The organism is Edwardsiella piscicida, from assembly GCF_001896205.1.
GTDB lineage: Bacteria > Pseudomonadota > Gammaproteobacteria > Enterobacterales > Enterobacteriaceae > Edwardsiella > Edwardsiella piscicida.
Genome location: NZ_MPNU01000001.1, coordinates 3,133,143 through 3,183,966, shown reverse-complemented (window position 1 = coordinate 3,183,966; position 50,824 = coordinate 3,133,143). Strand labels below are relative to the sequence as shown.

Annotated in this window: 45 protein-coding genes, 2 tRNA genes and 3 pseudogenes; 41 read left to right on the top strand and 9 right to left on the bottom strand. The window is 57.7% G+C overall.

From position 1 onward, the window contains the following. Positions 1-98 precede the first annotated feature (98 nt). Both BRD58_RS14735 and BRD58_RS14730 read left to right on the top strand, forming a co-directional pair. Positions 99-175, top strand: a tRNA-Asp gene (locus tag BRD58_RS14735). A 247-nt stretch (positions 176-422) separates the two neighbouring features. Continuing rightward, the gene (locus BRD58_RS14730; RefSeq protein ID WP_034166001.1) at positions 423-1,205 is read left to right on the top strand and encodes an endonuclease/exonuclease/phosphatase family protein; all 783 of its coding nucleotides are present in this window, start codon (positions 423-425) and stop codon (positions 1,203-1,205) included. A 64-nt stretch (positions 1,206-1,269) separates the two neighbouring features. Here the strand turns inward: BRD58_RS14730 and mltD are convergent, their stop codons facing one another. Together mltD and gloB are read right to left on the bottom strand one after the other, a co-directional pair. Continuing rightward, on the bottom strand, positions 1,270-2,652 hold the full coding sequence (gene mltD / locus BRD58_RS14725; protein WP_034165997.1) for a murein transglycosylase D: 1,383 nt from the start codon (positions 2,650-2,652) through the stop codon (positions 1,270-1,272). A gap of 69 nt (positions 2,653-2,721) precedes the next feature. After that, entirely contained in the window at positions 2,722-3,477 is a 756-nt protein-coding gene (gene gloB, locus BRD58_RS14720; protein WP_012849650.1) for a hydroxyacylglutathione hydrolase, read from the bottom strand. A 31-nt stretch (positions 3,478-3,508) separates the two neighbouring features. Between gloB and BRD58_RS14715 the strand changes: the two genes are divergently transcribed. After that, a complete protein-coding gene (locus BRD58_RS14715) occupies positions 3,509-4,231 on the top strand; it encodes a class I SAM-dependent methyltransferase (protein WP_015462219.1) in 723 nt (240 codons plus the stop codon). An 18-nt stretch (positions 4,232-4,249) separates the two neighbouring features. Here BRD58_RS14715 and rnhA read toward each other — a convergent pair whose 3' ends face one another. Beyond that, positions 4,250-4,714, bottom strand: a complete 465-nt coding sequence (rnhA, locus tag BRD58_RS14710; RefSeq protein ID WP_015462218.1) for a ribonuclease HI — start codon at positions 4,712-4,714, stop codon at positions 4,250-4,252. Positions 4,715-4,781: 67 nt separating this feature from the next. On the opposite strand from rnhA, the gene dnaQ reads away from it, so the two are divergent. Both dnaQ and BRD58_RS14700 read left to right on the top strand, forming a co-directional pair. Further along, on the top strand, positions 4,782-5,513 hold the full coding sequence (gene dnaQ, locus BRD58_RS14705) for a DNA polymerase III subunit epsilon (RefSeq protein WP_012849647.1): 732 nt from the start codon (positions 4,782-4,784) through the stop codon (positions 5,511-5,513). Positions 5,514-5,644: 131 nt separating this feature from the next. After that, a tRNA-Asp gene (locus BRD58_RS14700) sits at positions 5,645-5,721 on the top strand. A gap of 124 nt (positions 5,722-5,845) precedes the next feature. Here BRD58_RS14700 and hmpA read toward each other — a convergent pair. Then, on the bottom strand, positions 5,846-7,033 hold the full coding sequence (gene hmpA / locus BRD58_RS14695) for an NO-inducible flavohemoprotein (RefSeq protein WP_012849646.1): 1,188 nt from the start codon (positions 7,031-7,033) through the stop codon (positions 5,846-5,848). 339 nt (positions 7,034-7,372) lie between these two features. Here hmpA and glyA point away from each other — a divergent pair, with 339 nt between their 5' ends. Continuing rightward, positions 7,373-8,626 carry a serine hydroxymethyltransferase gene (glyA, locus tag BRD58_RS14690; protein WP_012849645.1) on the top strand — a complete coding sequence of 418 codons (1,254 nt, stop codon included), beginning with the start codon at positions 7,373-7,375 and terminating at the stop codon, positions 8,624-8,626. A 41-nt stretch (positions 8,627-8,667) separates the two neighbouring features. On the opposite strand, the gene BRD58_RS14685 is transcribed toward glyA, so the two are convergent. Beyond that, positions 8,668-9,699 carry a PRD domain-containing protein gene (locus BRD58_RS14685; protein WP_069579256.1) on the bottom strand — a complete coding sequence of 344 codons (1,032 nt, stop codon included), beginning with the start codon at positions 9,697-9,699 and terminating at the stop codon, positions 8,668-8,670. A 237-nt stretch (positions 9,700-9,936) separates the two neighbouring features. Continuing rightward, positions 9,937-10,740 carry an inositol-1-monophosphatase gene (gene suhB, locus BRD58_RS14680; protein ID WP_012849643.1) on the bottom strand — a complete coding sequence of 268 codons (804 nt, stop codon included), beginning with the start codon at positions 10,738-10,740 and terminating at the stop codon, positions 9,937-9,939. 227 nt (positions 10,741-10,967) lie between these two features. On the opposite strand from suhB, the gene trmJ reads away from it, so the two are divergent. The 29 genes and pseudogenes from trmJ to BRD58_RS14535 all read left to right on the top strand — a co-directional run bounded on the left by trmJ (position 10,968) and on the right by BRD58_RS14535 (position 38,178). Then, positions 10,968-11,705 (top strand): tRNA (cytosine(32)/uridine(32)-2'-O)-methyltransferase TrmJ, encoded by a 738-nt coding sequence (trmJ, locus tag BRD58_RS14675; RefSeq protein ID WP_012849642.1) that lies wholly within the window; start codon positions 10,968-10,970, stop codon positions 11,703-11,705. A 220-nt stretch (positions 11,706-11,925) separates the two neighbouring features. After that, positions 11,926-12,423 (top strand): Fe-S cluster assembly transcriptional regulator IscR, encoded by a 498-nt coding sequence (iscR, locus tag BRD58_RS14670; RefSeq protein ID WP_012849640.1) that lies wholly within the window; start codon positions 11,926-11,928, stop codon positions 12,421-12,423. Positions 12,424-12,492: 69 nt separating this feature from the next. Next, on the top strand, positions 12,493-13,707 hold the full coding sequence (locus BRD58_RS14665) for an IscS subfamily cysteine desulfurase (protein WP_012849639.1): 1,215 nt from the start codon (positions 12,493-12,495) through the stop codon (positions 13,705-13,707). Positions 13,708-13,739: 32 nt separating this feature from the next. Continuing rightward, on the top strand, positions 13,740-14,126 hold the full coding sequence (gene iscU / locus BRD58_RS14660; RefSeq protein WP_012849638.1) for a Fe-S cluster assembly scaffold IscU: 387 nt from the start codon (positions 13,740-13,742) through the stop codon (positions 14,124-14,126). A 66-nt stretch (positions 14,127-14,192) separates the two neighbouring features. Then, on the top strand, positions 14,193-14,516 hold the full coding sequence (gene iscA / locus BRD58_RS14655) for an iron-sulfur cluster assembly protein IscA (protein ID WP_005289574.1): 324 nt from the start codon (positions 14,193-14,195) through the stop codon (positions 14,514-14,516). Positions 14,517-14,606: 90 nt separating this feature from the next. Further along, the gene (gene hscB / locus BRD58_RS14650) at positions 14,607-15,125 is read left to right on the top strand and encodes a co-chaperone HscB (RefSeq protein WP_012849637.1); all 519 of its coding nucleotides are present in this window, start codon (positions 14,607-14,609) and stop codon (positions 15,123-15,125) included. 29 nt (positions 15,126-15,154) lie between these two features. Further along, complete coding sequence (hscA, locus tag BRD58_RS14645; protein ID WP_069579254.1) at positions 15,155-17,005, top strand: Fe-S protein assembly chaperone HscA; 1,851 nt, start codon at positions 15,155-15,157, stop codon at positions 17,003-17,005. Positions 17,006-17,007: 2 nt separating this feature from the next. Next, entirely contained in the window at positions 17,008-17,343 is a 336-nt protein-coding gene (fdx, locus tag BRD58_RS14640; RefSeq protein WP_012849635.1) for an ISC system 2Fe-2S type ferredoxin, read from the top strand. Between the two features lies 1 nt (position 17,344). Beyond that, complete coding sequence (gene iscX, locus BRD58_RS14635; protein WP_012849634.1) at positions 17,345-17,545, top strand: Fe-S cluster assembly protein IscX; 201 nt, start codon at positions 17,345-17,347, stop codon at positions 17,543-17,545. 130 nt (positions 17,546-17,675) lie between these two features. Then, positions 17,676-18,977: an aminopeptidase PepB gene (pepB, locus tag BRD58_RS14630; protein WP_069579252.1), complete on the top strand. Its 1,302-nt coding sequence runs from the start codon at positions 17,676-17,678 to the stop codon at positions 18,975-18,977. Between the two features lie 67 nt (positions 18,978-19,044). Then, positions 19,045-19,905 carry an enhanced serine sensitivity protein SseB C-terminal domain-containing protein gene (locus BRD58_RS14625; RefSeq protein ID WP_015462214.1) on the top strand — a complete coding sequence of 287 codons (861 nt, stop codon included), beginning with the start codon at positions 19,045-19,047 and terminating at the stop codon, positions 19,903-19,905. A 311-nt stretch (positions 19,906-20,216) separates the two neighbouring features. Further along, entirely contained in the window at positions 20,217-20,648 is a 432-nt protein-coding gene (gene ndk / locus BRD58_RS14620) for a nucleoside-diphosphate kinase (protein ID WP_012849631.1), read from the top strand. A gap of 250 nt (positions 20,649-20,898) precedes the next feature. Further along, complete coding sequence (locus BRD58_RS14615) at positions 20,899-22,071, top strand: bifunctional tRNA (adenosine(37)-C2)-methyltransferase TrmG/ribosomal RNA large subunit methyltransferase RlmN (RefSeq protein WP_015462213.1); 1,173 nt, start codon at positions 20,899-20,901, stop codon at positions 22,069-22,071. Positions 22,072-22,152: 81 nt separating this feature from the next. Further along, positions 22,153-22,908 carry a type IV pilus biogenesis/stability protein PilW gene (gene pilW / locus BRD58_RS14610; protein ID WP_069579250.1) on the top strand — a complete coding sequence of 252 codons (756 nt, stop codon included), beginning with the start codon at positions 22,153-22,155 and terminating at the stop codon, positions 22,906-22,908. Beyond that, positions 22,898-23,932 carry a cytoskeleton protein RodZ gene (rodZ, locus tag BRD58_RS14605; protein ID WP_071818535.1) on the top strand — a complete coding sequence of 345 codons (1,035 nt, stop codon included), beginning with the start codon at positions 22,898-22,900 and terminating at the stop codon, positions 23,930-23,932. The genes pilW and rodZ overlap by 11 nt, the downstream gene beginning before the upstream one ends. 25 nt (positions 23,933-23,957) lie before the next feature. After that, a complete protein-coding gene (gene ispG / locus BRD58_RS14600; protein WP_012849627.1) occupies positions 23,958-25,082 on the top strand; it encodes a flavodoxin-dependent (E)-4-hydroxy-3-methylbut-2-enyl-diphosphate synthase in 1,125 nt (374 codons plus the stop codon). Between the two features lie 106 nt (positions 25,083-25,188). Then, positions 25,189-26,463, top strand: coding sequence for a histidine--tRNA ligase (gene hisS, locus BRD58_RS14595; RefSeq protein WP_069579247.1), 1,275 nt, complete (start codon positions 25,189-25,191; stop codon positions 26,461-26,463). 13 nt (positions 26,464-26,476) lie between these two features. Then, the gene (locus BRD58_RS14590; RefSeq protein ID WP_012849625.1) at positions 26,477-27,097 is read left to right on the top strand and encodes a YfgM family protein; all 621 of its coding nucleotides are present in this window, start codon (positions 26,477-26,479) and stop codon (positions 27,095-27,097) included. 11 nt (positions 27,098-27,108) lie between these two features. After that, on the top strand, positions 27,109-28,287 hold the full coding sequence (bamB, locus tag BRD58_RS14585; RefSeq protein ID WP_012849624.1) for an outer membrane protein assembly factor BamB: 1,179 nt from the start codon (positions 27,109-27,111) through the stop codon (positions 28,285-28,287). Between the two features lie 134 nt (positions 28,288-28,421). Then, positions 28,422-29,906, top strand: coding sequence for a ribosome biogenesis GTPase Der (der, locus tag BRD58_RS14580; protein ID WP_012849623.1), 1,485 nt, complete (start codon positions 28,422-28,424; stop codon positions 29,904-29,906). A gap of 260 nt (positions 29,907-30,166) precedes the next feature. Further along, positions 30,167-31,123, top strand: a complete 957-nt coding sequence (locus tag BRD58_RS14575; RefSeq protein WP_069579245.1) for an AEC family transporter — start codon at positions 30,167-30,169, stop codon at positions 31,121-31,123. Positions 31,124-31,132: 9 nt separating this feature from the next. Continuing rightward, entirely contained in the window at positions 31,133-31,357 is a 225-nt protein-coding gene (locus tag BRD58_RS14570; protein WP_015462209.1) for a zinc ribbon domain-containing protein, read from the top strand. Positions 31,358-31,806: 449 nt separating this feature from the next. Beyond that, positions 31,807-33,255, top strand: coding sequence for an ammonia-forming nitrite reductase cytochrome c552 subunit (gene nrfA / locus BRD58_RS14565; RefSeq protein ID WP_069579243.1), 1,449 nt, complete (start codon positions 31,807-31,809; stop codon positions 33,253-33,255). A 42-nt stretch (positions 33,256-33,297) separates the two neighbouring features. After that, positions 33,298-33,884: pseudogene (gene nrfB / locus BRD58_RS14560) on the top strand (cytochrome c nitrite reductase pentaheme subunit). Beyond that, positions 33,881-34,552 (top strand): 4Fe-4S dicluster domain-containing protein, encoded by a 672-nt coding sequence (locus BRD58_RS14555; protein WP_012849618.1) that lies wholly within the window; start codon positions 33,881-33,883, stop codon positions 34,550-34,552. The pseudogene nrfB and the gene BRD58_RS14555 overlap by 4 nt, the downstream one beginning before the upstream one ends. Continuing rightward, complete coding sequence (gene nrfD / locus BRD58_RS14550) at positions 34,549-35,490, top strand: NrfD/PsrC family molybdoenzyme membrane anchor subunit (protein WP_069579240.1); 942 nt, start codon at positions 34,549-34,551, stop codon at positions 35,488-35,490. The genes BRD58_RS14555 and nrfD overlap by 4 nt, the downstream gene beginning before the upstream one ends. A gap of 38 nt (positions 35,491-35,528) precedes the next feature. Next, positions 35,529-37,223 (top strand): heme lyase CcmF/NrfE family subunit, encoded by a 1,695-nt coding sequence (locus BRD58_RS14545; protein ID WP_073383471.1) that lies wholly within the window; start codon positions 35,529-35,531, stop codon positions 37,221-37,223. Then, positions 37,220-37,603 carry a heme lyase NrfEFG subunit NrfF gene (gene nrfF, locus BRD58_RS14540; RefSeq protein ID WP_012849615.1) on the top strand — a complete coding sequence of 128 codons (384 nt, stop codon included), beginning with the start codon at positions 37,220-37,222 and terminating at the stop codon, positions 37,601-37,603. The genes BRD58_RS14545 and nrfF overlap by 4 nt, the downstream gene beginning before the upstream one ends. Further along, entirely contained in the window at positions 37,600-38,178 is a 579-nt protein-coding gene (locus tag BRD58_RS14535) for a TPR domain-containing protein (RefSeq protein ID WP_012849614.1), read from the top strand. The genes nrfF and BRD58_RS14535 overlap by 4 nt, the downstream gene beginning before the upstream one ends. A gap of 14 nt (positions 38,179-38,192) precedes the next feature. Here the strand turns inward: BRD58_RS14535 and xseA are convergent, their stop codons facing one another. Next, positions 38,193-39,575, bottom strand: coding sequence for an exodeoxyribonuclease VII large subunit (gene xseA / locus BRD58_RS14530; RefSeq protein WP_069579238.1), 1,383 nt, complete (start codon positions 39,573-39,575; stop codon positions 38,193-38,195). Between the two features lie 171 nt (positions 39,576-39,746). Between xseA and guaB the strand changes: the two genes are divergently transcribed. The 6 genes and pseudogenes from guaB to BRD58_RS14505 all read left to right on the top strand — a co-directional run bounded on the left by guaB (position 39,747) and on the right by BRD58_RS14505 (position 49,826). Then, positions 39,747-41,213: an IMP dehydrogenase gene (guaB, locus tag BRD58_RS14525; protein ID WP_012849612.1), complete on the top strand. Its 1,467-nt coding sequence runs from the start codon at positions 39,747-39,749 to the stop codon at positions 41,211-41,213. A gap of 84 nt (positions 41,214-41,297) precedes the next feature. After that, the gene (gene guaA, locus BRD58_RS14520) at positions 41,298-42,875 is read left to right on the top strand and encodes a glutamine-hydrolyzing GMP synthase (RefSeq protein ID WP_012849611.1); all 1,578 of its coding nucleotides are present in this window, start codon (positions 41,298-41,300) and stop codon (positions 42,873-42,875) included. Between the two features lie 213 nt (positions 42,876-43,088). After that, positions 43,089-44,364 (top strand): annotated as a pseudogene (locus BRD58_RS14515) (tyrosine-type recombinase/integrase). Between the two features lie 261 nt (positions 44,365-44,625). Continuing rightward, positions 44,626-45,702, top strand: coding sequence for a ComEC/Rec2 family competence protein (locus BRD58_RS17995; protein ID WP_133176318.1), 1,077 nt, complete (start codon positions 44,626-44,628; stop codon positions 45,700-45,702). Further along, on the top strand, positions 45,692-47,278 hold the full coding sequence (locus BRD58_RS17755) for a Hachiman antiphage defense system protein HamA (RefSeq protein ID WP_158024517.1): 1,587 nt from the start codon (positions 45,692-45,694) through the stop codon (positions 47,276-47,278). Before BRD58_RS17995 ends, BRD58_RS17755 begins: the two co-directional genes overlap by 11 nt. After that, complete coding sequence (locus tag BRD58_RS14505; RefSeq protein ID WP_071890351.1) at positions 47,265-49,826, top strand: DEAD/DEAH box helicase; 2,562 nt, start codon at positions 47,265-47,267, stop codon at positions 49,824-49,826. Before BRD58_RS17755 ends, BRD58_RS14505 begins: the two co-directional genes overlap by 14 nt. Positions 49,827-49,870: 44 nt before the next feature. Here the strand turns inward: BRD58_RS14505 and BRD58_RS14500 are convergent. Together BRD58_RS14500 and BRD58_RS14495 are read right to left on the bottom strand one after the other, a co-directional pair. Continuing rightward, positions 49,871-50,278: pseudogene (locus BRD58_RS14500) on the bottom strand (integrase domain-containing protein); the annotation flags it as partial. 17 nt (positions 50,279-50,295) lie between these two features. After that, the coding region (locus BRD58_RS14495) for an IS3 family transposase (protein ID WP_073383960.1) at positions 50,296-50,824 on the bottom strand (529 nt) is incomplete at its 5' end.

Below are 50,824 nucleotides of genomic sequence, written 5' to 3'. Positions count from 1 at the left end.
TTATTCAAAAGGCCTGCTGGTTCAGTAGGCCTTTTTAGTACCCGCCGACGGAGGCCGAACTCTGTCGATGGAGCGCGTGAAAAGAGACAAAATTCGGTGGAGCGGTAGTTCAGTTGGTTAGAATACCTGCCTGTCACGCAGGGGGTCGCGGGTTCGAGTCCCGTCCGTTCCGCCACTTATTTTAAAGGCCTGCTGAATCAGCAGGCCTTTTTTGTTTTTTCATCTTTCGCAGTGATCTTCTCTCTTCTCTTCGAGCGTCCTTTCAGGCTTACAGGTCACCGATATCATTGGCGCCGGTCGTCCGGCGGTTGTAATTCACGCTGTGCATCCCTATAACAGAAGAGTAGACTCGGTGACATAGTGTGGAATCTGCGCACTCCCGCGTCTTTTCTACGGTGTATTCTGAGTAACAGGCGGTAAACGTGCGCAAAAAGAACTTTGCCATGCGCTATACGGCGGGGATGCCGGCGACGCGTATTTTTCCCGGGGCTACCGACGCGCTGAGTCAGCCTGCGATGACCCAGGCGCTGCCGACGGATGATGCCCTGCGGATCATGGTCTGGAATATTTTCAAGCAGCAGCGCGCCGATTGGCTGTCGGTGCTAAAGGAGTATGGTCGCCGTTCACAGCTGGTGCTACTGCAGGAGGCACAAACCACCCCCGAGCTGGTGCGCTTTGCCACCAGTCACTATCTGACGGCCGATCAGGTTCCGGCCTTCTCGCTGCCCCAGCATCCCTCCGGCGTGATGACGCTGGCCGCGGCACACCCGATCTACTGCTGTCCGCTGCGGGAGAAGGAGCCGCTGATCCGTCTGGCGAAATCAGCGCTGGTGACGGTATATCCGCTGTTTGACGGGCGCCTGCTGATGGTGGTGAATATTCATGCGGTCAACTTTAGCCTAGGCGTTGAGGTCTACAGCAAGCAGCTGGATCCGATAGGGGAGCAGATTGCCCTACATAAGGGGCCGGTGATCATGGCGGGGGATTTCAATGCCTGGAGTAATCGCCGTCTGAATGCCCTGAGGCGCTTTGCCAGCGGTATGGAGCTACGTGAGGTCCACTTCACGAACGATCATCGCCGTACGGCCTTTGGGCGTCCTTTAGATTTTGTTTTTTATCGTGGTTTAGGCGTTGTGGAGGCATCGGTACTGGTGACTCAGGCCTCAGATCATAATCCGCTGCTGGTTGAGTTTCGTCCCGAGTGATCGACCTCCGTACCGTGCAATAAAAAAGCGCCGAAAAGGCGCTTTTTTATTGCTGTCCGTGGCGTCAGCTGTTGCCGTCCTGCTTATCCCTCACGTACAGGGTGAGCAGATCGCCCGGCTGGATCTGACCCGGGTTGTTCACTTTGCTGTTCCAGCGCATAACATCATCGATGTCGACGCCGTGGCGGCGTGCAATGCTGGAGAGTGAGTCCCCTTTCCGCACCTTATAGGTGATGGTATTGTCCGCCAGCGCAGTGCCTTTCGCGTCCGTGGCGACCTTCAGCGTCTGCCCGGCCTTCAGGGTACTGCGGCTGCCCATATTATTCATGCTCAGCAGCGTTTTCTGCGTCATGTTTAGGCGACGGGCGATGCCAGACACCGTATCGCCGCTGCGCACCCGGTAGGTTGACGCGCTGCGATTGTTCGCCAGCTCGGTATCCGGCTGGATCGCGGCAATTTCACGTTCTGCCAACGAATCCTTCAGCCGATCAACGTGAGCCTGAGGCACCATGATATAGCGCGGACCGTGACCGCTAGGCGCGGTAACGTTGCGCTTATAGCCTGGGTTGAACGACTTCAGCTTAGTCAGCGACATCCCAGCCATCTCGGCAGCCTGGCTGAGCTGCATCTGCTGACCGACGTCAACGCGCGCTAGCGCCCGCTCCTGGCTCGACTTAGGCAGCTTGATACCGTAGCGCTGGTTATGCTTAATGATATCGCTCAACGCCAGCACCTTCGGCACGTACAGCGCCGTCTCACGCGGTAGGGAGAGAGACCAATAGTCGGTCGGACGCCCTTTGCGCTTGTTGGCCTTGATCGCCTGCATGACGCGCCCTTCGCCGCTGTTGAATGCAGCCAGAGTCAGCAGCCAGTCACCGTCGAACATCTTGTTCATGCGCTGCATCATATCCAGCGCAGCCGTTGTCGAGGCGGCGATATCCCGGCGTCCGTCATACCACTGGTTCTGTTTCAATCCGTAGTTACGACCCGTTTGAGGCACGATCTGCCATAGCCCTGCGGCGTTGGCCGATGACGTTGCATGCGGATTAAAAGCGCTCTCCACTATGGGTAGCAGTACCAGTTCCATCGGCATATTACGTTTCTTAATCTGCTCGACAATCCAGTACATGTACGGCTCTGCCCGTAATGTTACATCGTGGAGATAGCTCTTATTGCGTAAATACTTGTTTCGTTGCTCGCGGATCCGGGCATTGTCCGGAACCTTTATCTTCATGTCGTCACTAATGAAGCCCCATAAGTCATCCTGCGCGAGGGTATTGCTGTCGCTTAACCATCGCGCGGAGGTCGCTCGTGCGTCCGAGGGCTGTCCTGCTTCACTTCGACTGACAGAAGACAAACTCTGTGCATATTGCTCCGGCTGTGATTGGGAGGCCCCATGACAGCCAGCCAACAACACGGAGGCGAAGATAATCGCTTTAGCCTTCATGTGTGTGTCACTGGTGATTAAAAGACGAGCAATAATACGTTGCTTGGCCGCACAACACAAGAAAAAGCTTTAAAAGCTGTCTTTCATGTCGCGTAGACAGGCAAAAACTCGCCAAATCTCATTAGGTTGCGTAGGAAAACCTACATTCCTTTGCAAATCATCATCATAACAGCGTAAGAATGGATTTATTTCCCGCTCAATCCGTAGCGTTGAAGGCACCGTAGGTTGCTGTTTTGCCCGCAACGTCGCTACGTGTTGCTGATATGTTTCTATTGCCCTGTTTTGGGGTAAGACATGCCGTGCAAATCGCAGATTTGACTCGGTATATTCGTGCGCGCAGCACACCAGCGTGTTATCAGGAAGTTGCATAATGCGCTGTAGCGAGTCAAACATTTGCTGCGCGCTGCCCTCAAACAGGCGGCCGCAGCCGGCGGAAAAGAGCGTATCGCCGCAAAACAGGTAAGGGGCGCTGTAATAGCCCACATGGCCCAGCGTATGTCCCGGCAGGGCCATGACCGAAATCTGGCACCCTAGCAGGGAGAACGTATCGCCGTCGGCCACGATCTGGGTACTTCCCAGTCCCTGCGTTTCTGCCGGGCCGTAAACCGGCAGTTCAGGGTAGGCCTGGACTATTTCTGCAACGCCGCCAATGTGGTCATTATGATGGTGCGTTAGCAGGATGGCTTTAGGGGTTATCCTATTCTCTGTCAAATAGTGTAAAACCGGCGCGGCGACGCCGGGATCGACGATCAGACATTGATGCTGCGGATTGATTAGCAGCCAGATGTAGTTATCCTGTAGGGCAGGAAGACCGATAAGATCCATGATGTTATCTACTCCAAAGTCAGAGGTGACGATGAAACCGGCACTGAGCAAGCGCACGCTGAACGCGCCTTTTACCTGGCGGCAAATCCCGTGGGGACTCCACTACCGGGCCGCGCTGGAGCTGCGTTTAACGCCGTGGTGGCCCAAGCTATTTGGCTACCATTTGCTGAAGCTGGGGGCGCTGAGTACCGATCTGGCAACGGACCGCTGTACCATATCACATCAGGTGAGTGTGGCGCCGGAGGGAGAGCATTTACAGGTGATCGCCGATCCTGCGCATCTACCGTTTGCCGCGAAGTCGGTGGATGCCTGCCTGCTGGCTCACACCCTGGGCTACTCCCGCGATCCGCACCGGGTGCTGCGCGAGGTCGATCGGGTACTGGTGGATGACGGTTGGCTTATCATCAGCGGCTTTAGTCCGCTGAGCCTGCTGGGGATGGGGAGACTGGTGCCCGGACTGCGCCGCCGGGTGCCCTACAACAGCCGTATGTTCAGTATGGGGCGGCTCATCGACTGGCTGAACCTGCTGAACTACGAGGTGCTGGCGGCGTCACGTTTTCAGGTGCTGCCTTGGCATCAGCCCTGCGTCTCTCTGCTGAGCCGCCACTTTCCGGCGATGGGGTGTCTGATGCTGATCGTGGCGCGTAAGCGCACGGTTCCGCTGACCTTAACGCCGCAGCGCGTTCTGCGGGCACATCACGGGATCCGCCGCGCGCTGGGCGGCGCGGCGAAGATCCTGCGACGATCGGCTTAGCGGCCCCCGATGGCGCGGTTACTCGGGATTGTAGCCGCTGTCCTCCAGTCTCGGTGCCCCGGCGGCGCTGCGCGCCAGCTCATCGCAGCGCTCGTTCTCTGGGTGGCCGGCGTGGCCTTTGATCCAGATCCACTCCACCTGATGCGGGCCGATGGCCTGATCCAGTCGCTGCCACAGATCGACGTTTTTCACCGGTTTTTTATCCGCCGTTTTCCAGCCGCGTCGTTTCCAGCCGTGGATCCACTGGGTGATGCCCTGACGGACATACTGGCTATCGCTGAACAGCGTGACCTGACAGGCGCTGGTCAGCGTCTCTAGGGCGACGATCGCCGCCATCAGCTCCATGCGGTTGTTGGTGGTCAGCCGATAGCCGGCGCTGAGCGCCTTTTCATGCTGACGGTAGCGCAGAATGGCGCCATAGCCGCCCGGGCCCGGGTTACCCAGGCAGGAACCATCGGTGAAAATCTCAACCTGCTTTAACATCTCTGGTAGACTACTCTCTGATCAAAACCGTGAGTCTGACATAAAGTGACACGATGAGCACAGTAAAATGAATACCCCTATCGCCCGCCAAATCGTCCTCGATACGGAAACTACCGGTATGAATCAGGTGGGTGCCCACTATGAGGGGCATCGCATCATTGAAATCGGCGCCGTTGAAGTGGTTAACCGTCGCCTGACCGGTCGTAATTTTCACGTTTACCTGAAGCCGGATCGCCTGGTGGATCCCGAGGCGTTTACGGTACACGGCATCAGCGATGACTTTTTGCTGGATAAGCCCAGCTTTGCCGAGGTCGCCGACGAGTTTCTCGCGTTTATCCGCGGCGCGGAGCTGGTGATCCATAACGCGCCGTTCGATATCGGCTTTATGGACTATGAGTTCGCCAAGCTGGGGCGCGATCTGCCCAAGACGGAGACATTCTGTACCATCACTGATAGCCTGGTGATGGCGCGTCGCCTGTTTCCGGGCAAAAGGAACAGCCTGGATGCGCTGTGCAACCGCTATGAGATAGATAACAGCAAACGTACGCTGCACGGGGCGCTGCTGGATGCCCAGATCCTGGCCGACGTCTACCTGATCATGACCGGCGGCCAGACATCGCTGGCGTTTTCCAGCGACGGCGATGGCACCTCTCAGTCGCAGGCGTCGGAGATTCGTCGGGTGGTGCGCGGTGCTAAAGGGCTACGGGTCGTGTATGCCAGTGAGGCGGAGTTGGCGGCCCATGAACAGCGCTTGGATCTGGTTCAGAAGAAGGGCGGCAGCTGCCTGTGGCGTAGCTAAACGGTAAAATTTGCTGAAAAATCATCACAAAGTATAAAATATGTACGAATGATGGTTTTGCGGTGAAAAAGGGTTGACGCCGCCGAGCGCTGACCGTAATATGCGCCTCGTTCCCCCAGCGGGAACAACGCGGAGCGGTAGTTCAGTTGGTTAGAATACCTGCCTGTCACGCAGGGGGTCGCGGGTTCGAGTCCCGTCCGTTCCGCCAACATTCTAAGCCCCGGTTCAGAAATGAACCGGGGTTTTTCGTTTTATCTCTCCTCGCACTACCGATGCCTACGGCGGCATCGCGCGGCGACGTTCCCGGCGCGAAGATGGCCGGGACGATGGGCTCACAGAATTTTGTGTGGGCCGAAGCACTCATAGTGCAGTCGTTCTGCGTCAACGCCCTGCGCCAGCAGCTGCTGCGCCACCCGTTGCATAAAGCCCACCGGTCCACAGAAATAGAACTGCATGCGCGGATCGCGCAGCCCTTCGCCCACGACGTCGAGATCCATCGTACCGCGATGGTGGTGGGCGCGGACCGGCTGCGCAGGTTCGCCGTGGCGCAGCCACAGATGGGCCTGGTGCTGGGGGATCGCGGCCAGCAGACGCTCGCTCTCCTCGCCAAAGGCGCGCACGGGGTCGCTGTCGGCGGCGTGCAGCCAGTACAGCGGGGCGCGCTGTCCGCGGCGGCTCAGGGTATCCAACATGCTGAGCAGCGGGGTCACACCGACGCCCGCCGAGATCAGCGCCAGCGGCGTCTCCGGCGTCGTCTCTAGGGTAAACTCGCCGCTGGGGGCTGAGAGGTGCAGCGTATCGCCCGCGACGGCGACGTCGTGCAGGTAGCGGGAGACGGCGCCCTGAGGCTCTCGTTTGACGGCGATACGGTAATGCGTGCCGTTGGGGGCATGGGTCAGTGAATACTGGCGGATGGCCTGACGTGGGAGGCTGGGATGGCGCACATATACGCTCAGATATTGCCCCGGGAGGAAGTCGGCGATCGGGGCGCCATCCTGCGGTACCAGCGTAAAGCGGGTGATCAGGTCGCTCTCTGCCCGCTTTTCAGCGATCGTAAACGCGCGCTGATGCGCCCAGCCGCCGGGCTGCCCGACGTGTCCCTGATACAGCTGGGCCTCCCGCGCAATAAACAGCTGCGCCAGCGCGTCGTAGGCGCTTCCCCAGGCGTCCAGCACATCGCTGCCGGGGTTGAACAGCTCCTCCAGGGTTTTGAGCAGATGATGACCCACGATGGCATACTGCGATGGCTGAATACCGACGCTGACGTGCTTGTGCGCGATACGCTCCACCGCATTGAGCAGCGCGGCGGGGGTATCAATGTGGGCGGCATAGGCGCAGATGGCGTTAAACAGCGCCTCGCGCTGATCGCCGCTGCGTTGGTTGCTCATATTGAAGAGAGACTTCAGCTCTGGATTATGGCGGAACATGCGCTGGTAGAAATGGGCGGTCAGCCCCGGGCCATATTGCTGCAGTAGCGGTAGGGTGGATTTGACGATAGCGATGGTTTGTGTGTCCAGCATGGGCGCTCCTGGGCGTGGTTAGTTAAGTTGTATTTTAAATGCAACTTAAGGCTTTTCGGCGGCGCTGTAAATCAATAATTGCCGATGCGCCTCATTGGCGTTACGGTAATGGTGTTTTTTTATGCACGCCTATCGCTGCGCGCACAAAAATGCAACAAGGTGTCTATCTGGCCGAGGCCTTGCGCCACGGAGTGCCAAACGATTGCGTAAAAGATGGGGCAAGGTGTTTGTAACAAGCTAAAAACATATTACACTGTGACGATTGCCCGTTGGGGTGGGATGTATTGGCTGTGAGGGCCAGATTTACTCAAAACCGGTTAGCTGAGTCAGGAGAAGCGGATGTTAAAGCGTGAGATGAACATTGCCGATTATGATGCCGAGCTGTGGCAGGCAATGCAGCAGGAAGTGACGCGTCAGGAGCAGCATATTGAGCTGATTGCCTCGGAAAACTACACCAGCCCGCGGGTTATGCAGGCGCAGGGCTCCCAGCTGACCAATAAATATGCCGAAGGCTACCCGGGCAAGCGCTACTACGGCGGCTGCCAGTATGTGGATCAGGTTGAGCAGCTGGCGATTGATCGCGCCAAGGCGCTGTTTGGCGCCGACTACGCTAACGTACAGCCCCACTCAGGTTCTCAGGCCAATTTCGCCGTCTATACTGCGCTGCTGCAGCCGGGTGATACGGTGCTGGGCATGAATCTGGCGCACGGCGGCCACCTGACGCACGGCTCTCCGGTTAACTTTTCCGGTAAGCTGTATAACGTGGTGCCTTACGGCATCGACGCGCATGGCCGTATCGACTATGACGATCTGGCGGCGCAGGCGCAGCAGCACCGTCCGAAGATGATCATCGGCGGTTTCTCGGCCTATTCCGGCGTAGTGGACTGGGCGCGTATGCGTGAGATCGCCGATAGCATCGGTGCCTACCTGTTTGTGGATATGGCGCACGTGGCGGGTCTGGTCGCTGCCGGGGTTTATCCCAATCCGGTTCCCCATGCTCACGTCGTGACCACCACCACCCATAAGACCCTGGCCGGTCCGCGCGGCGGCCTGATCCTGGCCAAGGGGTTGGATGAGGCTCTGTACAAAAAGCTGAACTCCGCCGTGTTCCCGGGGGCGCAGGGGGGGCCGCTGATGCACGTGATCGCAGCCAAGGCGGTCGCGCTGAAAGAGGCGATGGAGCCCGAGTTTACCCGTTACCAGCAGCAGGTGGCCAAGAATGCCAAGGCGATGGTCGACGTCTTCCTGCAGCGTGGCTATAAAGTCGTGTCCGGCGGCACGGAAAACCATCTGTTCCTGCTGGATCTGGTCGATAAGCAGATCACCGGTAAAGAGGCCGATGCCGCGCTGGGGCGCGCCAATATTACGGTGAATAAAAACAGCGTGCCCAACGATCCGCAGAGCCCGTTCGTGACCTCCGGTATTCGCGTCGGCACCCCGGCTATCACACGCCGTGGCTTTAAAGAGGCGGAGTCCCGCGAGCTGGCGGGATGGATGTGCGACGTGCTGGATAATATCCATGATGAGGCCACGATCGCCGATACCAAGCAGAAGGTATTGGCTATCTGTGAACGCCTGCCGGTCTATGCCTGACAGGTCGTTAGCCTTACCGAGCCCGCCGCGCGCGGGCTTTTTTACGTCGGTTGCTCCTGTAGGCGACCGGCCTGCATCAGCCAGGCGCCGATGCTGACGGCGATCAGGCTTAGCTCCTCGGGGGAGAAGCGGATACGGTAGCGCTGCTCCAGTCCGGCGATGGCACGGCGGGTGAGCGCCAGTAACTCGGGGTGATGAGACGCCAGCTCCGCCGCCAGCGGCGTGCCGATACGGATGTCGAACAGCGCGCGCTCAATGGCGGCGCCAAGGTGGGCGAACAGGCGGGCGCACAGCCTTTCGCGCTGGGAAAGTCGCACATCGCTGTCGCGCTCGACGCAGTCGACGCAGCGTTCAATCTCGTGCATGAGGGCGCTGTCCTGCGCATTCTCCCGCGGGCTGTGGCTGTGATTCTTGAGCAGGGTTAACAGCAGCGTCGCGAATAGCCGCTCCTGATCCAGGACGTCCGTCGGCGCGTCGCCGATGTAGATGCGGCATAGTGCTTCGGCAACGGCATACTCCTCTTTTTGCTGCAGCCAGCGGCGGCGGTAGGGCAGCAGCCAGCAGGGCATGAGTGAATCCGATCGGCCGCCGCGGCGCTGTACGGCGGCGTACCGCATCATGATGTCGATCAGCTGCCGCTGGCGCGGCGTAAAGGCCGCGGATGCCGGAATCGCCTGGGATTCCAGGCGCGGGACGCTTTGCAGCAGGCGTTCGCAGAGCGTCTGTCGGGGAAAGGCCGGGGGCAGGGCAGGGGATAGCAGACGCGCTGCGTTGGCCGGGAAGTAGCGCAGCGTACGCTGTAGCCAGTGCAGCAGGCACAGCCGCCACTCATAGGCTGGGCCTTGAAGGCGATAGCCATGGCGCGGGTGGAAGCTGATATGCAGGGCGTGATAACGCATGATGTCGTTGACCAGATGATTCAGATCCTGCTCGGCCTCATCGGGCGTTTGCTGCTGTAGCTTACACAGACGCGCCATCGTCAGCGGCGCCGTTGGCAGCAGCAGCAGTAGAGCCAGATTACAGTGTCGCTCCGCGCGGGAGTGCGGTGGCGGCAGCGGGACATCGTTCTGCATGTGTGTTTCCCCCCGGGCGAAGATCGACGAAACCGGCATAGGGTACGCCCCCGCGAGGCGGCTCGCCGCAGAGGCGAACGAAGGGGCATCGTCTAAGCATAGCAAAGCTCGACGACCTCGGAGGGGCGTCCTCGCGGGGTTTCCGTACGACGGTGGGCGTAAAAAAGCAAAACGCCCTGCGCGGGGGCTCCGGCAGGGCGTTGGATAATACGCATCGGTGCCCTTTCGGGCGGGCGATTAGCGCTTCAGCGCATCGCTCAGTTCGTCACGCAGGGCGCCCAGCAGCGACTTGACGACGCGCGGGTTACCGGCGACGACGTTACCGCTGGCCAGGTAGCCATGGCCGCCGACAAAGTCGGTAACCAGACCGCCCGCTTCGCGCACCAACAGCTCACCGGCGGCGAAGTCCCACGGCTTCAGGCCGATTTCAAAGAAACCGTCCACGCGGCCGGCGGCGACGTAGGCCAGATCCAGCGCGGCAGAGCCGGTGCGGCGGAAGTCGGCGCACTGGGTAAACAGCTTATCGACCATCTTGATGTAGGTAGTGGCGTGATGCTTCATCTTGAACGGGAAGCCGGTGGCCAGGATGGTGCCATCCAGATCTTTGGCGACGCCGGTGCGCAGGCGGTAGCCGTTGAGCTGCGCGCCCTGACCACGGGTGGCGGTATACAGTTCGTTGCGCATCGGATCATAGACGACGGCGACTTCGGTGCGGCCCTTGATGCGTACGGCGATAGACACCGCGAAGTGCGGCAGACGCTTGATGAAGTTGGTGGTGCCATCCAGCGGATCGATTACCCATTGGATCTCGTGATCTTCACCCAGCAGCTCACCGCACTCTTCGCTGATAATAGTGTGCTTGGGGTAAGACTTGCGGATGGTCTCGATGATCAGGTGTTCAGCATCGCGATCGACGTTGGTCACAAAATCATTGCTGCCTTTCTGGCTGGCTTCTACTGAGTCGGGCGTTTCGTAACTTTTGGCAATCAGGTTACCAGCCTTGCGCGCGGCGCGCACGGCGATGTTCAGCATCGGATGCATGGGAATCTTCCACTAGATGTTAAAGAACGGGAAATTTAGACGGCGTAGAGTATAGCAAAGCGTGCGGCAAACAACCATGCCGTTTTTATATCCGTTGGCCATGGCGATAAATAGTGTTTTATATCAATTGGCTGTGGAATCGCTCGGCGGCGAATAAATCAATAGAAACCATTAATAGCGCCTTATGGTAAAATCGCAGAATCAATTCAACCGTGTAATGAGTAAGCATGCTGGACAATATTCGCATCGTGCTGGTGGAAACCTCCCACACCGGCAACATGGGGTCAACCGCCCGCGCCATGAAGACCATGGGACTGACCAACCTGTATCTGGTGAACCCGCTGGTACGCCCCGACTCACAGGCCATTGCCCTGTCAGCCGGCGCCAGCGACGTGATCGGCAACGCGACCATCGTGGACAGTTTCGATGACGCGATCGCCGGCTGTAGCCTGGTGGTGGGCACCAGCGCCCGTTCGCGCTCGCTGCCGTGGCCGATGCTGGAGCCGCGCGAATGCGGCCAGCGCAGCGCCATGGAGTCGGAGCATGCGCCCGTCGCTATCGTATTTGGCCGTGAGCGCGTCGGGCTGACCAACGATGAGCTGCAGAAGTGCCATTACCACGTGCAGATCCCGGCTAACCCGGAGTACACCTCGCTGAATCTGGCGATGGCGGTGCAGATCCTCAGCTATGAAATCCGCGTCGCGCATCTGGATCGCCAGGCGGCCAAGGCGCCGGCGGTAGAGGAGGCAGCCTATCCGCTGGCGGACGATCTGGAGCGCTTTTATGCCCATCTGGAGCAGACGCTGCACCACACCGGCTTTATCCGCGAGAAGAATCCGGGCCAGGTCATGAACCGCCTGCGCCGCCTGTTCACCCGCGCTCGTCCGGAGGCACAGGAGCTGAATATCCTGCGCGGGATACTGGCCTCAATTGATAAGTGCGACGCAGAACGGCACGAAAGTTAACTGCGACAGCGGCTATATCATAGTAGAATGCACGGGTATTTTTGCGCGGACGCTGGCCGAGATTGCCGCGCGTTTCTCGCGGATGGGCGGCGTCGACAACGGGATAATACCTGACTAAAATAGTAGGATAAATAGTTGACTGAAATAGTCAGGAATGAGAGGATGAAACCGTTGAGCAACACCGCGTGTTTCACTCTTTTTCCCAAAGGGACTATTAGCCATGAGACTGACATCCAAAGGGCGCTATGCCGTAACAGCCATGCTCGATGTGGCGCTTCACTCCCAGGAAGGGCCGGTACCGCTGGCGGATATTTCTGAACGCCAGGGGATCTCGCTCTCTTATCTGGAGCAGCTGTTCTCTCGCCTGCGCAAAAATGGTCTGGTGGCCAGCGTACGCGGTCCCGGCGGCGGTTACCTGCTAGGGAAAGAGGCCAGCGAGATTGCCATCGGCGCGGTGATCACCGCCGTGGATGAGTCGGTGGACGCCACCCGCTGCCAGGGAAAAGAGGGCTGCCAGGGAGGAACCCGCTGCCTGACCCACGCGCTGTGGCGCGATCTCAGCGAGCGTATCAGCGGCTTTCTAAACAATATTTCGCTGGCGGAGCTGGTCAATAACCAGGAAGTCATGGATGTGGCTGACCGACAGGATATCGATGCACGGCGCAGCGTTGTCGCGGCCGGGCGTCAGGATACGATTAACGTGAACCTGCGCGCCTAAGCGCGGGCACGGCGTTGAATTATCACCCGTAGGCAAATCATTTTTGGAAGTGATGTACGGAGCAATAGAATGAAATTACCGATTTATATGGACTACTCCGCAACGACGCCGGCCGATCCGCGCGTGGCTGAGAAGATGATGCAGTATCTGACGCTGGACGGTACATTCGGTAACCCAGCTTCCCGCTCCCACCGCTTTGGCTGGCAGGCTGAAGAGGCGGTAGACGTTGCGCGCAATAACATCGCTGAGCTGGTGGGCGCCGATCCGCGCGAGATCGTGTTTACCTCCGGTGCGACCGAGGCCGATAACCTGGCCATCAAAGGCGCCGCCAACTTCTATCAGAAGAAAGGCAAGCACATCATTACCTGTAAGACCGAGCACAAGGCGGTGCTGGATACCTGCCGTCAGCTGGAGCGCGAAGGCTTTGAGGTGACCTATATGGCACCGCAGCCCAATGGTCTGATCGACCTGAAGGCCCTGGAAGCGGCGATGCGTGACGACACGATCCTGGTCTCCATCATGCATGTGAATAACGAAATCGGTATCATTCAGGATATTGAGACCATCGGCGAGATGTGCCGCGCGCGTGGCATTATTTTCCACGTGGATGCCACCCAGAGCGTGGGCAAACTGCCGATTGATCTGAGCAAACTGAAGGTCGATCTGATGTCGTTCTCCGGCCATAAAATCTATGGTCCGAAGGGCATCGGCGCCCTGTACGTTCGCCGTAAACCGCGCGTGCGTATCGAAGCACAGATGCACGGCGGCGGCCATGAGCGCGGTATGCGCTCCGGGACCCTGCCGGTACACCAGATCGTTGGGATGGGCGAAGCCTACCGTATCGCCAAAGAAGAGATGCCGACCGAGGTTCCGCGTCTGCGCGCCCTGCGCGATCGCCTGTGGAACGGGCTGAAAGACATCGAAGAGGTGTATCTGAACGGCTCTCTGGAGCAGGGGGCGCCGAACATCCTGAACGTCAGCTTTAACTTTGTTGAAGGGGAATCCCTGATCATGGCGCTGAAGGATCTGGCCGTCTCTTCCGGGTCGGCCTGTACCTCAGCCAGTCTGGAGCCGTCCTATGTGCTGCGCGCACTGGGGCTGAACGATGAGCTGGCGCACAGCTCCATCCGCTTCTCTCTGGGGCGCTTTACCACGGAAGAAGAGGTCGATTACGCCATCGATCTGGTGCGTAAATCCATCGGCCGCCTGCGCGAGCTCTCACCGCTGTGGGAGATGCATAAGCAGGGCGTGGATCTCAGCACCATCGAATGGTCAGCCCATTAATTCCCAGGACACCCTTTTAGGAGCATCGATAAATGGCTTATAGCGATAAAGTGATCGATCACTACGAGAATCCGCGTAACGTCGGATCCTTTGACAATAGCGATCCCAACGTCGGCAGCGGTATGGTCGGCGCCCCGGCCTGCGGCGACGTGATGAAGTTGCAGATTAAAGTCAACAATGAGGGTATCATTGAGGACGCCCGTTTCAAGACCTACGGCTGTGGCTCTGCCATCGCCTCCAGCTCTCTGGTCACCGAGTGGGTCAAGGGTAAGTCCCTGGAGCAGGCGGCGGAGATCAAGAATACCGACATCGCCGAGGAGCTGGCGCTGCCGCCGGTGAAGATCCACTGCTCGATTCTGGCAGAAGACGCCATCAAGGCGGCGATCGCCGATTATAAAAACAAGCATAGCGCGGAATAAGCGCCGCGCTCCGGCGGCCGGTATTCCGGTCGCCGTCACCCTGAATTTTTTGACTGAGGTTGTTGTATGTCGATTACCATGAGCGACTCCGCTGCAAAGCGCGTACAGACATTTTTAACCAATCGCGGTAAGGGATTGGGCCTGCGTCTGGGGGTAAAAACCTCGGGCTGTTCGGGCATGGCGTATGTGCTGGAGTTTGTCGATGTCCTGAACGAGGACGATGTGGTTTTCGAGGATAAAGGGGTGAAGGTCATCGTTGACGGAAAGAGCCTGGTGTACCTCGACGGTACCGAGCTGGATTTCGTTAAAGAGGGCCTGAACGAAGGCTTTAAGTTCAACAACCCGAACGTTAAGAATGAGTGCGGCTGCGGCGAGAGCTTTAACGTTTAACCCGCGCCCGCGTCATCGGCGGCCGTCGCCTCTCCTTCATTAGCCGACGTCGGCGACGCCGCTTTCACGGTATCAGCATCAGAGTACGGCATGGACTACTTCACGCTTTTCGGGTTGCCGGCACGCTATGACGTGGACGGCAGCCTGCTCGCTGCGCGTTTTCAGGACCTGCAGCGTCAGTTTCACCCCGATCGTTTCGCCACCGCGCCCGAGCGCGATCGTCTGCTGGCGATGCAGCAGGCGACGACCATCAACGACGCCTATCAGACGCTCAAACATCCTCTCAAGCGGGCCGAGTACCTGCTCTCTCTGCACGGCTTTGACATCAATAATGAACAGCAGACCCTGCGCGATACGGCTTTCCTGATGGAGCAGATGACCCTGCGCGAGGAGCTGGAGGCGCTGGAACACCGCGCCGACGCCGATGAGGCGTTAATGAACTTTGCCGACGGGATCGCTAAAATGGTGCAGACGCGCAGCGCACAGATGGTGAATGAGCTGGACCGTCAGGCCTGGACCCAGGCGGCGGACAGCGTGCGCAAGCTACGATTTCTAGACAGGCTCCAGCAGCAGACCGAACAGCTGGAAGAGCGACTGCTGGGGATGTAACCCTTTTTGACGGATTAACGGAAGCGAACATGGCGTTATTACAAATCAGTGAGCCGGGGCTGAGTGCCGCGCCGCATCAGCGTCGTCTGGCGGCGGGTATCGATCTGGGCACCACCAACTCCCTGGTGGCGACCGTGCGCAGCGGCCAGGCCGAAACGCTGGCCGATGAGCAGGGGCGCCATCTGCTGCCGTCGGTAGTGCGCTACCAGGCTGGCGGACATATCGTCGGCGTTGAGGCCCGTGAACAGGCCGCTGACGATCCGCGCAATACCGTGAGCTCGATTAAACGCATGATGGGGCGTTCGCTGGCCGACATTCAGGCGCGCTACCCGCATTTACCCTATCAGATGCACGCCAGCGAGAGCGGTATGCCGCAGCTGGTGACGGCGGCGGGCAGCGTCAACCCGATCCACGTCTCGGCCGATATTCTCAGCGCGCTCTCCGCGCGCGCGCAGGCGGCCCTGGGGGGCGAGCTGGACGGCGTGGTGATCACGGTGCCGGCCTACTTCGATGATGCGCAGCGCCAGGGGACGAAGGACGCCGCGCGTCTGGCCGGTCTGCACGTGCTGCGCCTGCTCAATGAGCCGACCGCAGCCGCCATCGCCTATGGGCTGGACTCCGGTCAGGAGGGGGTGATCGCGGTTTACGATCTCGGCGGCGGCACCTTTGATATCTCGATTCTGCGCCTCAGTCGCGGGGTGTTTGAGGTCTTGGCCACCGGCGGCGACTCCGCGCTGGGCGGCGATGACTTTGACCACCTGCTGGCCGATTGGCTGCGTGAGCAGGCCGGCCTGCACGACCGCAGCGATGCCGGGCTGGCGCGCCGCTTCCTGGATGCGGCCGTCGCGGCAAAAATCGCCCTGAGCTCCCAGCAAGCGACGACGGTATGCGTCGGCGACTGGCAGGGTGAGGTGAGCCGCGCTCAGCTGGAGGCGCTGATCGCGCCGCTGGTCAAACGCACGCTGCTGGCCTGTCGCCGGACGCTAAAAGATGCCGGCGTCACCCGTGACGAGGTGCTGGAGGTGGTGATGGTCGGCGGCTCAACTCGGGTACCGCTGGTGCGGACGCTGGTGGGCGACTTCTTTGGCCGCCCGCCGCTGACCGCGATCGATCCCGATCGGGTAGTGGCGATCGGCGCGGCTATCCAGGCCGATATTCTGGTCGGCAATAAACCGGATGCCGACATGCTGCTGCTGGATGTGATCCCGCTCTCGCTGGGGCTGGAGACCATGGGCGGACTGGTCGAGAAGGTGATCCCGCGTAATACCACCATCCCGGTGGCCCGGGCGCAGGAGTTTACCACCTTTAAAGATGGCCAGACGGCGATGATGATCCATGTGCTGCAGGGCGAACGCGAGCTGGTGCAGGATAATCGCTCTCTGGCGCGCTTTACCCTGCGCGGCATTCCGCCGCTGCCGGCGGGCGGTGCCCATATTCGCGTCACCTTCCAGGTGGATGCCGATGGGCTACTCAGCGTGACCGCGATGGAGAAGTCGACCGGGGTACAGGCGGCGATCCAGGTGAAGCCCTCCTACGGGCTGAGCGAAGACGAAATCGTCGGCATGCTGAAAGACTCCATGGCGAACGCCGAGGGGGATCTCAGCGCGCGTATGCTGGCGGAGCAAAAAGTGGAGGCCGCGCGGGTGCTGGAAAGCCTGCACGGTGCGCTGCAGCAGGACAGTGCTCTGCTGGGCGAGCAGGAGCTGGCGGCGATCCGCCAGGCGCAGACGGCGCTGCAGGCCGCCGCCGCCGGTAACGATACCGCGGCGATCGAAGCGGCGATCAACGCGCTGGATGCACAAACTCAAGAATTTGCCGCGCGGCGCATGGATAGCTCCATCCGCCGTGCTCTGGCCGGTCACTCTGTGGATGAGGTTTAAACATGCCAAAAATCGTATTTCTGCCCAATCAGGAACATTGCCCGGATGGGGCGGTGATCGAGGCCCAGGAAGGCGAAACGATCCTGGACGCTGCGCTGCGTAACGGGATTGAAATCGAACATGCCTGCGAGAAGTCCTGCGCCTGCACCACCTGTCACTGCATCGTCCGCGAAGGCTTTGACTCCCTTGGGGAGAGCAGCGAGCTGGAGGATGACATGCTGGACAAGGCCTGGGGTCTGGAGCCGGAAAGCCGCCTGAGCTGTCAGGCGCGGGTTGCGGATGAGGACCTGGTGGTCGAGATCCCGCGCTACACCGTTAACCATGCGCGGGAGCACTGAGGTGGGACTGAAGTGGCACGATAGCCGCGCCATCGGCGAGGCGCTCTATGACGCGTACCCGGACGTCTCGCCACAGAGCGTGCGCTTTACCGATCTGCACCGCTGGATCTGCAGCCTGGATGACTTTGATGACGATCCGTCCGCTTCCAGTGAAAAAATTCTGGAAGCCATCCTGCTGGTCTGGTTAGATGAAGCTGAGTGAGAAGGGCCTCCCCCGCCGTTGAGTTTGGCGTGGGAGTCGCCCGGGCAAGCCACCCGTAGGGGTGGCTTTTTACTATAGACCGCCCGCGACGTCCGTTCGCGGGGGCCGCGAAGCAAGCGGGAGAACACGTATGACCAATGAATTGATGCCGGTCCTTTTATCAAGTCAGGCCGCAGATGCGCGCTGGGGCAGCGATGCGCTGCTGAGCGCGGATGCACAGGGGATGACCATCCACGCCGGAGCGGCGCTGGACCACGGGGCGATTCAGCGCGCCGGGCGCCGTCTGGATACCCAGGGGATGAAGCAGGTTTCGCTGCAGGGGACGTCGTGGAGCCTGAGCGCCTGCTGGGCGTTTTGGCAGGGCTTTCGCAATCCGAAGGGCGGGCAGCATGTCCAGTGGCCGGCGCTGAGCGCCGCCGATCGCGCCGAGCTGGATCGTCGGCTGCTGAATATCGACTGGGTGCGCGACACCATCAATATCCCGGCGGAAAACCTGGGGCCGACTCAGCTGGCGCAGCGCGCTGTCGACCTGCTGTGTGCGCAGGCCTGCGACAGCATTCACTATCGCATCATCAAGGGCGACGATCTGCGCGAGCAGGGCTATATGGGGCTGCACAGCGTTGGCCGCGGCTCTGCGCGCGCGCCGGCGCTGCTGGAGCTGGATTACAATCCGGGCGGTCAGCCCGATACTCCGGTGCTGGCCTGCCTGGTTGGGAAGGGGATCACCTTTGACTCCGGCGGCTATAGCCTGAAGCAGACGGCCTTCATGGACTCCATGAAGTCGGACATGGGCGGCGCGGCGCTGGTGACCGGCGCCCTGGCGCTGGCGATCGCGCAGGGGCTGCAGGCGCGGGTCAAACTCTACCTGTGCTGCGCGGATAACCTGGTCAGCGGCAACGCGTTCAAACTGGGCGATATCATTTCGTATCGCAACGGCAAACGGGTTGAGATTATGAATACCGATGCCGAAGGGCGCCTGGTGCTGGCCGATGGCCTGATCGATGCCTCGCGTCAGGCACCGCGCATGATCATCGACTGCGCCACCCTGACCGGCGCGGCCAAGACCGCGGTCGGCGGTGACTACCATGCGCTGCTCTCCTTTGACGATGCGCTGGTGACGGCGCTGCAGGAGAGTGCGGCTCAGGAAGATGAGCTGTTCTGGCGTCTGCCGCTGGCGGAGTTTCACCGTAGCCAGCTGCCCTCCGCCTTTGCCGATCTCAGCAACGTGGCCGGCGCGGCGCACTCGGCCGGCGCCAGTACGGCGGCGGCCTTCCTGTCGCACTTCGTCACTGACTACCGGCAGGGCTGGCTGCACCTTGACTGCAGCGCCACCTACCGTAAGGCGGCGGTGGATCAGTGGTCCGCCGGGGCGACCGGCATTGGCGTACGGACGCTGGCGCGCCTGCTGTTGACGCAGGCCGAGCGCTGCTGACGTTGACATCATGGCTCCGCCGCACGGCGGAGCCTGCATCGGCCAAGGAAACACGGAAACAGGAGAGATGACGGTGAGTACCTGCGATACCCCCCCCGATCACGACGATCGTCAGCATGAGCACGATCACCATCACGACACCCCCGAACAGCGGCTCGAATCCAGCCTGGCTCAGGCGGCGGCCGATCCGGCCTATCTGGCGCTGTTTTACCGTGCGCTGCTGTCATCGACGGTCTACCTTCCGCTTCGGGGAGACGCGATGGCGGAGGCGGACGACGATACGCTGGAGATCGAACACTGGGAAATGGAGGACGGCACGCGGGTGATCCCCTTTTTCTCTACGCCGGCGCGTCTGCAGCAGGCGCTGACGGACGGCGGCCCCACGTCTTGGCACGCGCTGCCGGTCCGCGAGCTGTTCACCCTGACCCGCGGCGAGACGCTGTTTTTAAATCCCCGCGCGGAGGTGGGCAAGGCCTTCTACCCGCAGGAGGTGGCGATGCTGCTGGAGAGCGGCGGCATGGCGCAGCCGCAGACGCTGTCGATCGACGGCGGCGCCGCGATCCGTGTCGGGCCGCTGGATCAGACGCCGGAGGCTCTGCAGAGCGGCCTGACCGCCCTGTGCGGTCAGCGCAATCTGGTGCGGAGCGCCTGGCTGGCGCGTTTTCAGGATCCACTCTGTGACGCACAGCCGGTGCTGCTGCTGGCGCTGGAGCTGGAGGGACACGATGAGGCCGCGCACCAAGAGTTGATCCGCGAGGCGGGTACCCTGGCCAGCGCCCTGCTGGATCAGGACGAGGCGATCGACGTCTGCTGCCTTCGCCGTGATGCGCAGGATCCGCTGGCCGACTACCTGCGCACCCACGTGACGCCGCTGTATCAACGTCGCTGGGGCGGCTGGCTGCGCAACGCCATCGCGACGGGGCGCTAGTCCGCCAGAGGCGTATCCTGCCTACCGCCGGGAGACTGCCCTGCGGTAGGCATCAAAATATTCATATCTTTTTAACAAATTAACGTCATTGCCATAGGCAACCCCGCAGCGCCCTCTTATAATCGAATCCGCCAGTCTGCGCGCCCTGTCGGGTGGGCAACGGGCCGACTGGGCATCATCGGTAGAGATAAGCGTAAGTAAAATCTTCCGCCAGCTCATGGTGTTAGCATGACCGGGTGGCTTTCTTCCGTCGCTGTTGCGCCGTAGAATCCCGCGCGGATGTTGATTAAAGCTGTCTGACAGGGGTAGACATGACCTTAGAACGTACCTTTTCCATCGTAAAACCGAACGCGGTGGCCAAAAATGCCATCGGCGCCATCTACGCACGCTTTGAGTCTGCCGGTCTGAAGATCGTCGCCGCCAAAATGGTGCACCTGACGCGCGAGCAGGCGGAAGGCTTCTACGCCGAGCACCGCGAGCGCCCTTTCTTTGACGGCCTGGTGACCTTCATGACCTCCGGTCCGATCATGGTGCAGGTGCTGGAAGGCAACGATGCGGTGCGTCGTAACCGTGAAATCATGGGCGCCACGAATCCGGAAAACGCGCTGGCCGGTACGCTGCGCGCTGACTATGCCGATAGCCTGACGGAAAACGCGGTGCACGGCTCCGACTCTCCGGCCTCTGCCGAGCGCGAAATCGCCTATTTCTTCAGCGCTGACGACATCTGCCCGCGCACCCGCTGAGCGCCCCGCCCGCGCGCCAAAATCCCGCCTGGGTGCATTATCGCCATGGCATCGGCGGGCGAGAGTAGGTACAATATGCCGCCCCGCGTTTTCTCCGGGGCGTTATTGTATGCCAGTTTCTGTCCTCTCCGCCCGTCGGGCGGGGGGCAACGAGCCGCAAAGTGTAACAACGAGGCCTGTCCATTTTATGTCCAAGAATCCTTTATCGCATCCGGGCGCTGCGCCCGATGCCACTGCCATCGAGTCTCCCTTGTCTGATATTCATGTAACGCCCGTTTCTGCTGACGCCGCGCCGTGCGCTTCTCAGGCGCAGGAAAAAATTAACCTGCTCGATCTGGACCGCAAGCAAATGCGCGAGTTTTTCATCCAGATGGGCGAAAAGCCGTTCCGCGCCGATCAGATCATGAAGTGGATCTACCACTACTGCTGCGATGACTTTGACGTGATGACCGACATCAATAAGGTGTTGCGTGCTAAGCTCAAGCAGGTCGCGGAAATTCGTGCGCCGGAGGTAGCGGTAGAACAGCGCTCCTCTGACGGCACCATCAAGTGGGCGCTGCAGGTGGGCGATCAGCGGGTCGAGACGGTCTATATTCCGGAAGACGATCGGGCCACCCTGTGCGTCTCGTCCCAGGTGGGCTGCGCGCTGGAGTGCAAATTCTGCTCGACGGCCCAGCAGGGCTTTAACCGTAACCTGCGGGTATCGGAGATCATCGGCCAGGTATGGCGCGCGGCCAAAATCATCGGCGCGCAGAAGGTGACCGGCAACCGTCCGATCACCAACGTGGTGATGATGGGGATGGGGGAGCCGCTGCTCAACCTGACCAACGTGATCCCGGCGATGGAGATTATGCTGGATGATTTTGGCTTCGGTCTCTCCAAGCGTCGCGTGACGCTGTCCACCTCCGGCGTGGTACCGGCGCTGGATAAGCTGGGCGATATGATCGACGTGGCGTTGGCGATCTCGCTGCATGCGCCGAACGATGCGATCCGCGATGAGATCGTGCCGATCAACCGCAAGTACAATATCGACATGTTCCTGGGATCGGTGCGCCGCTATCTGGAGAAGTCCAACGCCAATCAGGGGCGGGTGACGGTAGAGTATGTGATGCTGGATCATATCAACGACGGTACGGAGCATGCGCACCAGCTGGCGGAGTGCCTGAAGGATACGCCGTGCAAGATCAACCTGATCCCGTGGAACCCCTTCCCGGGGGCGCCCTTTGGCCGCAGCTCCAACAGCCGCATCGATCGTTTCTCTAAGGTGCTGATGGAGTATGGCTTTACCGTTATCGTGCGTAAGACGCGTGGCGATGATATCGATGCCGCCTGCGGTCAGCTGGCGGGCGAGGTGATCGACAGAACCAAACGAACCCTGAAGAAGCAAGCGGCAGGGGAACCTATCAACGTGCGTGAAGTCTGATGTAGAGACGAACGGCCGCCGGCGACGGCGGCGCAGCGCCAGACATCGACTGACCCGCACACGGACGTAGCGGAGCTAGGGATGAAAACGACGACGGCGACGATGTGCGCAGGGGTAGCGCTGCTGCTCTTCGGGTGTGCCGATACCCCGGAGACGCCGAGCGCGGTAGCGGCCGATACGGCCGCCTTGTCGCCGGAGGCGCGAGCGCAGGCGGCGCTCGATCGCGGCGATGTCGTACAGGCGCAGCAGGCGTTAGCGCAGCTGCCCGCCGCGGCACCCGGTGACTACCGGCGTCCGCTGCTGATGGCGCGCTATCAGCAGCTGAGCGGTCAGCCGCAGGCGGCCGCGCAAAGTTATCGCCAGGCGCTGGCGCTGGCGCCGGACAACGGCACCGTCGTGAATAATTACGGTGCGTTTCTCTGCAGTTTAGGGCAGTATGTAGCGGCGCAACAACAGTTTAACGCGGCAGCGCGTCTGCCGGACGACGGCGGGGTCGCCGATGCTTTTTTTAGCGCGGGGACCTGTTTTCTGCGAGCCGACCGGCCCGATGAAGCCCGCAGGCTATTTGCCCGCGCGTTAAAGGCCGATTCGCAGCAGGGGACGCGTCTGCTGGGCGACGCCGCACAGGCGTTACAACAGGGTGACCGCACGGATGCACGATTGATGTTGGATGTTTACAATCATATTTTACCGGCCAGCGCCGATAGTTTATGGTTACAAATCCGTTTCGCTGCGTTAGATGGGCGCCAGACGAATCTCGAACGTTATGGCAAGCAACTGGCGCGAAATTTTCCACAATCCCAACAGTACCAGCAGTTCCTAGCGAATGAATACTGAAGCCTCCCAAGATCAAGCAGCACCGATGAGCACCGGCGAGCGTCTGCGCCAGGGCCGCGAGCGTTTAGGACTCACCCAGCAACAGGTGGCCGAACGCCTGTGCCTGAAGCTCTCAACCGTACGCGATATTGAAGAAGACAAGGCCCCGGATGGTCTGGTATCGACCTTTGTCCGCGGCTATATCCGCTCCTATGCCAAGCTGGTGCAGATCCCCGAGCAGGAGATCGCCCCGCTGTTAGCCAAACAAGCCCCTGTTCGGGCGGTAAAAATGGCGCCTATGCAGAGCTTTTCGCTGGGTAAAAAGCGTAAGAAGCGCGAAGGCTGGCTGATGACCTTTACCTGGCTGGTGATCTTCGTGGTGATCGGCATCACCGGCTCCTGGTGGTGGCAAAACCATAAGGCCCAGCAGCAGGATATCGTGGAAATGGCCGATGAGTCGTCGGCTCAGCTGGCTAAGCAGCAGGATGCGCAGCCGGTCGATCTGTCCGCGTCGTCCTCTGCGTCCGCGACTGCGACCGCCGGCGATAGCGCCGCGGCGCCGTCGTCGTCTGCCGCGAGCGCGAATCCTAACCACACTGCGCCGGCGACGACGCCAGCCACCGCTGTGGCCGCTAACGCGCCAGCGCCTGAGGCCGCCGCCCCGGCCGCGGCGCAGAGCAATGCCGTCGTCGCGCCGAGCCAGGCTGACGTGGCGCCGCTTTCCGGCGTGGCTCTGCCGACCGCCGCCGCGAGCGTCGCGCCGGGCAGCGCGAGCGAAGCCTCTGCGAGCCCGCTGGCGATGCATTTTAGCGCCGACTGCTGGCTGGAAGTGCGCGATGCCAGCGGCAAGGTCCTGTTCAGCGGGCTGCAGCGCGCCGGCGGTAAACTCGATTTAGCCGGTAAGGCACCCTATCGCCTGAAGATCGGGGCGCCGGCGGCAGTTCAGATCCAGTATCTGGGTAAGCCCGTTGATCTGAGTCGTTTCATCAAGTCAAGCCAGGTTGCCCGTTTGACGTTAGACGCGCAGCCTGCGGCGGCTAACTGAGCTACGGCAAGGGCGGAGAGAAGTCATGCACAGTGCATCCCCCATTAAGCGCCGTAAATCGACGCGTATTCATGTCGGCAGCGTGCCGATCGGCGACGGCGCGCCTATCGCCGTCCAGTCCATGACCAACACCCGCACCACCGACGTCGATGCGACGGTGGCGCAGATCCGCGCACTGGAGCGGGTCGGGGTGGATATCGTGCGCGTATCGGTGCCCACCATGGAGGCGGCTGAAGCGTTCCGGCTGATCAAACAGCAGGCGCAGGTGCCGCTGGTGGCCGATATCCACTTTGACTACCGTATTGCGCTGAAGGTGGCGGAGTACGGCGTAGACTGTCTGCGCATCAATCCGGGCAATATCGGCAATGAGAGCCGGATCCGCTCGGTAGTCGACTGTGCTCGCGATCGCGGTATTCCGATCCGCATCGGCGTTAACGCCGGATCGCTGGAGAAGGACATCCAGGAGAAGTACGGTGAGCCGACCCCGCAGGCGCTGCTGGAGTCAGCCATGCGCCACGTCGATATTCTGGATCGCCTCAACTTTGACCAGTTTAAGGTGAGCGTGAAGGCCTCCGACGTATTCCTGGCGGTTGACGCCTACCGCCTGCTGGCGGCGCGCATCGATCAGCCGCTGCACCTGGGGATTACCGAGGCCGGCGGCGCTCGCAGTGGATCGGTGAAATCCGCCATTGGGCTGGGAATGCTGCTGGCGGAGGGGATCGGTGATACCCTGCGCGTATCGCTGGCCGCCGATCCGGTAGAAGAAGTGAAGGTGGGATTTGATATCCTCAAGTCGCTGCGCATCCGCTCGCGCGGGATCAACTTTATCGCCTGCCCGACCTGCTCCCGTCAGGAGTTTGATGTGATCGGAACGGTGAATGCGCTGGAACAGCGCCTAGAAGACATCATCACGCCGATGGACGTATCGATCATCGGCTGCGTGGTTAACGGGCCGGGCGAAGCGCTGGTCTCCACTCTGGGCGTGACCGGCGGACACAATAAGAGCGGCTTCTATGAGGACGGTGTCCGCCAGAAGGAGCGCTTTGATAACGATGCGATCATCGATCTGCTGGAGGCGAAGATCCGCGCCAAGGCCGCCATGCTCGATGAAAAGATGCGCATTGGCGTCACGACGCTGGACGATCGGTGATGACGGGCGGCGCGTTCTGGCGCCGCCGCTGTTTGCCCGCGTTGAAGAGGGGCCGTGAATCCCTCTATAATCGGGCCAGTTTTTGCAAATTACATAGAGAGTTGACGTGGCGAAGAATATCCAGGCCATTCGTGGCATGAACGACTATTTGCCGGCAGATACGGCGCTGTGGCAGCCGATTGAAGCGGCGCTTAAGCAGGTGCTGGCCAGCTACGGCTACAGCGAAATCCGTTTGCCGATTGTAGAGCAGACCCCGTTATTCAAACGCGCCATTGGTGAAGTGACCGATGTCGTTGAAAAAGAAATGTATACCTTCGAGGATCGCAACGGCGACAGCCTGACCCTGCGTCCGGAAGGCACCGCTGGCTGCGTGCGCGCCGGTATCGAACATGGTCTGCTGTACAATCAGGAGCAGCGTTTGTGGTACATCGGGCCGATGTTCCGCCACGAACGTCCGCAGAAGGGGCGCTATCGCCAGTTTCATCAGCTGGGGGCGGAAGTGTTCGGCCTGGCCGGTCCCGATATCGATGCGGAAATCATCATGATGACCGCCCGCTGGTGGAAGGTGCTGGGGATTGCCGATCACGTCGCGCTGGAGCTGAACTCCATCGGTTCGCTGGAGGCGCGCGCAGCCTACCGCGACGCCCTGGTCGCCTATCTGGAGCAGTATAAGGATCAGCTGGATGAGGACTGCCAGCGTCGCATGTACAGCAATCCGCTGCGCGTGCTGGACTCGAAGAATCCGCAGGTACAGGCGCTGCTGAATGAGGCTCCGCGCCTGTCTGAGTACCTGGACGCCGACTCCCGCGAACACTTTGACGGCCTGTGCCGTCTGCTGGACGACGCCGGGATCGCCTATACGGTCAACGAGCGTCTGGTGCGCGGGCTGGATTACTATAACCGTACCGTATTTGAGTGGGTGACCACGAGCCTTGGCGCACAGGGCACCGTCTGCGCAGGGGGCCGTTACGACGGTCTGGTGGCGCAGCTGGGGGGACATGCGACGCCGGCGGTAGGCTTTGCTATGGGGCTGGAGCGTCTGGTGCTGCTGGTTCAGGCGGTCAACCCGGATTTCCTGCCGCAGCGCGCGGTCGAGGTCTACCTGATCGCCGCCGGTGAAGGGACCCAAAGCGCGGCGATGCGCCTGGCGGAGCAGCTGCGCGACGCACTGCCGCAGCTGCGTCTGATGACTAACTACGGCGGCGGTAACTTCAAGAAGCAGTTTGCCCGCGCCGATAAATGGGGCGCCCGCATCGCGCTGGTGCTGGGCGAGAGCGAAGTACAGAATGGTCAGGTGAACGTGAAGTGCCTGGCAAGCGGTGAACAGCAGACCGTGGCGCAGGATCAGGCCGCGACGCTGCTGGCGACCCTGTTGGGCTAAGGAGCAGGAAACAGTGGAAGTCTATAGCACAGAGAACGAACAGGTTGATGCCATCCGCCATTTCTTCCAGGAGTATGGCAAAACGCTGGTGGTGGGCGTGGTGATTGGCGTCGGCGCGCTGCTCGGCTGGCGTTACTGGGTTGGCCATCAGCAGGCCAACATGGCGCAGGCTTCCCAGTCCTATCAGCTGGCCAGCGAGGCGCTGAGCGGCGGTAAGCAGGACGGCGTGGCGCTCAGCGAAGCCTTTATCAAAGAGAATGGCAACAATTACGGCGTACTGGCGGCGCTGCAGCTGGCGCAGTATGAGGTCGAGAAGTCTGACTTCGCCAAGGCCCAGACCCAGCTGGTCTGGGCGGCGGGGCAGGCCAAAGACGAAAACTTGAAGTCCCTGAGCGACCTGCGCCTGGCGCGGGTACAGCTGCAGGAGAATCAGCTGGATGCGGCGCTGAAAACCCTGGATGGCGTCACGGCCAAAGGGTGGCAGCCGCTGGCCCAGGATGTACGCGGCGACGTTCTGCTGAAGAAAGGCGACGCCAAGGGCGCGCGTGAGGCCTATAGCAAAGGGCTGGCGGAGAGCGCCTCCCAGTCGCTGCAGGCGCTGCTGCGGATGAAACTGAATAATTTATCCAGCTAAGGGGATAATCGATGCAATTGCGTAAAACGCTCCTGGTCGGCTTACTGTCAGCAACCATGCTGAGCGGATGCTCCTGGTTCGGCGGCGAGACGGATACGGTCGTCATGGCCCCGCTGCCGCAGGTAGAGAACCAGTTTACGCCGCAGACGGTATGGAGCCGCTCGGTAGGTAACGGCGTCGGTGACTTCTATTCCCACCTGCGTCCGGCGTTTCAGGATAACCATATCTACGCCGCTGACCGTCAGGGGCTGGTGATGGCGATGAACGCCGAAAACGGCGAGAAGCTGTGGTCGGTGAATCTTGGCGAGAAAGAGGGCTGGTTCTCCCGCAGCGACGCGCTGCTGTCCGGCGGCCTGACCGTCTCCGGCAGCAAGGTCTATGTCGGCTCTGAGCACGCGGTCGTCTATGCGCTGAACAGCGATGACGGCAGCGTCGCTTGGAAAACCACGGTAGCCGGCGAGGCGATCTCCCGTCCGGTGGTCAGCGACGGTCTAGTGCTGATCCACACCTCTAACGGTATGCTGCAGGCGCTGGATGAGAGCGATGGTACGATCAAGTGGACCATCAGCCTGGATATTCCGTCGCTGACTCTGCGCGGCGAATCCGCTCCGGCGGTGGCCTATGGCGCTGCTATCGTCGGCGGTGATAATGGCCGCGTCAGCGCGGTGCTGCTGCAGCAGGGGCAGATGATTTGGCAGCAGCGGGTGGCTCAGCCGACCGGTGCGACCGAGATCGATCGCCTGAATGATATCGATATGACGCCGGTGGTAGTGGACGGGGTGGTGTATACCCTGGGCTACAACGGCAGCCTGTCCGCGCTGGATCTGCGTTCTGGCCAGATCGTCTGGAAACGCGATATGGGCGGGGTGAATAATATCATCGTCGACGGCGGGCGTATTTATCTGGTGGATCAGGATGGCCGCGTCGCCGCCATGAGCACCAGCGGCGGCGTCGCCCTGTGGAAAAACAGCGAGCTGCTGCACCGCGGCGTAACGGCGCCGGTGTTGTACCGTGGCTATCTGGTGGTCGGTGACGCCGACGGTTACCTGTACTGGATCAACCCGGACGATGGTCGTCTGGTGGTTGAGCAGAAGCTGAACGGCTCCGGCCTGCTCAGCGCCGGACAGGTGGCGGGCGATAACCTGATTATTCAGGCGCGCGATGGTGAAGTTTACGCCATCTCCCGTTGATTTATAACATGATATAGGGCGGCTTCCGCCGCCCGGAACGGCTCCTGATGACCTCAGGGGCCGTTTCGTCTTCTGCATATTTTCCCGTTGTCGACGGCGGCGGGGAATGACATTACGTAATAGAGGCTTCAACAATGATACCTGTCGTCGCGCTGGTCGGGCGCCCGAATGTGGGGAAATCCACCTTATTCAACCGGTTGACACGCACCCGCGATGCGTTGGTCGCCGACTTCCCCGGATTGACCCGAGATCGCAAGTATGGTCGTGCTGAAGTAAACGGTCACGAGTTTATCATTATCGATACCGGCGGTATCGACGGCACCGAAAATGGGGTCGAGACCCACATGGCGGAGCAGTCGCTGATGGCGATTGAAGAGGCCGATATCGTGCTGTTTCTGGTCGATGCCCGCGATGGCCTGCTGCCGGCGGACGAGGCCATTGCCCGCCATCTGCGCAGCCGCGATAAGGCGACGTTCCTGGTTGCCAACAAAACCGACGGCATTGACGCCGAGGTGGCCATCGGGGACTTTTACGCCCTGGGGATGGGGGAGGTTCATCCTATCGCAGCCTCCCATGGTCGCGGTGTGACCCAGCTTATCGAAGATGCGCTGGTCCCGTTTATTCCACCGGAAGAGCCGGCGCCGGTGCTGAGCGAAGAAGAAGAGAACGCAGCCTACTGGGCCGCGCTGGAGGCAGACGCCGACGGCGAGGCGCAGGAGGAGGAAGATGCGTTTGATCCCATCAATCAGCCCATTAAAATTGCGATTGTCGGGCGTCCTAACGTCGGTAAGTCCACGCTGACCAACCGCATCCTGGGCGAAGACCGGGTCGTGGTGTATGACATGCCGGGCACCACCCGCGACAGCATCTATATTCCGATGGAGCGTGACGAGCGCGAATACGTGCTGATCGACACCGCCGGGGTGCGCAAGCGCGGCAAGGTTACGGATACCGTTGAGAAGTTTTCGGTCATCAAGACGCTGCAGGCGATTGAAGATGCCAACGTGGTGCTGCTGGTGATCGATGCTCGCGAGGGGATCTCCGATCAGGATCTCTCTCTGCTCGGCTTTATCCTCAATAGTGGGCGCTCACTGGTGGTGGTGGTCAATAAGTGGGACGGCCTGAGCCTGGAGGTCAAAGAGCAGGTGAAGGATATGCTGGATCTGCGTCTGGGATTCGTCGACTTCGCCCGCATCCACTTCATCTCCGCCCTGCACGGCAGCGGCGTGGGCAACCTGTTCGAATCGATTCAGGAAGCCTACGAAAGTGCCACCCGCCGCGTCAGCACCGCGATGCTGACCCGCATTATGACTATGGCGCAGGATGACCACCAGCCGCCGATGGTTCGCGGGCGCCGAGTGAAGCTGAAGTATGCGCACGCCGGGGGCTATAACCCGCCGATCGTGGTGATCCACGGTAATCAGGTGAAGGATCTGCCGGACTCCTACAAGCGCTACCTGATGAACTACTTCCGCCGCTCTTTGAACGTGATGGGGACGCCGATCCGCATTCAGTTTAAAGAGGGGGATAACCCGTTTGCCAATAAGCGCAACACCCTGACGCCAAACCAGATGCGTAAGCGTAAGCGTCTGTTGAGCCACCTGAAAAAGGCGAAGTAATCGTTAATTACGGGACACGTTTGTGTCCCGTTTTTTTTGCCTCGGCCCTATGTTAGGCTATTTATCATACCTGCTCTGGGCGTCGTTGGCGGTCATGTTGACCCCACGTGACACGCGTGGCGGGAGTGGGCCCTGGCGGTTCCCGTCGGTGAGTGAGCACCTACGGCGGCCCGGTCGCGCGCGGATGCGACGCCCCTCTCAGTCGACGGATTCGGCCTTGCGCCGCCCAATATCCTTCCCGCCTGTAACAAGGATGTGCTATGTCCTGGGAGACCTGGAGTTTTGCCTTTGGCGTTACCGTTCCTAACCTGTTGATGCTGCTGATCGGCATACTGCTGCGCCGCTGCCAGCTGCTCGACGATCGCTTTTGCGACAGCGCGACCCGGCTGGTGTTTAACCTGTCGCTGCCCTGCCTGCTGTTTTTCAGCATCGCCACCGCACAGGCCTCTCTGCGGCAGAATCTGCCCTTTGTGCTATATGGCGCCGGAGCGACGCTGCTGAGCTTTCTCCTGCTGGAGTGGGTATCGCGCTGGCTGGTACGCGATCCGCGTGAGCGGGGGATTTTTGTTCAGGGCGGCTTTCGCGCCAATACGGCGATCGTCGGCCTAGCCTACTGCGCCAGCGCCTACGGCAGCGAGGGGGTTGCCATCGGTTCGCTCTACATGGCAGTGACGGTGATCCTGTTCAACGTCCTGTCGGTGATCACCCTGACGCGCTCGCTGTACGGCGACGCTCAGCGTGGGATCGGCTGGCGCACCGTGCTGCGTGGGATCGTCAGCAATCCGCTGATCATCGCTATCGTACTGGGGCTGCTGTGGAGCGCGGCTGGCCTGGCGATGCCGCAGGTAATACACGCGACCGGCAACTTCCTCTCCGCCATGGCCCTGCCTCTGGCGCTGCTGTGCGCCGGCGCCAGCATTGACTGGCGCGCCATGTTCGGCGCCTCGAACGTGGCGGGGTATGCCTCGCTGGCCAAGCTACTGCTGGTGCCGCTGCTGCTGACCGGTGGCGCCTGGCTCTGCGGTTTCCGCCATGTTACGCTGGGGGTGATCTTTCTGCTGAGCGCCACGCCGACGGCGGCGGCGAGCTACGTGATGACCCGGGCGATGGGCGGCAATGCGACGCTGGCGGCGAATATTATCGCCATTACGACCCTGGGATCGTTTTTTACCACGGCGCTGGGGCTTTACTTCCTGCGCCAGTGGGGCGTTATTTAGGAGAGTGTGATGCAAGCTAGCTGTCCGCAGTGCCAGCATGAGCTACAGTGGCAGCAGGATGGGGGCTTTTTCTGTCCATCCTGCCGCCTGGCCTATCGCCGCGAGGCGCTCTGTCCCCAGTGTCAGCAGCCGTTACAGGTGCTGAAGGCGTGCGGCGCCGTTGATTATTTCTGCTCGCATGGGCATGGACTGATCTCTAAAAAGCAGGTGCATATACGCTATATTCCTTGCTAAATACAGATTAATTTTAAATTGAATTTAAATACCCCGATTGGGGTATTTTTTATTTATTGTGATTTGATTTTATAGATTTTATTCTTTATGTCGTAATTTCTGCATAATTTCTCTGTATAAATCTCCTGTTACATTCTCTCCGTGTTTTAAATTACAGAATACACCTTTGCTCCGTGTGGTATTTATCCGCATTGATCGAAAACAATATTTTTTATCCGGGTTTTGCTATTCATGCTAGGCGTGACAAATAAAAATTAAGCTGCGCACGGAGTGGGGTGTTTTTTATTTTCCGGTTGTCGGGTGATATTGCTCGATACGCGGTGGCTGGGATTACTTTATCTACTTGGTGAATCTATTTTCACCCTGATGCCCACGGATGTGCGATGTATAACTCATAACCTGCGTGCCATGACCCGTGCGACAGGGATATAACTCTGGATGGAATGCTTATGATTAAGGTAAGCAATGCGCTGCAGCGTATTTTGATCGGCGCCGCGCTGGCGCTGTTTGGCGGGGGGGCTCAGGCGGCCACCGCGGATGCCGCCGCCGCGGCAGAGACGGCGCCGCCGAAGGTCGAGGCGCGCAACGATCGCTTCGCCGCGCCGCACCCTGACCAGTATGCCTCCTGGAAGGCTACCGCCGACCAGAGTGAGCGCAGCGATGCGCTGGCAGAGGATCCGCGCCTGGTGATCCTGTGGGCCGGCTACGCCTTTGCCAAGGACTATAACAAGCCGCGCGGCCACGCCTATGCGTTGACCGACGTGCGCGAGACCCTGCGCACCGGCGCGCCGATGAAGCCGGAGGATGGGCCCCAGCCGATGGCCTGCTGGAGCTGTAAGAGTCCGGACGTGGCGCGGATGATCGCCGAGCAGGGTGAAGCGGCCTATTTCCACGGCACCTGGGCGCGCGGTGGGCCGGAGATCGTCAACGCCCTGGGCTGCGCCGACTGCCATAACACCGCCTCCGATGACTTTGCCGCCGGTAAACCGGCCCTGCAGCTGTCGCGCCCCTACGCCGCGCGAGCGCTGGAGGCGATAGGCAAACCGTTCGATAAAGCCAACCGCATCGATCAGCAGTCGATGGTATGCGGTCAGTGCCACGTGGAGTACTACTTCTCCGGCAAAGAGAAAACCGTCAAATTCCCCTGGGATCAGGGCACCAGCGTCGATGAGATCGAGGCCTATTATGACGGCATCGCCTTTACCGACTGGGTTAATCCGCTCTCTAAGGCGCCGATGCTGAAGGCGCAGCACCCAGAGTATGAGACGTGGCGCGCTGGGATCCACGGGCAGAACAACATCTCCTGCGTCGATTGCCATATGCCGAAGGTGCAGAACGCCGAAGGCAAGCTGTACACCAGCCATAAGATAGGCAATCCGTTCGATAGCTTTGAGCAGACCTGCCGGACCTGCCATACCCAGGATAAAGCGACGCTGCAGCAGACCGTGGCCAAGCGCAAGCAGGATGTTAATGAGATCAAGCTGAAGGTCGAGGATCAGCTGGTACGGGCGCACTTTGAGGCCAAGGCCGCCTGGGCCGCCGGCGCCAGCGAGGCCGAAATGCAGCCGATCCTGACCGATATTCGCCACGCCCAGTGGCGCTGGGACTTCTCTATTGCCTCCCACGGCGTGCATATGCATGCGCCGGATGTCGCGCTGCGGATGCTGGGCACCGCGCTGGACAAGGCGGCCAATGCGCGTACTCAGCTGGTACGGGTGCTGGCTAAGCACGGCGTCAACGATGCGGTACCGCTGCCGGATATCTCCACCAAGGCGCAGGCGCAGCAGGCGCTGGGGATGAATATGCAGCAGTTTACGCAGGAAAAGCAGACTTTCCTGAATACGGTTGTTCCTGAGTGGGAAGCCCAGGCGCGCAGCGCCGGGCGCCTGGACCATTAACCCCTGCGCCCCGCGCTGCGGGGCACTGCAGATGGAGTCATCATGAATCTACTGCGTTCGTTATTTACCGCCGGGGCGCTGGTCAGTGGGCTGCTGCTTTCCCCCCGTCATTCTCCACCCCGCCAGCGGCGGGCGAGGGGGCGACGGCCAAGCAGGCCGAGGTCGTTTTACAGCGCGATCCCAATCAGGGGTGTCTGGACTGCCATAAAACGCCGCAGGATCGCTTGCACGGGCGCCATAGCCAGGAGCTGAATCCCAATACCGGCTCGGCGATCGCCTGCAGCAACTGCCATGGCAACGTTTCCCTTGAACGTCATCGCGACGGCGCGCCGGACGTGATGCGCTTCAACCGCGATGGGCACAGCGCAGCACAGCAAAACAGCGTGTGTATGTCCTGCCATCTACCGGAGAAGCTGCAAAAGGCGTTTTGGCCGCACGACGTACATCTGACCGCGGTGAACTGCGCTGCCTGTCACAGTCTGCATCCGCAGTCGGATCCGGTCATCCGGCTGAACGAGCGCGAGCGCGTCGCGCTGTGCGTAGACTGTCACCGCCAGCAGCAGGATAACCCGGCGTTCGATCCGGCAGCGGTGACGCTGAAAATGCCGGGTAAGGAGCTGCGCCCATGAGTTGCTCCCGCCGACGTTTCATCGCTGGGCTGGGCGTCATGGCGCTCTCCGGCGGCGCCTTGCCGCGGGTGGTGGCCTCCGCCGTGACGCCGCAGGGCGTCCGGCTGGGCATGGTGTATGATGAAAACCGCTGCATCGGCTGTACCGCCTGCATGGAAGCCTGCCGCGAGGTTAACCGGGTGCCCGCCGGAGTATCACGCCTGGAGATCATCCGCAGCGAGCCCATCGGCCAGTTTCCTGAGGTGAAATACCGCTTCTTTCGCCACTCCTGCCAGCACTGTGACGATGCGCCCTGCGTCAACGCCTGCCCTACCGGTGCGTCGTTCCGCGACGCCGCCAGTGGTATTGTCGACGTCAATCCCGAGCTGTGCGTCGGTTGTCAGTACTGCATCGCCGCTTGCCCCTATCGGGTGCGCTTTATTCACCCGCAGACTCGCACCGCCGATAAGTGCGACTTTTGCCGTAAAACCAACCTGAAGGCGGGTAAGGAACCCGCCTGCGTGCTGGCCTGTCCGACTCAGGCGCTCACCTTTGGCGATCTCGACGATCCCGCCAGCGCGGTGAGCCGCCTGCTGCGTGAGCAGCCGAGCTACCGCTACAAGCTGGCGCTGGGCACCCGCCCGAAACTGTATCGCATTCCGTTCCGCTACGGGGAGGTGACCCCATGACATCGCCGTTTCATTTTCCGTCGCTGGTCTGGGATTGGCCCATCGCCATCGATCTGTTTCTGGTCAGCGTTTCTGCCGGTCTGGTTGCGCTGGCGGTCATGGCGCGCGGTTGGCGCGGAGCGCGCGCAGAGGCCAGCGCGGTGATGCGCGCCACGCTGTGGCTGGCGCCGCTGACGGTCATGCTGGGGCTGCTGATGCTGGCGCTGCATCTGACGCGGCCGTGGATGTTCTGGAAGGTCAGCCTGCACTATAACTTGAGTTCGGTGCTCTCCGTGCGGGTGCTGCTGTTCCAGCTCTACCTGCCGCTGCTGCTGCTGTGGCTGGCGCTGTGGTTTACGCCGGCGCTGACCGGGCTGCTGCAGCGCCGGCTGCCGGGCGCACTGCGCCTGTCTGCGCTGCTGACGCGCCTGCAGGGGCTGCGTCGCCCGCTGTCTATCCTCCTGCTGATCCTGGCGCTGCTGCTGGGTATCTATAATGGTCTGCTGCTCTCGGCGCTGAAGTCCTACCCGATGCTGAACTCGCCCCTGTTGCCCGCGTTGTTCCTGTGCGCCGCACTGAGCTGTGGCGTGGCGGTAGCCCTATTGGCCTCGCTGTGGCTGCACGGTGACGACGTGGCACAGGAGCAGGCGTGCCTGCGCCGTATCGAGGCTCCCCTGGGGGGCGTGCTGCTGGCGCTGCTGCTGCTGTTTGTGCTGGGGCTCGCGCAGGGCGACGCGGCTAAGCAGCGGGCGCTGGCCACGCTGGTGGACGGCGGCTTCTGGAGCTGGTGGCTGTGGCTGGGCGTGGTCGGCATTGGCATTATCCTGCCCCTGATGCTGCGCCTGGTGACGCGGGGCAGCCTGCGCCTGCGCATCCTCCTGGGGAGTGGAATAACGCTGTGCGGCCTGCTGCTGCTGCATCTGTTCATCCTGTACGCTGGACAGCTGACGGTGGTCTGAGCTGGCGATGAGGCGAATCTACCCCCTAAGGAGCCGGTGTGCTGTGGTGGCCTGAACTGGGATTTATTGCCCTGCTGCTGGCGCTGTGCGTCAGCCTGTTGACGGCGCTGCTGAGTCTGGCGAGCGGTTCGTCGTGGGCGCGACGCCTGCCCGCGCTATGTCCACGGCGCGGGTCGCTGGCTCAGCTGGCGCTGACGGCGGCGGGGTTTGCGCTGCTGCTGCTGGCACTGCTGACCGATGATTTCTCCTTGCGCTATGTCGCTCAGCACAGCCATTCCGCGCTGGCGCGCGGGCTAAAGCTGGCCGCCGCCTGGGGCGGCCACGAGGGGTCGCTGCTGCTGTGGCTGCTGTGCCTGGCGGGATGGAGCGCTCTGTATGCCCTGTGCGCCCGCCGTCAGGCGGCACAGGCGAACGCCTATACCCTGGGGCTGATGGCGCTGATCGTCGGCGCCTTTCTGCTGTTTATCGTCACCCTCGGCGATCCCTTCGCGCGTCAGTTTCCCGCACCGGCGGAGGGGCGCGATCTAAACCCGATGCTGCAGCACCCTGGGCTGATCTTCCATCCGCCGCTGCTCTATCTCGGCTATGGCGGGTTGGCCCTGTGCGCCGCCCGCCTGTTGGCCGGGCTGCTGGCGCGCCAGACGGCGCAGGCGATGGCTGACGGCTGCTGGCGCTGGCTGCTGCCGGCCTGGGGATGTCTGAGCGCCGGGATCATCTTGGGGTCATGGTGGGCCTACAGCGAGCTGGGCTGGGGTGGGTTCTGGTTTTGGGATCCGGTGGAAAACGCCTCGCTGCTGCCCTGGCTGAGCGCGACGGCGCTGCTGCACAGCCTGAGCGTCACCCGGCGCAGCGGCGCGCTGGCGCACTGGTCGCTGCTGCTGGCGCTGACATCGCTGATCTTTACCCTGATGGGCACGCTGATCGTGCGCTCCGGCGTTTTGCTGTCGGTACATGCCTTCGCTTTGGATGAGACGCGCGCGCTGGCGCTGCTGCTGCTGTTCGGCGGCCTTTCCGTCGGTGCCCTGACGCTGTACGCCCTGTCTGCGGGGCGGCTGACGCCGGTGACGGCGCCGGTCTCTCTGCCGCTGCAGGGGATCCTGTGGCTGTTCAGCGCCGCGGCGCTGATCGTGCTGATCGGCACGCTGTATCCCATGCTGTACGGTCTGCTGGGCTGGGGGCGGATTTCGGTGGGCGCGCCTTACTTTAACGGCGTACTGCTGCCGTTCGCGCTGCTGGCGCTGGCGCTGATGCTGTATGGCGGGCTGCGGCATAGGGTGGGGGCGGGTGGGCGCCTGGCTCACCTGGGGGCGCTGCTGTGCGCGCTGGGGATCGGGCTGCACGCCGCCGGGCAGCAGGAGCGCAGCGTGGCGCTGGCGCCTGGGCAGTCGACGCAGCTGGGGGAGTACCGTTTTACCCTGCGGGAGGTAACGCAGTTTGCGCGCGGTAACTATACCGCCGAGCGCGGGGAGATTTGGGTGCAGCGGGGGGGAGAGACGGTGGCGCGCCTGTATCCGGAGCGACGCCACTATCTGGCTCGTAACCAGCAGATGTTTGAGCCGGGCATCAGCTGGAGCTGGCGCGATGAGTGGTATGCCCTGATGGCGGAAAAGCAGGGCGATCGCTACGCCCTGCGCCTGTACCTGCGTCAGGGGGTACGCTGGATTTGGTGCGGCGGTGGTCTGATGATCGCCGGGGCGCTGCTGTGTCTGCGGACGCGACGGAGGGAGCCATGAGAATCATTAGCGGGGGACTCTGGGCGCTGCTGCTGCTGTGTGGTGCCGCGCGGGCGCAGGTGGTGGATGCGTGGGCGTTTCCTTCGCCCCAGGCGCGCGATCAAGGGCTGGCCATCGCCGCCCAGCTGCGCTGCCCCCAGTGCCAGAATCAGAACCTGCTTGAGTCCAATGCGCCGGTGGCCGTGGCGATGCGCCATGAGGTGTTTCGCCGGGTGGCGCAGGGGCAAGATGAGGCGCAGATCGTCGATTTCATGGCGGCGCGCTACGGCGAGTTTGTGCGCTATCGACCCGCCGTCAATCGCCATACGGCGCTGCTGTGGGGACTGCCGCCGCTGCTGCTGTTGATGATCGTCGTCGGACTATGGCGGAGGCGGCGATGAGCCTCTGGCGCGCGCTTTTGCTGCCGACGCTGGCGCTGAGCCTGGCGCTGGCGGGCTATGGCCTGAGCGGACGGGCGGCATCGGTGCTGCAGGCGCAGCGTCTGCGCGACGATCCGCAGCGACAGTTTACTCCCCAGCAGCAGGCGGATCGTATGCTGACGCAGCGCTGGGAGGCGGTGCGAGCGGCACCCGACAGCGGTGAGGCCTGGGCGGCGCTGGGGCAGCACTATCTGTGGCTGGGACAGAGTCGCGACGCTCTGCGCGCCTACGATCGGGCCATCGCGCTGCGCGCCGATAGCGCTGAGCTGTGGGCGGCGCGGGCCGCGGCGGGCTACTACGATGCCGGGCAGCAGATGACGCCGCAGGTGCAGGAGGATATCAGCATGGCGCTGCGTCTCGATCCGGCAGAGGTTTCAGCGCTGATGCTGCTGGCGGCGGATGCGTTTATGCTGGCGGACTATCCGCGGGCGATCGGGCTATGGCAGCGTTTGCTGGACGGCGGATCTGCGCGGATTAACCGGCGTCAGCTGATCGAGGCTATCGCCACCGCCCGCATGATGCAGCGGCAGGGATAGCCTCAACGGGAGGCTTATGCGCTGCGCTTTGCCCTGCGGGGGCGGTGGGCGGTCAAGGGGCGGGTGGCGGTAACCTGACTTTCGACCCAGCCGTCTTCCAGGCGGGTGCGCAGGGTATCGCCCGGTGCGACCTGCTCACGGCGGCGCAGCAGCAGGCCGTCATCGCGCTGGGTTACGCTGAAGCCGCGCGCCAGCGTCGCCAGCGGGCTAATGCCCTCCAGACGTGCGCACAGGGCGCTAAAGCGCTCCCGTCGGGCGGCCACGCTGCGCTGCAGTTGACTTTCTAAACGGTGGTTGAGCTGCTGCAGGCGGTACTGCTGCTGGCGCAGGGTATGCGCCGGAGAGCGCTGCTGCAGGCGTTCTCCGCTCAGACGCCAGCGCCGCTCCGCCAGGCGCAGTCGGGTATCGATGGCCTCTTCCAGGCGACGGCGCAGGTTAAGCAGTCGCGCCTGCTGGCGCGCCAGACGCAGCTGGGGGTGCTGTTGTTCCAGGCGGTGACGCAGCTGCTGCAGGCGCTGACGGCGGCGCGCGAGGGTATAATCCAGCGCCATATCCAGTCGCTGACGCTGGCTCAGCAGACGGCGCAGCAGTTCGTCCCGGTTACGGCTGACCACTTCGGCCGCTGCCGAGGGGGTCGGCGCACGCAGATCGGCGACAAAGTCGGCGATGCTGACGTCGGTCTCATGGCCGACGGCGCTGACGATGGGAATATGGCTGGCGAAGATCGCCCGCGCGACCCGCTCATCGTTGAAGCTCCACAGATCTTCCAGGGAGCCGCCGCCGCGCCCGACGATCAGCACGTCGCACTCCGCGCGCTGGTTGGCCAGCGCAATTGCGCGCACCAGCTGCCCAGGCGCCTCGGCGCCCTGCACCGCGCTGGGATAGATCACCACCGGCAGCGCCGGATCGCGCCGACGCAGTACGTGCAGCATGTCGTGCAGCGCCGCACCGCTGGCGGAGGTGATCACCCCGACGCAGCGCGCCGGTGACGGCAGCGGCTGTTTGTGGCCGACGTCAAATAGCCCTTCGGCCTGCAGACGCTGCTTGAGCGCATCGAACTGCTGCTGCAGCAGGCCGTCGCCCGCCGGCTGCATGCTTTCGGCGATCAGCTGATAGTCGCCGCGCGGTTCATACAGCGTGATACTGGCGCGTACCAAGACCTGCTGGCCATTCTGCGGGCGAAAGGTCACGCGGCGGTTGCTGTTACGAAACATCGCGCAGCGCACCTGTGCCTTGTCATCCTTGAGGGTGAAATACCAGTGACCGGAGGCGGGCTGGGAAAGATTGGAGATTTCGGCCGACAGCCAAATCTGCCCCATCTCCAGCTCCAACAGTTGGCGTACGGTCTGATTTAACCGGCTGACGGTAAAGATGGTGGGGGTAACAGGCTGCGTCATGTGACCTAGATCAAACTTAAAATCATACTGTTAATTAGTCGATACTACATGCATGGCTATGCATCGCAAGATATTTATGAAAAAAATACTGGAGGCAACCGGTTTCGGCCTGTATAATGCCGCGGCAATATTAAATCTGGTTTGACCTTCCTCTCTGGTGAGATATTGCCCATGCTACGTATTGTTAAAGAAGCCCTGACGTTTGATGACGTTCTCTTAGTTCCTGCCCATTCTACCGTTCTGCCGAACACCGCCGAACTTGGCACTCAGCTGACTGCCACTATTCGCCTGAACATTCCTATGCTGTCCGCCGCCATGGACACCGTCACCGAAGCGCGTCTGGCCATTGCGCTGGCGCAGGAAGGGGGCATTGGCTTTATCCATAAGAACATGTCCATTGAGCGCCAGGCCGATGAAGTGCGCCGGGTGAAAAAGCACGAATCCGGCGTGGTGACCGACCCGCAGACCGTGACGCCGAGCACTACCCTGCGCGAAGTGAAGGCCCTGACCGAGCGTAACGGCTTTGCCGGTTACCCGGTGGTGACGGAAGATAACCAGCTGGTGGGGATCATCACCGGCCGCGACGTGCGCTTCGTGACGGACCTGGAGCAGCCAGTCACCGCCGTGATGACGCCGAAAGAGCGCCTGGTGACGGTGAAAGAGGGCGAAGCCCGCGACGTGGTGCTGCAGCGCATGCACGAAAAGCGCGTTGAGAAGGCCCTGGTGGTGGACGATAGCTTCCACCTGCGCGGCATGATCACCGTGAAAGATTTCCAGAAGGCCGAGCGCAAGCCGAACGCCTGTAAGGATGAGCATGGCCGCCTGCGCGTCGGCGCCGCCGTCGGCGCCGGTGCCGGTAACGAAGAGCGCATCGCCGCGCTGGTCGAGGCCGGCGTCGATGTGCTGCTGATCGACTCCTCTCACGGTCACTCCGAAGGCGTGCTGCAGCGCATTCGCGAAACCCGCGCTAAATTCCCGCAGCTGCAGATCATCGGCGGCAACGTTGCGACGGCCGCCGGCGCCAAGGCGCTGGCCGACGCGGGGGTGAACGCCGTCAAAGTGGGTATCGGCCCGGGCTCAATCTGTACCACCCGTATCGTGACCGGCGTCGGTGTACCGCAGATCACCGCCGTCTCTGACGCCGTCGCCGCCCTGGAAGGGACCGGCATTCCGGTGATCGCCGATGGCGGTATCCGCTTCTCCGGCGACATCGCCAAAGCGTTGGCCGCCGGTGCCGCCTGCGTCATGGTCGGCTCCATGCTGGCCGGGACCGAAGAGTCCCCGGGGGAAATCGAGCTGTACCAGGGGCGCTCCTTCAAGTCCTACCGTGGAATGGGCTCGCTGGGCGCGATGTCTAAGGGCTCCTCCGATCGTTACTTCCAGAGCGATAACGCCGCCGATAAACTGGTGCCGGAAGGCATCGAAGGGCGCGTGGCCTATAAAGGCCGCCTGAAAGAGATCGTACACCAGCAGATGGGCGGCCTGCGCTCCTGCATGGGGCTGACCGGCTGCGCCACCATCGATGAGCTGCGCACCAAGGCGCAGTTCGTGCGAATCACCGGCTCCGGTATTCAGGAGAGCCACGTGCACGACGTGACCATTACCAAAGAGTCACCGAATTACCGTCTGGGTTCTTAACCCGGCGAGCCGGGCCCGGCGCAGCGTCGGGCCCGCTGAGTTTGTACCGTTTTGCCCGATCAATTTGCCAATACAGAGCCCCTAATGACGCAAAATATTCATCAAGATCGTATCCTGATCCTGGATTTCGGTTCACAGTACACCCAGTTATTGGCCCGTCGCGTGCGTGAAATCGGCGTTTACTGCGAGCTGTGGGCGTGGGATGTCAGCGAAGCGCAGATCCGCGAGTTCAACCCCAGCGGCATCATTCTGTCCGGCGGCCCGGAGAGCACCACCGAAGCCGGCAGCCCGCGTGCGCCGGAGTACGTATTCCAGGCCGGCGTCCCGGTCCTGGGCGTCTGCTACGGCATGCAGACCATGGCCATGCAGCTGGGCGGTCGCGTGGAAAGCTCCACCGAGCGCGAGTTTGGCTATGCCAAGGTCGAGGTCACGGCGCCGGGTCGTCTGTTCGACGGCATTCAGGACGCCCTCAGCGCCAACGGCAACGCCGTGCTGGACGTGTGGATGAGCCACGGTGACAAAGTGACGGCGATCCCGTCTGACTTCACCACCGTCGCCAGCACCGAAACCTGCCCGTACGCCATTATGGCCAACGAGGAAAAACGCTTCTACGGCGTGCAGTTCCACCCGGAGGTTACCCATACCCATCAGGGTCAGCATATGCTGCAGCGCTTCGTGCTGGAGATCTGCGGCTGCGCCGCGCTGTGGACCCCGGCCACCATCATCGAAGATGCCGTTGCCCGCATGCGTGAGCAGATCGGCGACGACGAGGTGATCCTCGGCCTGTCCGGCGGCGTGGACTCTTCTGTCACCGCGCTGCTGCTGCACCGCGCCATCGGCAAGCGCCTGACCTGCGTCTTCGTGGACAACGGCCTGTTGCGCCTGAACGAAGCCGAGCAGGTGATGGACATGTTCGGCGATCGGTTCGGTCTGAACATCATCCACGTCAACGCCGAAGCGCGCTTCCTCTCTGCGCTGTCCGGCATCGCCGATCCGGAGGTCAAGCGCAAGACCATCGGCCGCGTGTTCGTCGAGGTGTTCGATGAAGAGGCGACCAAGCTGCCCCAGGTCAAGTGGCTGGCGCAGGGCACCATCTACCCGGACGTGATCGAGTCCGCCGCCTCTGCCACCGGCAAGGCGCACGTGATCAAGTCGCACCACAACGTGGGCGGTCTGCCGAAAGAGATGAAGCTGGGTCTGGTCGAGCCGCTGAAAGAGCTGTTTAAGGATGAAGTGCGCAAGATCGGTCTGGAGCTGGGGCTGCCGTACGACATGCTGTACCGCCACCCGTTCCCGGGGCCGGGTCTGGGCGTGCGCGTGCTGGGCGAAGTGAAGAAAGAGTACTGTGATCTGCTGCGCCGCGCCGATGCCATCTTCATCGAAGAGCTGCACAAGGCCGACCTGTATAACAAGGTGAGCCAGGCGTTTACCGTCTTCCTGCCGGTGCGCTCCGTCGGGGTGATGGGCGATGGCCGTAAGTATGACTGGGTGGTCTCCCTGCGTGCGGTGGAAACCATCGACTTCATGACCGCGCACTGGGCGCACCTGCCTTACGACTTCCTGGGGCGGGTCTCCAACCGTATCATCAACGAAGTCAACGGCATCTCCCGCGTGGTGTACGATATCTCCGGTAAGCCGCCGGCCACTATCGAGTGGGAATAAGCCGATAACCCTTCCTGAGTTTTCATGAACAGGTAAAAATGCAATCAACCCTCTGTTTTTACAGGGGGTTTTTATTTATGTGCATTCATGAATTTTCTATGTGGCGCACAGCTCCTGACGGTAAACTTGACGTAATCGTCGAAAAAGTAGACAGTTCTCTTTAGCCAATACGTACAGTAATTAGTCAATTCTGACGGTATTTCCGGAGGGCGTATGCTTACCGATATCCAGCTTAAAAGACTTAAACCGCAGGAAAAAATCTACAAAGTTACCGATCGTGATGGGCTCTATGTGGCCGTATCGCCCACTGGAACTCGCTCATTTCGTTACGATTATCGGATTAATGGCCGTCGTGAAACTTTGACCATTGGACAGTATGGTGCTGACGGTATTTCACTGTCTGAAGCGCGTGAACAACTCATTGCCGCCAAAAAGCTGATCAAGTCAGGCGTGTCGCCTGCTGTGAAGAAACGTGACGGTAAAAATCAGATCAGAAATGCGGAAACTTTTGCAAATTTTACCGTCAGCTATATGAAGCGTGCCTCCCTTGCAGACAGCACAAGATCGATGAAGCAGGCCGTCATTGACCGGGACATCATTCCTTTTCTGGGTAATAAGCAAATGGCGGAGATTACGCCGTCAATGGTTCGAACCCTGTGCGATCGCATTGTGGATCGTGGCGGTAATGCCACGGCGGTACAGGCGCGTGAGATTATCAGTAGCGTTTATACATACGCGAAAAACCGGGGGCATGACTTTAAGAATCCTGCTCAGGATATCAAGGCCAGTTCGATAGCCACATTTCTTCCTCGTGACAGAACCCTTTCTCTGCCGGAAATTTCTATCTTCTTTAATACGCTGGATACCGTTGCTGGCATGCCCACGCTCAAACTGGCCCTGAAGCTGATTTTCCTTACGCTGGTGCGTAAAAGTGAATTTACTCAGGCGACCTGGAATGAAGTGAATTTCAATACTAATGAATGGATCATACCCAAAGGTCGTATGAAAGGGGGGCGGCCTCATGTCGTCTATCTTTCCCGTCAGGCTTGCGATCTGCTGGTGGCGCTGCAAATGTGTGCCGGAGGAAGTCCTTACTTACTTGCAGGGCGCTACAGTATCAACAAACCGCTGTCTAATGCAGCTCTCAATGGTGTTATCACCACAACGGTAAAAGTTGCACAGTCGCAGGGGGAGGCGCTGGAGCATTTTACCGTCCATGACATGCGATGAACAGCCAGTACTTTATTGCACGAGGCAGGGTATCCATCAGACTGGATAGAGAAATGCGCTCGCGCATGAGCAAAAAGGGGTGAGGGCAATTTACAACAAAGCGAAATACGCGCAGCAGCGTACTTACATGTTGCAGCAGTGGGCGGATATGGTTGATGGGTGGATCGCCGGGACGCTGGTGAGGCTTACACCGTTTTCTCCAACCAACTACGAAAAGTGGATGTTGGGCGAAGCCAGTGGTTTGAATTACGGTAATTAATACCATGACTCAGGCGTATCCACATTGATATCTAGAAATTGGCTGGATTCACCATATTTTTAATCTAAGGCCATAAGTATATGGTTTGTATAAAGTGCTGTATATAAAACTAGTGTTTTTATATATAGGTTTTTAAATGGGGTATAATGTGATAAGTTGGATAAAATGGATAATTTAACTTAGATATCAAAAGATTTCGTATTAGTTTAATGCACGATTGGGTGATAACTTTTTAAAGCATATCTTTAAGGTATTCCGAACATGCTTGAATGTCATTTCTATGCGCTACCTGCTGGCCAAGGGGATTGTTTAGTAATTCAATTCCAAGGGGACGATGGTGAATATCACAATATTCTCATTGATGGTGGGAATAGAAATCAATTAGAGTTTAACATACAGAAAAGAATGTTAATTTCGATAATTGATAATGGTAATAAAGGAATCTTTGATCTTGTAATTGTAACGCATAGTGATGACGATCACATTTCAGGTATTCTTAAAATTATGGGAGATAGTGATTTAGAGCCACTAGTAAAAGAGTTATGGTTTAATTCTGAGAAAACAATAAATTCTTTTTTTAATACTAAATGCAAAAATACACAAAAATATAACCTTGATGGGAAAATTATCGGGAGTAATAAGTCATCAAGGGCGCAAGATAATAATTTATACACTCTTTTAGATAAAGGTAATAAGTGGAATAAAAGAATCATATTATCAGGGATGTCAGAAAAAATAGCTAATTTGACTATTAATATATTATCACCTACTAAAGATAAATTATCTGCTCTTAATAAATATTGGCCTAAGCAGAAGTTAGGTCCAGTTAAATCCAGTGGAGAACATGGATATGATTATAAGACTTCATTGCGAGAGTTTTATGAGAAAATGGATGATTTTACAGAGGACAATAGTGTTGTCAATGGAGCTAGTATAGCATTAAATATTGAATGGAAAGAAAGACGATTCCTGCTTCTTTCCGATGCTCATCCTACTATTGTCGCAGAAAGTATAATAGATTTATACGGCGTAGAGAAAACAATATTCGATATAGTCAAAATGTCCCATCATGGGAGTGCGAAAAATATCAATAACGATTTGCTCTCTTTGATCAGTTGTCGTGATTTTGTAATTTCAGCTGACGCAAATAAACGGCATTTTCATCCGAATAAAGAAGCGTTAAGTCGTGTGTTATTTAGTAATGGTATAGAAAATACTATATTTCATTTTACTTACGACAAGGAAGAGTTAAGAAATATATTTTTATCGGAGCCAGATGTTATGGTGAGGTTTCCATGCAACAAAAATGATGGAGTTCATCTCTCTTATGAGTATTGATATAGCAGATAAGTTGGGAGTGAAAGTAAGCTATAACAATAAAAATAGTAGTGGTTTTATTTGCCATGGTGATGATTATTCTTACGTATTAACAGCAAAGCATTCAATATGTAAATCCAGTCCTAACGATTGTAAGTTTAAACATAAGAAATGTGATACCTGTGTTTTTAGTGGTGCGGCAAAAACTAAAGTAAGCATTTGCAAACCTGATACTGATACTTTTCCCCTATGCAAAGTAAAGGATATTTTACTTTCTCCAAAGAAAGATGTTGCTATTTTGGTCTTAAATGATAAATCTCATCTTGATTTAAAAAGAAAAGTATTACCAAGAACAAAAATCATTAATGCTGCTAATTATAATCCATCACATAAATTTGTTTCTTGCGGTTATCCTGCAATTAATGAACATCAATCTGTTCAACCTTTGCACTATGATAATTTTAGTTTATTTAGAAATGAAAAAATTTGTCTTCAAATTATTAATGATACATTGACTGCATTAGAGGATCCTAAAAATGGTCTTTCAGGGAACTCTGGTGCAGGGATTATTTTAAATTCGTCTAGTTGTGTGGGGTTACTAGGGCTTTATACTGATACTGGTGATTACGGTATTTGTTATGGTGATATAGTTGATTTTTCTATAAATGAGCTTCTTACATCTTCCGGATACGTCCCTTTAGAAGTGGAAGAGGATCTATCAAATAATTTTAAAGCACTAATTCAGTCCGATTTTATGGAGTGCTTTGTCCGAATGGAATGTGATTTAAATTTAGACAAAAATCGAATTGTTAATCTGTATAGGCTGTGTTTAGATGGTAAAAAATATGATTATGTTAAGATTGGTGATCGGTTAATTGATTGTATTCCATCATTTTCCCTTTCCCGTAAGCAATTAATGAGGTGTCGCGAGAGAAATACATTTGGAAATGCTACGCTATCCGCGATACGTAATTTTTTGAAAATAGAAAGGAAGACAAAAATATCCGAAATGTTATTACAAGGATTCCTTGAATCGTATCTGCATGCGCCTAAACTGTATTCATTTGATGAAATAAATAATGCAGGTTTTCATGGTGCCCATGTTAAATTTAATAAAAATAGGAATGTTGAGTTAATTCATTCGGCTGCATTTATATCTAATTCGCTAGCGGATGGCGTTTCATATGCGATAGATGCTATTCTTAAAGCATTTCCTGAGTTAAGATCGTTGGATGGTTTGCTTGGTAATACATTTTTAGAAACAAACTTTACCGAAGATGAGTGCCAAATCCTAGCCAGTCTTCTTATCCCGGGAGAGTCTTCGTACTCGCAGGGTTATGAAGACAGATTGGCTATATTTATTGGCTATAACCATAAGATTGAAGAGTCACTCATATATGAGAATGCATCTAGGTTTCCGTCTTTGCTTGAACAAAAAGTTATTCTCAATGTTCAGCAGGCACTAGAATATCGGAAAGAGGAAATCAATAAGTTATCAATAGTTAATGCAACTATTGATTGTTTTTTTGTTCCATTCGATGATGTAAATAAATTTAATGACGAGTTCATTGAGAGTCTAAAAAATGAAGAAGCTTGATTCTTTCATTATAGAAAAAATATTTAACAGCGCATATTTTAAAAAGCTTTATAAAAAAATAATAAAAGCATATTCTGCGTTGACTATAGAATCTGAGAACCATTTCAATATTTCCAATACAGAGTTGAGAGACATATTTAGATTTATTGATTTGTTGGCGAACTCATCTAATCAAAATGCTAGGATGTGTGCATATCACTGGATTAGTTTACTTGAACCATTTTCTGATAAATGGGGGAAGTTCTCACTAATCTCTTCTTTAGTCTACTCTAAACTTGGTTTATACGCATTAGATTTTAATGATCATGCTCTTCCATTTTCGCAGCGACTTGAGAATGAAGCGAAGAAATCTGCCCAAACATTTAATAACACATATATATTCACCGATGCACAGTTTGATATTTATACTGATATGCTGAAATCACCTTATTATAGTTTTTCAGGTCCAACGTCATTGGGGAAATCATTTATTCTAAAACGCTATATTGAAGAGATTATTCAAAATTCTACATCAAACATTGTCATCTTAGTCCCAACAAGAGCATTGATAAGTCAGTTTTCTTTGGAGATTAAAAATGAATTATATGAACTTATTGAAAATTTCAATTATAAAATAGTGACTCACGGATCATTAGCAAGTAAATCAGATGCCGTAATCATTAAGCATATTTTTATATTGACGCCGGAACGATTGCTTAATTTGTTCTCGCAAGGCAAGGCAGTTAGTATAGATTATTTGTTTGTTGATGAAGCACATAAATTATCAAATAATGATGACTCAGATGTGCGGAGCCTTACAGAGTATAATGCTATCGACAGTGCATTATTCAACAATCCAAATATGAAAATTGTTTTTTCTTCCCCAAACATTGAAAATCCTGAGGTTTTTTTAAATCTTTTTGGGCGTGAAAAAATTTATGCAAGTAGGATTATTGAATCACCAGTGTCACAAAATCTTTATCTTATTGATTTTCATAAAAAAGAAATTAAATATTTTTCTAATTCAGAATGCATCGATATTGAAAGTGATTCTTTATATACACTCAATAAAAAAAGTGATTTTATTTATAATATAGGGAGCCGACATGGATCAAATATGATATATTGTTCTAGTCGGGCTAAAGCTGTTGATTCTGCACTTGAATTTTATCAAATAAGGCTCTCAGAAAATATTGTTTTATCTCCTTTGTTGATTGATTCCATAAAAAAAATAAGTAATTATATTCATCCTGAGTATTATTTAGCTATGTTTCTAATGAAGCGAATTGCTTATCATCATGGACAATTACCACAAGCAATAAGAAATATAGTTGAAGAATTATTCCGAAATGGAGGTATTGATTTTATCTTTTGTACACCTACTTTGGTTGAAGGCGTTAATATGCCAACTCGGAATATATTTATCAATTGTGATGATAAAATTAGATTAATCGCTGATGCGAAAAAAAATCCTAATAAGACACTTGCCTTTTGGAATCTGGCTGGTCGGGCGGGTAGATATTGCAAGGAGTTATCTGGGAATATTTTTTGTTTACAGGATGAATCAAATCGATGGGATAATACTGATATTTTTTTAGAGAAAACAGCGCATTTAACTACAACTATAGATGCCCGGATAGAAAGTAAATCTGGGTTAAGAGAAATAGAGCGCTATCTTTCTGATACGGAGACTGATATTTCTAAAAGGAACCAGGCGATAGAGTATCTCGCTAATATTATGGCTGTAGACACTATTAGATTTAAAAATAATCTGAAAGATAGTTTTGTCCTGCGGAAATTTTATGATATACATCGAGAAGAATTGTTATCTCTTGCTAAACTAAAAGCAAATGATATTTTAGATATTCCTATAGATATTATAAATTCCTATAAATCTCTTAATTTTAAAATACAACGAAAAGTATTTGATTACGTTAGCATATCTCCTGTAAACAAAAAACTCCCATCGCTCGACTATGCAAATATTTTGTCGATATTGGAGTTGTTTTATGATCTTTATAGATGGGGTGAAACAGAAACTAAATATGTAAAGTCAAAAGAACAATTGACTTATTTTGCTACTTTAATGAATCAGTGGACCAATGATTATTCAATAAACAGAATTATAAACGAAAATATTGATCTAAAAAGAACCATTGTCATTGAACGGGGACAACAACCCATACCTTTTGATAAAAACGATATTAATCATGTTAACAAAGTGATTGATGATATTCTTTATAACATAGAGAGAATTTTATCGTTCTTTTTTGAAAAATATTTCAATCACTACTATAAATGCCTGGCAGCAATTTTAGGTGAGGACAATGCGGGACATAATTGGGCGACATTTCTTGAGTATGGCTCTAAGAATCCATTATGTATTAGCTTACAAACATTAGGTATTTCAAGGCATGCTGCAAATATAATTGCGTCTTCTAGAGAATTCAGGAAATATTTAAAGTTCAATGAGGATTCATATGAGCTAATTAGTGTTAATAAGCAAGGGCTGTTGAATTCTATGCAAAAAGATTCTGTTGAATATGGAGAGGTTAAAATATTTCTTTGAAGATTGGGCTATTTATGAGGCTAATATATTGAGTGTATGGAAGTTTAACGATTATATACTTGCTCAATATATTTACCTCTACCATCTCCATGTCCCAGATCCGTTGAGGTTACCGCCAGCGCCTCTTTGTGGCTCAGACCCTGCTCCTCGTAATACCGGATCGCGTCCTGCGCCCAGGCATAGCGCAGGGAGTGGGGTGAGTATTCGCCCGTCAGCTCGGCATCGCGAAGATGGTTGTGCCAGTAGTCCATCGCGGATTTCAGATCCAGTTTGTCAATCAGATGTCCGTCACGCTCCCCGGCAATCTCAAGCGCCTCTTTCACCGCCTGGCGAACGGCTTCCCGGTCAATCACCTGTGTCATGCGCGGTCGTCCGCCTTTGGTGCCAAAGATCACTGGCAGACGTTCAGCCCCTTTTTCCAGCTGTTTATCCCAGGTTTTCAGCGACTGGCAGTGTAAATAGACCCATTTTAGTTCCAGGCATTTTTTGAGATCCCGGCCAAATAATGGTGCTGTCGATACTCCTCCGGTGTCATATTGTTCAGTGATTCATGCGGACGTTCACAGTTATATTCTGATAACCATTTCTCCGTGATTTCCCGCACTTCATTCAGCGTTCTGAACAGATAAAAATCGAGTATTTCTGTACGGTATGTCCTGTTAAAACGCTCGATGAAAGCATTCTGCGTCGGCTTACCCGGCTGGATAAACTCCAATTTTACTGCGTGCCTCTCTGCCCATTCAGCCAGCGCCAGAGAGATAAATTCCGGACCATTATCCATGCGCAGCATGGCCGGATAGCCACGGTTTGCCGCGATCCTGTCGAGAACACGAACGACTCGCTGAGCTGGCAGATTCAGATCGATTTCAATCGACAACGCCTCACGGTTAAAGTCATCAACGACATTGAACGTGCGAAAACGACGGCCACAGGCCAGTGCATCATGCATAAAATCGACAGACCAGCTCTGGTTTAGCGCTTCCGGTGTGGCCAGTGGC

What these genes read in the sequence shown, in the direction of transcription:
- ndk (WP_012849631.1), top strand. Translation starts at nt 20,217, where the DNA reads ATGACCTTAGAACGTACCTTTTCCATCGTAAAACCGAACGCGGTGGCC.
- hmpA (WP_012849646.1), bottom strand. Translation starts at nt 7,033, where the DNA reads ATGCTGGACACACAAACCATCGCTATCGTCAAATCCACCCTACCGCTA.
- iscR (WP_012849640.1), top strand. Translation starts at nt 11,926, where the DNA reads ATGAGACTGACATCCAAAGGGCGCTATGCCGTAACAGCCATGCTCGAT.
- rnhA (WP_015462218.1), bottom strand. Translation starts at nt 4,714, where the DNA reads ATGTTAAAGCAGGTTGAGATTTTCACCGATGGTTCCTGCCTGGGTAAC.
- bamB (WP_012849624.1), top strand. Translation starts at nt 27,109, where the DNA reads ATGCAATTGCGTAAAACGCTCCTGGTCGGCTTACTGTCAGCAACCATG.
- glyA (WP_012849645.1), top strand. Translation starts at nt 7,373, where the DNA reads ATGTTAAAGCGTGAGATGAACATTGCCGATTATGATGCCGAGCTGTGG.
- mltD (WP_034165997.1), bottom strand. Translation starts at nt 2,652, where the DNA reads ATGAAGGCTAAAGCGATTATCTTCGCCTCCGTGTTGTTGGCTGGCTGT.
- gloB (WP_012849650.1), bottom strand. Translation starts at nt 3,477, where the DNA reads ATGGATCTTATCGGTCTTCCTGCCCTACAGGATAACTACATCTGGCTG.
- rodZ (WP_071818535.1), top strand. Translation starts at nt 22,898, where the DNA reads ATGAATACTGAAGCCTCCCAAGATCAAGCAGCACCGATGAGCACCGGC.
- suhB (WP_012849643.1), bottom strand. Translation starts at nt 10,740, where the DNA reads ATGCATCCGATGCTGAACATCGCCGTGCGCGCCGCGCGCAAGGCTGGT.
- iscA (WP_005289574.1), top strand. Translation starts at nt 14,193, where the DNA reads ATGTCGATTACCATGAGCGACTCCGCTGCAAAGCGCGTACAGACATTT.
- fdx (WP_012849635.1), top strand. Translation starts at nt 17,008, where the DNA reads ATGCCAAAAATCGTATTTCTGCCCAATCAGGAACATTGCCCGGATGGG.
- pepB (WP_069579252.1), top strand. Translation starts at nt 17,676, where the DNA reads ATGACCAATGAATTGATGCCGGTCCTTTTATCAAGTCAGGCCGCAGAT.
- pilW (WP_069579250.1), top strand. Translation starts at nt 22,153, where the DNA reads ATGAAAACGACGACGGCGACGATGTGCGCAGGGGTAGCGCTGCTGCTC.
- nrfD (WP_069579240.1), top strand. Translation starts at nt 34,549, where the DNA reads ATGACATCGCCGTTTCATTTTCCGTCGCTGGTCTGGGATTGGCCCATC.
- hscA (WP_069579254.1), top strand. Translation starts at nt 15,155, where the DNA reads ATGGCGTTATTACAAATCAGTGAGCCGGGGCTGAGTGCCGCGCCGCAT.
- iscU (WP_012849638.1), top strand. Translation starts at nt 13,740, where the DNA reads ATGGCTTATAGCGATAAAGTGATCGATCACTACGAGAATCCGCGTAAC.
- BRD58_RS14665 (WP_012849639.1), top strand. Translation starts at nt 12,493, where the DNA reads ATGAAATTACCGATTTATATGGACTACTCCGCAACGACGCCGGCCGAT.
- ispG (WP_012849627.1), top strand. Translation starts at nt 23,958, where the DNA reads ATGCACAGTGCATCCCCCATTAAGCGCCGTAAATCGACGCGTATTCAT.
- BRD58_RS14505 (WP_071890351.1), top strand. Translation starts at nt 47,265, where the DNA reads ATGAAGAAGCTTGATTCTTTCATTATAGAAAAAATATTTAACAGCGCA.
- BRD58_RS14535 (WP_012849614.1), top strand. Translation starts at nt 37,600, where the DNA reads ATGAGCCTCTGGCGCGCGCTTTTGCTGCCGACGCTGGCGCTGAGCCTG.
- BRD58_RS14715 (WP_015462219.1), top strand. Translation starts at nt 3,509, where the DNA reads ATGAAACCGGCACTGAGCAAGCGCACGCTGAACGCGCCTTTTACCTGG.
- BRD58_RS14625 (WP_015462214.1), top strand. Translation starts at nt 19,045, where the DNA reads ATGACGGTGAGTACCTGCGATACCCCCCCCGATCACGACGATCGTCAG.
- hscB (WP_012849637.1), top strand. Translation starts at nt 14,607, where the DNA reads ATGGACTACTTCACGCTTTTCGGGTTGCCGGCACGCTATGACGTGGAC.
- BRD58_RS17755 (WP_158024517.1), top strand. Translation starts at nt 45,692, where the DNA reads ATGAGTATTGATATAGCAGATAAGTTGGGAGTGAAAGTAAGCTATAAC.
- dnaQ (WP_012849647.1), top strand. Translation starts at nt 4,782, where the DNA reads ATGAATACCCCTATCGCCCGCCAAATCGTCCTCGATACGGAAACTACC.
- guaB (WP_012849612.1), top strand. Translation starts at nt 39,747, where the DNA reads ATGCTACGTATTGTTAAAGAAGCCCTGACGTTTGATGACGTTCTCTTA.
- BRD58_RS14685 (WP_069579256.1), bottom strand. Translation starts at nt 9,699, where the DNA reads ATGCAGAACGATGTCCCGCTGCCGCCACCGCACTCCCGCGCGGAGCGA.
- xseA (WP_069579238.1), bottom strand. Translation starts at nt 39,575, where the DNA reads ATGACGCAGCCTGTTACCCCCACCATCTTTACCGTCAGCCGGTTAAAT.
- BRD58_RS14555 (WP_012849618.1), top strand. Translation starts at nt 33,881, where the DNA reads ATGAGTTGCTCCCGCCGACGTTTCATCGCTGGGCTGGGCGTCATGGCG.
- BRD58_RS14570 (WP_015462209.1), top strand. Translation starts at nt 31,133, where the DNA reads ATGCAAGCTAGCTGTCCGCAGTGCCAGCATGAGCTACAGTGGCAGCAG.
- trmJ (WP_012849642.1), top strand. Translation starts at nt 10,968, where the DNA reads ATGCTGGACAATATTCGCATCGTGCTGGTGGAAACCTCCCACACCGGC.
- nrfF (WP_012849615.1), top strand. Translation starts at nt 37,220, where the DNA reads ATGAGAATCATTAGCGGGGGACTCTGGGCGCTGCTGCTGCTGTGTGGT.
- der (WP_012849623.1), top strand. Translation starts at nt 28,422, where the DNA reads ATGATACCTGTCGTCGCGCTGGTCGGGCGCCCGAATGTGGGGAAATCC.
- guaA (WP_012849611.1), top strand. Translation starts at nt 41,298, where the DNA reads ATGACGCAAAATATTCATCAAGATCGTATCCTGATCCTGGATTTCGGT.
- BRD58_RS17995 (WP_133176318.1), top strand. Translation starts at nt 44,626, where the DNA reads ATGCTTGAATGTCATTTCTATGCGCTACCTGCTGGCCAAGGGGATTGT.
- BRD58_RS14575 (WP_069579245.1), top strand. Translation starts at nt 30,167, where the DNA reads ATGTCCTGGGAGACCTGGAGTTTTGCCTTTGGCGTTACCGTTCCTAAC.
- nrfA (WP_069579243.1), top strand. Translation starts at nt 31,807, where the DNA reads ATGATTAAGGTAAGCAATGCGCTGCAGCGTATTTTGATCGGCGCCGCG.